Origin of the sequence: Paenibacillus cellulosilyticus (assembly GCF_003182255.1) — a bacterium.
In the GTDB taxonomy this organism is placed as follows: Bacteria; Bacillota; Bacilli; order Paenibacillales; family Paenibacillaceae; genus Paenibacillus_T; species Paenibacillus_T cellulosilyticus.
The window spans coordinates 1-55,599 of the sequence record NZ_QGTQ01000039.1 but is presented as its reverse complement, the minus strand read 5'-3'; the positions used below and the strand labels follow the sequence as shown (position 1 = coordinate 55,599).

50 protein-coding genes, 3 tRNA genes and 1 rRNA gene are annotated in these 55,599 nt (G+C 48.5%); 12 read left to right on the top strand and 42 right to left on the bottom strand.

Going from position 1 to position 55,599, the window contains the following annotated elements:
• Positions 1-1,478: 1,478 nt before the first annotated feature.
• Both DFQ01_RS28375 and DFQ01_RS28370 read right to left on the bottom strand, forming a co-directional pair.
• Complete coding sequence (locus DFQ01_RS28375) at positions 1,479-1,922, bottom strand: hypothetical protein (RefSeq protein ID WP_146216938.1); 444 nt, start codon at positions 1,920-1,922, stop codon at positions 1,479-1,481.
• Positions 1,919-2,479 carry an FRG domain-containing protein gene (locus tag DFQ01_RS28370; protein WP_174812637.1) on the bottom strand — a complete coding sequence of 187 codons (561 nt, stop codon included), beginning with the start codon at positions 2,477-2,479 and terminating at the stop codon, positions 1,919-1,921. Before DFQ01_RS28370 ends, DFQ01_RS28375 begins: the two co-directional genes overlap by 4 nt.
• 1,067 nt (positions 2,480-3,546) lie before the next feature.
• Between DFQ01_RS28370 and DFQ01_RS28365 the strand changes: the two genes are divergently transcribed.
• On the top strand, positions 3,547-4,611 hold the full coding sequence (locus DFQ01_RS28365; protein WP_110047300.1) for a glucosaminidase domain-containing protein: 1,065 nt from the start codon (positions 3,547-3,549) through the stop codon (positions 4,609-4,611).
• 154 nt (positions 4,612-4,765) lie between these two features.
• On the opposite strand, the gene DFQ01_RS28360 is transcribed toward DFQ01_RS28365, so the two are convergent.
• From DFQ01_RS28360 to DFQ01_RS28320, 9 genes are all read right to left on the bottom strand, one after another.
• Positions 4,766-6,268 carry an ABC transporter substrate-binding protein gene (locus DFQ01_RS28360; RefSeq protein WP_110047299.1) on the bottom strand — a complete coding sequence of 501 codons (1,503 nt, stop codon included), beginning with the start codon at positions 6,266-6,268 and terminating at the stop codon, positions 4,766-4,768.
• A 103-nt stretch (positions 6,269-6,371) separates the two neighbouring features.
• The gene (locus DFQ01_RS28355) at positions 6,372-7,967 is read right to left on the bottom strand and encodes a response regulator (RefSeq protein WP_110047298.1); all 1,596 of its coding nucleotides are present in this window, start codon (positions 7,965-7,967) and stop codon (positions 6,372-6,374) included.
• Positions 7,964-9,721, bottom strand: a complete 1,758-nt coding sequence (locus DFQ01_RS28350; protein WP_245946915.1) for a sensor histidine kinase — start codon at positions 9,719-9,721, stop codon at positions 7,964-7,966. The genes DFQ01_RS28355 and DFQ01_RS28350 overlap by 4 nt, the downstream gene beginning before the upstream one ends.
• A 179-nt stretch (positions 9,722-9,900) precedes the next feature.
• The gene (locus DFQ01_RS28345) at positions 9,901-12,786 is read right to left on the bottom strand and encodes an alpha-L-rhamnosidase (RefSeq protein WP_110047297.1); all 2,886 of its coding nucleotides are present in this window, start codon (positions 12,784-12,786) and stop codon (positions 9,901-9,903) included.
• A gap of 52 nt (positions 12,787-12,838) precedes the next feature.
• Positions 12,839-14,107, bottom strand: coding sequence for a glycoside hydrolase family 1 protein (locus DFQ01_RS28340; protein WP_110047296.1), 1,269 nt, complete (start codon positions 14,105-14,107; stop codon positions 12,839-12,841).
• 45 nt (positions 14,108-14,152) lie between these two features.
• A complete protein-coding gene (locus tag DFQ01_RS28335; RefSeq protein ID WP_110047295.1) occupies positions 14,153-16,990 on the bottom strand; it encodes an alpha-L-rhamnosidase in 2,838 nt (945 codons plus the stop codon).
• A 34-nt stretch (positions 16,991-17,024) separates the two neighbouring features.
• Complete coding sequence (locus tag DFQ01_RS28330) at positions 17,025-17,915, bottom strand: carbohydrate ABC transporter permease (protein WP_110047294.1); 891 nt, start codon at positions 17,913-17,915, stop codon at positions 17,025-17,027.
• A gap of 16 nt (positions 17,916-17,931) precedes the next feature.
• A complete protein-coding gene (locus DFQ01_RS28325) occupies positions 17,932-18,840 on the bottom strand; it encodes an ABC transporter permease (RefSeq protein WP_245946916.1) in 909 nt (302 codons plus the stop codon).
• Between the two features lie 329 nt (positions 18,841-19,169).
• A complete protein-coding gene (locus tag DFQ01_RS28320) occupies positions 19,170-21,824 on the bottom strand; it encodes an adenosylcobalamin-dependent ribonucleoside-diphosphate reductase (protein WP_110047293.1) in 2,655 nt (884 codons plus the stop codon).
• Between the two features lie 314 nt (positions 21,825-22,138).
• On the opposite strand from DFQ01_RS28320, the gene DFQ01_RS28315 reads away from it, so the two are divergent.
• From DFQ01_RS28315 to DFQ01_RS28305, 3 genes are all read left to right on the top strand, one after another.
• A complete protein-coding gene (locus tag DFQ01_RS28315; protein WP_110047292.1) occupies positions 22,139-23,959 on the top strand; it encodes a DEAD/DEAH box helicase in 1,821 nt (606 codons plus the stop codon).
• On the top strand, positions 23,956-24,918 hold the full coding sequence (locus DFQ01_RS28310; protein WP_110047291.1) for a YqhG family protein: 963 nt from the start codon (positions 23,956-23,958) through the stop codon (positions 24,916-24,918). The genes DFQ01_RS28315 and DFQ01_RS28310 overlap by 4 nt, the downstream gene beginning before the upstream one ends.
• A gap of 164 nt (positions 24,919-25,082) precedes the next feature.
• The gene (locus DFQ01_RS28305; protein ID WP_110047290.1) at positions 25,083-26,057 is read left to right on the top strand and encodes a hypothetical protein; all 975 of its coding nucleotides are present in this window, start codon (positions 25,083-25,085) and stop codon (positions 26,055-26,057) included.
• A gap of 4 nt (positions 26,058-26,061) precedes the next feature.
• On the opposite strand, the gene DFQ01_RS28300 is transcribed toward DFQ01_RS28305, so the two are convergent.
• On the bottom strand, positions 26,062-26,322 hold the full coding sequence (locus tag DFQ01_RS28300; protein WP_110047289.1) for a YqzE family protein: 261 nt from the start codon (positions 26,320-26,322) through the stop codon (positions 26,062-26,064).
• 149 nt (positions 26,323-26,471) lie between these two features.
• Here DFQ01_RS28300 and DFQ01_RS28295 point away from each other — a divergent pair, with 149 nt between their 5' ends.
• A complete protein-coding gene (locus tag DFQ01_RS28295; protein ID WP_110047288.1) occupies positions 26,472-27,344 on the top strand; it encodes an N-acetylmuramoyl-L-alanine amidase family protein in 873 nt (290 codons plus the stop codon).
• Here DFQ01_RS28295 and DFQ01_RS28290 read toward each other — a convergent pair.
• Positions 27,267-28,010 carry a divergent polysaccharide deacetylase family protein gene (locus DFQ01_RS28290; protein ID WP_110047305.1) on the bottom strand — a complete coding sequence of 248 codons (744 nt, stop codon included), beginning with the start codon at positions 28,008-28,010 and terminating at the stop codon, positions 27,267-27,269. The two genes, DFQ01_RS28295 and DFQ01_RS28290, sit on opposite strands and share 78 nt — an antisense overlap.
• Before the next feature lie 366 nt (positions 28,011-28,376).
• On the opposite strand from DFQ01_RS28290, the gene DFQ01_RS28285 reads away from it, so the two are divergent.
• A tRNA-Leu gene (locus tag DFQ01_RS28285) sits at positions 28,377-28,463 on the top strand.
• Between the two features lie 63 nt (positions 28,464-28,526).
• The gene (locus tag DFQ01_RS28280) at positions 28,527-28,796 is read left to right on the top strand and encodes a YkgJ family cysteine cluster protein (RefSeq protein WP_110047304.1); all 270 of its coding nucleotides are present in this window, start codon (positions 28,527-28,529) and stop codon (positions 28,794-28,796) included.
• A 503-nt stretch (positions 28,797-29,299) separates the two neighbouring features.
• Here DFQ01_RS28280 and DFQ01_RS28275 read toward each other — a convergent pair.
• The gene (locus DFQ01_RS28275; protein ID WP_110047287.1) at positions 29,300-29,833 is read right to left on the bottom strand and encodes a 5' nucleotidase, NT5C type; all 534 of its coding nucleotides are present in this window, start codon (positions 29,831-29,833) and stop codon (positions 29,300-29,302) included.
• Between the two features lie 230 nt (positions 29,834-30,063).
• On the opposite strand from DFQ01_RS28275, the gene DFQ01_RS28270 reads away from it, so the two are divergent.
• Positions 30,064-30,150: transfer RNA gene (locus DFQ01_RS28270), tRNA-Leu, on the top strand.
• 151 nt (positions 30,151-30,301) lie between these two features.
• Here DFQ01_RS28270 and DFQ01_RS28265 read toward each other — a convergent pair.
• The 3 genes from DFQ01_RS28265 to DFQ01_RS28255 are packed head-to-tail and all read right to left on the bottom strand — an operon-like array spanning position 30,302 to position 33,901.
• A complete protein-coding gene (locus DFQ01_RS28265) occupies positions 30,302-32,341 on the bottom strand; it encodes a CotH kinase family protein (protein ID WP_245946914.1) in 2,040 nt (679 codons plus the stop codon).
• A 13-nt stretch (positions 32,342-32,354) separates the two neighbouring features.
• Positions 32,355-33,083, bottom strand: coding sequence for a DUF4956 domain-containing protein (locus DFQ01_RS28260; RefSeq protein ID WP_110047285.1), 729 nt, complete (start codon positions 33,081-33,083; stop codon positions 32,355-32,357).
• A 2-nt stretch (positions 33,084-33,085) separates the two neighbouring features.
• Positions 33,086-33,901: a polyphosphate polymerase domain-containing protein gene (locus DFQ01_RS28255; RefSeq protein ID WP_110047284.1), complete on the bottom strand. Its 816-nt coding sequence runs from the start codon at positions 33,899-33,901 to the stop codon at positions 33,086-33,088.
• A 196-nt stretch (positions 33,902-34,097) separates the two neighbouring features.
• Here DFQ01_RS28255 and DFQ01_RS28250 point away from each other — a divergent pair, with 196 nt between their 5' ends.
• Complete coding sequence (locus DFQ01_RS28250; protein ID WP_110047283.1) at positions 34,098-35,351, top strand: purple acid phosphatase family protein; 1,254 nt, start codon at positions 34,098-34,100, stop codon at positions 35,349-35,351.
• Positions 35,352-35,795: 444 nt separating this feature from the next.
• On the opposite strand, the gene DFQ01_RS28245 is transcribed toward DFQ01_RS28250, so the two are convergent.
• The 3 genes from DFQ01_RS28245 to DFQ01_RS28235 all read right to left on the bottom strand — a co-directional run bounded on the left by DFQ01_RS28245 (position 35,796) and on the right by DFQ01_RS28235 (position 37,077).
• Positions 35,796-36,035, bottom strand: a complete 240-nt coding sequence (locus DFQ01_RS28245) for a hypothetical protein (RefSeq protein WP_110047282.1) — start codon at positions 36,033-36,035, stop codon at positions 35,796-35,798.
• A 36-nt stretch (positions 36,036-36,071) separates the two neighbouring features.
• On the bottom strand, positions 36,072-36,401 hold the full coding sequence (locus tag DFQ01_RS28240) for a hypothetical protein (protein ID WP_110047281.1): 330 nt from the start codon (positions 36,399-36,401) through the stop codon (positions 36,072-36,074).
• Between the two features lie 106 nt (positions 36,402-36,507).
• Complete coding sequence (locus tag DFQ01_RS28235; RefSeq protein ID WP_110047280.1) at positions 36,508-37,077, bottom strand: xanthine phosphoribosyltransferase; 570 nt, start codon at positions 37,075-37,077, stop codon at positions 36,508-36,510.
• A gap of 188 nt (positions 37,078-37,265) precedes the next feature.
• Between DFQ01_RS28235 and DFQ01_RS28230 the strand changes: the two genes are divergently transcribed.
• Together DFQ01_RS28230 and DFQ01_RS28225 are read left to right on the top strand one after the other, a co-directional pair.
• On the top strand, positions 37,266-37,919 hold the full coding sequence (locus DFQ01_RS28230) for a hypothetical protein (RefSeq protein ID WP_110047279.1): 654 nt from the start codon (positions 37,266-37,268) through the stop codon (positions 37,917-37,919).
• A gap of 102 nt (positions 37,920-38,021) precedes the next feature.
• Positions 38,022-39,086, top strand: coding sequence for a YkvI family membrane protein (locus DFQ01_RS28225; RefSeq protein ID WP_110047278.1), 1,065 nt, complete (start codon positions 38,022-38,024; stop codon positions 39,084-39,086).
• A 123-nt stretch (positions 39,087-39,209) separates the two neighbouring features.
• Here the strand turns inward: DFQ01_RS28225 and DFQ01_RS28220 are convergent, their stop codons facing one another.
• The gene (locus DFQ01_RS28220; RefSeq protein WP_110047277.1) at positions 39,210-40,358 is read right to left on the bottom strand and encodes a glycosyltransferase family 4 protein; all 1,149 of its coding nucleotides are present in this window, start codon (positions 40,356-40,358) and stop codon (positions 39,210-39,212) included.
• 281 nt (positions 40,359-40,639) lie between these two features.
• Between DFQ01_RS28220 and DFQ01_RS28215 the strand changes: the two genes are divergently transcribed.
• Positions 40,640-41,833 carry a GGDEF domain-containing protein gene (locus tag DFQ01_RS28215; protein WP_110047276.1) on the top strand — a complete coding sequence of 398 codons (1,194 nt, stop codon included), beginning with the start codon at positions 40,640-40,642 and terminating at the stop codon, positions 41,831-41,833.
• 99 nt (positions 41,834-41,932) lie between these two features.
• On the opposite strand, the gene queC is transcribed toward DFQ01_RS28215, so the two are convergent.
• The 21 genes from queC to DFQ01_RS28110 form a co-directional block, all read right to left on the bottom strand.
• Complete coding sequence (gene queC, locus DFQ01_RS28210) at positions 41,933-42,643, bottom strand: 7-cyano-7-deazaguanine synthase QueC (RefSeq protein ID WP_110047275.1); 711 nt, start codon at positions 42,641-42,643, stop codon at positions 41,933-41,935.
• A 19-nt stretch (positions 42,644-42,662) separates the two neighbouring features.
• Entirely contained in the window at positions 42,663-43,379 is a 717-nt protein-coding gene (locus DFQ01_RS28205) for a 7-carboxy-7-deazaguanine synthase QueE (protein ID WP_110047274.1), read from the bottom strand.
• On the bottom strand, positions 43,372-43,851 hold the full coding sequence (queD, locus tag DFQ01_RS28200; RefSeq protein WP_110047273.1) for a 6-carboxytetrahydropterin synthase QueD: 480 nt from the start codon (positions 43,849-43,851) through the stop codon (positions 43,372-43,374). The genes DFQ01_RS28205 and queD overlap by 8 nt, the downstream gene beginning before the upstream one ends.
• A 108-nt stretch (positions 43,852-43,959) precedes the next feature.
• Positions 43,960-44,802 carry a PhzF family phenazine biosynthesis protein gene (locus tag DFQ01_RS28195; RefSeq protein ID WP_110047272.1) on the bottom strand — a complete coding sequence of 281 codons (843 nt, stop codon included), beginning with the start codon at positions 44,800-44,802 and terminating at the stop codon, positions 43,960-43,962.
• Between the two features lie 45 nt (positions 44,803-44,847).
• On the bottom strand, positions 44,848-45,813 hold the full coding sequence (locus DFQ01_RS28190; RefSeq protein WP_110047271.1) for a DMT family transporter: 966 nt from the start codon (positions 45,811-45,813) through the stop codon (positions 44,848-44,850).
• A gap of 18 nt (positions 45,814-45,831) precedes the next feature.
• Positions 45,832-46,296, bottom strand: a complete 465-nt coding sequence (locus tag DFQ01_RS28185; protein ID WP_110047270.1) for a GyrI-like domain-containing protein — start codon at positions 46,294-46,296, stop codon at positions 45,832-45,834.
• 251 nt (positions 46,297-46,547) lie between these two features.
• A complete protein-coding gene (locus tag DFQ01_RS28180) occupies positions 46,548-47,249 on the bottom strand; it encodes an HAD family hydrolase (protein ID WP_110047269.1) in 702 nt (233 codons plus the stop codon).
• 23 nt (positions 47,250-47,272) lie between these two features.
• Complete coding sequence (gene lepB, locus DFQ01_RS28175; RefSeq protein WP_110047268.1) at positions 47,273-47,815, bottom strand: signal peptidase I; 543 nt, start codon at positions 47,813-47,815, stop codon at positions 47,273-47,275.
• A 12-nt stretch (positions 47,816-47,827) separates the two neighbouring features.
• The gene (locus DFQ01_RS28170; protein WP_146216936.1) at positions 47,828-48,799 is read right to left on the bottom strand and encodes a hypothetical protein; all 972 of its coding nucleotides are present in this window, start codon (positions 48,797-48,799) and stop codon (positions 47,828-47,830) included.
• Positions 48,800-48,960: 161 nt separating this feature from the next.
• A complete protein-coding gene (locus tag DFQ01_RS28165) occupies positions 48,961-49,707 on the bottom strand; it encodes a metallophosphoesterase family protein (protein ID WP_110047266.1) in 747 nt (248 codons plus the stop codon).
• Between the two features lie 30 nt (positions 49,708-49,737).
• Positions 49,738-50,427 (bottom strand): HAD family hydrolase, encoded by a 690-nt coding sequence (locus tag DFQ01_RS28160; RefSeq protein ID WP_110047265.1) that lies wholly within the window; start codon positions 50,425-50,427, stop codon positions 49,738-49,740.
• A 47-nt stretch (positions 50,428-50,474) separates the two neighbouring features.
• A complete protein-coding gene (locus DFQ01_RS28155) occupies positions 50,475-50,828 on the bottom strand; it encodes a VOC family protein (RefSeq protein WP_110047264.1) in 354 nt (117 codons plus the stop codon).
• Between the two features lie 56 nt (positions 50,829-50,884).
• On the bottom strand, positions 50,885-51,337 hold the full coding sequence (locus DFQ01_RS28150) for a GNAT family N-acetyltransferase (protein WP_110047263.1): 453 nt from the start codon (positions 51,335-51,337) through the stop codon (positions 50,885-50,887).
• 22 nt (positions 51,338-51,359) lie between these two features.
• The gene (locus tag DFQ01_RS28145) at positions 51,360-51,929 is read right to left on the bottom strand and encodes a nucleotidyltransferase family protein (RefSeq protein ID WP_110047262.1); all 570 of its coding nucleotides are present in this window, start codon (positions 51,927-51,929) and stop codon (positions 51,360-51,362) included.
• A gap of 3 nt (positions 51,930-51,932) precedes the next feature.
• Entirely contained in the window at positions 51,933-52,601 is a 669-nt protein-coding gene (locus DFQ01_RS28140; protein ID WP_110047261.1) for a hypothetical protein, read from the bottom strand.
• A gap of 109 nt (positions 52,602-52,710) precedes the next feature.
• Positions 52,711-53,520: a helix-turn-helix domain-containing protein gene (locus DFQ01_RS28135; protein WP_245946913.1), complete on the bottom strand. Its 810-nt coding sequence runs from the start codon at positions 53,518-53,520 to the stop codon at positions 52,711-52,713.
• Positions 53,520-54,143: a polysaccharide deacetylase family protein gene (locus DFQ01_RS28130; RefSeq protein WP_110047260.1), complete on the bottom strand. Its 624-nt coding sequence runs from the start codon at positions 54,141-54,143 to the stop codon at positions 53,520-53,522. The genes DFQ01_RS28135 and DFQ01_RS28130 overlap by 1 nt, the downstream gene beginning before the upstream one ends.
• Positions 54,144-54,259: 116 nt before the next feature.
• Positions 54,260-54,514: a hypothetical protein gene (locus DFQ01_RS28125; RefSeq protein WP_110047259.1), complete on the bottom strand. Its 255-nt coding sequence runs from the start codon at positions 54,512-54,514 to the stop codon at positions 54,260-54,262.
• A gap of 121 nt (positions 54,515-54,635) precedes the next feature.
• Positions 54,636-55,055 (bottom strand): HIT family protein, encoded by a 420-nt coding sequence (locus DFQ01_RS28120; protein ID WP_110047258.1) that lies wholly within the window; start codon positions 55,053-55,055, stop codon positions 54,636-54,638.
• 147 nt (positions 55,056-55,202) lie between these two features.
• Positions 55,203-55,278 (bottom strand) — tRNA-Thr (locus tag DFQ01_RS28115).
• Between the two features lie 227 nt (positions 55,279-55,505).
• Positions 55,506-55,599, bottom strand: a 23S ribosomal RNA gene (locus tag DFQ01_RS28110); the annotation flags it as partial.

The window sequence follows — 55,599 nt, the reverse complement described above, 5'->3', positions numbered from 1 at the left end:
CTGACGAAATTAATGTGGCAGCCTTATGCCGAGTGGCTTCAACGGATGAAGCAGAAACCAAGTCGGGTATCTCTAGGAAGACGACGAAAAACGACAGTCGACTGATCCACAAGTGCAGCCGTCATTTTACTCATGTGAACATATTTACATAATTAAACCAAATGAATAGAGCTACCTCTAAGAGGCGCTCGACCTTTTGGGTTTCGGATCAAAAAGACATTATCATAATTTTCAGACAGAAAGTAGATCAGTGTTTATGCAACGCTAGTGATTTTCTTCGTTAATAAATGTTTCTAAAATATCCTTGTAATATCCATTAAATCCACCTTTTTTATATTTTTTAATATCAATTCTTTCTCTTAAATATTAATTCCGGCATTGCGTATAACGTCTTTGTATTCACGAACCCTCACTGGCTTAAGCTCGCTAGCGCGGGTCCGACGGACTTAGCCAGTGCAGGGTTGTCCGGCTGCTTCCACTTCCCTGAAACCCCTCTGCCGGACCGAGGGCCGGACGGCCCGATGCGTGAATATGGTGATGTTCGAGCCCTCTTTGAATCAGCTCTAATCTATCCCTTAATAATTGCACTTGAAATGTTCTTCAAATAATCTCCCATTAAAATTTATAAGTTCCTATATCCAATGATCTATCATTTTCATATCTAAAATCAGTCCATGTAATTATTTCTTCTTCTCGTTTAATTGAAACGGTAATTGCTCCACAACCGAGATCTGCACACATTGGACATATCTATTTATCTCTTTCCTTAGCTTTCTGAACCCTTCCTCACCAGATACAACAATTGATTCAATAATATTATGTATATTCCCTGCAGCTAATCTCTTTCAATGAGTTTCTCCAACTCCATTCGACAATGCCTATTTTGTATTTTGTCTTCGCTAAATGGAGGACATCTTCGGCTCCTTCTTCAAATAATAATCCCTGTATGTATTCGATAGCATTTCATTCATGGTACAACTCATTTATGTTTATGGAATCTCGAAACGAACTAATCAAAACGTCTTCTATTGATTTATGGGAACCTCTTTTGTTCACAAAATCCATTCAGTACCTACTACAATGTTCGTAATAATATTCACTAAAATTATCCATACATGAATACCATCATCCTCGACTTAATTATATTTTCGTATATTGTCTTTGGGTGCACGGAGCCTTTCTAGGTACATAGCTAGAGCAGTGTTATCACTCTAATAACAAAGTAGTTGAGTTAGATAACCCCGCATGGTTAAGTCCGCCGTGCCAGTGCTGCCGATTTCAAGTCTGTGAGGATACGTGAATATATAGACGTTATTAGAAATTTGGTTGAATATTTTTAGAGACATATAAGGTAGAATTAAGTTGCTCCAGCTTCTTCGAAATCCCCTGCCATCGGGGACGTATTTACCCGGTACGTGTATATATTGTTATTGGGTAAGGATGTCTTCCTCAAGTTAGTTCTACTCGCTCGATTTAAATTATCGAGAGTATTCTCTCATTCTTAAATTATATGCAACGTTATCTTCCAATAATTTTTTAACACCTTCAAAACCTGAAAAAATTCTATCAGCACCACATCCGATTTTTACCAAATATTCATAAATACTTGTACACTTTTTTATTGGGATATAGAACTTATAAATAAGAGGATCTTGTTCCTCCTCATGTGCTCTGCCCCATGATATATCTTTTAAATTCACGTATTCCTGAATCAACACATCTAATGATTCCTTTCTTACTATTGGAAAAGAAACGTTCTGCCTGGACATTAAGTCATGAATGTATACAGTTTCGTACTCCCATGCACTTAATACTCCCCTTTGATTATTTAAGTTTGGATTCTTTTGATGTTCCGGAATAACTAAACGTAAAGGAATTCTATCTACAGTATTTTTTAAAAACTCAATAGTAAAATAATTCAAGGCGTACAATACCATATATTTGGAGTCATCTTTATATAAGCGCCAGAACTTGCAAAATACATTGAAGTGTAGATGTCTCTACTCCAATCTATCATTCTGGTTGGTAAACCATAGTGCTGAGCAAGCGCCGCAATCTCTAGTACTGTATTAGGAAGCCATATATCACCTATTTCATTCCTTAAGATATCAATCGACATAATTGGATCCAGACTATACCTCCTGAACAGTGGAACATCTGGAAGCAATAGACCATTGAAATTTGAATTCACATAAAAGTTTTTTAAAACATTTAGCTCTGCGGTTTGATAAAATGACTCAAATTGATGCTGAGGATGTGAATCATTCATATCAATACCTGCATATCCATATAAGTTGTTTATACTCTTAGAGTTTTCTCTCAATGAGGTAGGTAGCAATTTTTTGAATAGTTCACTATGTTCTCCTCTAAACAAATACCCTGAAAATAAGAAGGAATATTTACCTGTAGGAGAGAATTCTCTGAAAAAATCAATATCATCATCAAGCCATATTTCTTTTAATACTTTTTTTGTAGCCATTTTTTTCCTCACTTTATAAATAGATTCTGTGAATATTTGAATCCTTCTCCAATAACATATCATCTTTGGTTTCAATAAACCTCATTGGTTTAAGCAGCATCAACGGGGGGTTAAACGGACTTAGTCCATTGCAAAGTTGACGGTTTGTCATACAGCACGTAATCCCAGCATGCCCCTTGCAAATCCTAGGGCCGAATAGCCCAATTCGTGATTATGATGATAAGTAAAGTTCCTGCCTCCTTAAAATAATAACTATTTGTTATAAATATTTAAAGATTTGAATTCTCCAATCAAGCATTTTAGTAATTACCACTCCTCCATCATCCGCAACCTATATTGTTACTTCTTTTTCTAACGTATTGTTACTAATTGATTTTAATGTCAGATCCCTACCATCCGAATGAGGCATAATAGATTTACTTAATCTTTAACACAAATAGACTCTATATGATCATACGAAGAGCTTATCTTCTAGCGTTGCCACGTAATTTCTAGGATAAATGAGTCGATCATTCATAAGAGCTAAATTAACATCTAAAACCTAGCACTCTAACGAATCCAAAGAGCTTTATTACACAAATGCCACCGGATTCCCATCCACTTACGAATCCCAGACAACTTATTAGTTTACAACCACATCCGAGCATTTGGCAGCCAATAGCGATAATCAGATTCGTTGGAGCAGCACAACACTCCATCCAGACCAAATAGCATCTGCCTGGTTCGTTAGCTTCATTAGCCACAATCGATGAGGCCAGGATCGCCTCGTTAGCTATCTCCTCTACGTCTCGAACAAGTTAAGATTTTCTCATAGTCAATAAAAATCGTTCAAAACCGTGCCAAGTACGGTTTTTTTGTTTGAATCCGACAAATTTACAAGCTGGGGGTTTCCGATCGTTTGACAGGGTTTTCGCCGGTCATTCGTTACAATCTGTTTAACTTGTCTAGCTCAAGTTTCACAAATACAGTCGTGATGATGTCATCCTTTCCCTGTCTAATTGAACGTTGGGATCATTTGAATTATTACGATCCGCATCATACCCATTACGAAATAGGAGTGGATATTCATGCGAAAAGAAAATCGTCAATCACTAATTACGTATTCCATAACCGTTATCGTTGCGTTTACCGTCGGTTTATATTTTGGAGCCTTCTCGAATCCTTTCGCCATAGCCGCCCCGCAGGCCGCTACTCCGCTTGTAGAAACGAAGCAATTGACGCAATCCGAACCGTTGTTCTCGCTGCCGCTGTCCGCTGCCGTTCAATTACCGCTGAGTCCTCCGCAAGTTCCTCCTGTTCTAGAGAAGGCGACTCCCGCCGCAGCCAATCCAATAGATAAGCCAGAGATTAAAGTACCGGAGCAAGCTCCTGCAGCCAAAACGAATCAAGAAATCACACCTCCGCCGGTAGTTCTTACATACGAAACGACGGCTGATTATCTTAACGTCCGGGTATCCGCGCACAACAAATCCGATATCATTAACGTCGTGGAAAAAGGGACGGTTCTAGAAGTGTCATCTGTGACCGAGAACGGTTGGCTTCAATTAAAGGACGGGGGATTCGTGCATGGCGGGTACGCCAAGCCAATCAAGACGGAAGAGATTACAGCAGCTCCGCTGCAGAAGGCCGATAAGGAAGTCAAGACGTTATCCGCTAAGGAAGTCAAGGTCAAGACGCTATCGGTCGAGACAAAGGTAAACGAACCGACGTCCAAAGTCGAATCAATCTCCGGCCTGACCGCTGAGCATATCGCGACTATTTTGAAAGGGACAGATTTGGAAGACCAAGGCTTGGAGGAAGCGATTCTACAAATCGAAGACGAGTATGGCATCAATGCGTTTTTTACGATCGCGGTCATGAAGCTGGAAAGCGGGAACGGCAGCAGCAAGCTGGCAAGAAAAAAGAACAATTTGTTCGGTCTCAACGCTACAAGCGGCGACGCGTACAACAAAGGTCTCAGCTTCAAAACGAAAGCCGATTGCGTACTCAAATTCGGAGAACTGATCGCGAGCAAATACATAGAGAAAGGCTATACGACCATCGAGAAAGTCGCGAAAAAATATTGTCCGGCCAACTCGAAATGGCCTAGCCACGTGAAAGATATCATGGAACGAGATCAAGATCTTCTATGATTGACGATTACTTTCCTGAAGCCTTAAGAACCTGTTGAAGTTAAGTAAAAGTAAATGCCAACAAGCCCGCACCTTATTCGGCGCGGGCTTGTTGGCATTGCATGATTGTGCTTGCTGTATCTTGAAATGTCACCGACCGTACTATTCCAATCGACTATTTTTTAGATGCAAGCCAAGCATCGAGCTGCTTTTGCTTCTCTGCGACGATTTTATCCATACCAGCTGCTTTCAGCTTGTCGATGAACACCGGAAGAACTTTATCCGGATCCACGCTGCCAGTCTCCAACGCTGCAACGTATTGGGCTGTCACATTTTTCACAGCAGCAACCTCAGACTTCACCGCATCCAGATTAGGCGTGAATCCTAGCGCAGGTGAAGCTATCGTTTGGAATGCTGCCGCATCGCGAGTGCCGACATCTTCTCCTGCTTCCAGATACGTAAGAGATACATCGCCGAACATGAATGACTGATGCAGCTCATAACCGCTGTTCGCAACACGCGTGATAGTATTATCGCTGTTCTTGGTATAATGTTTGCCTTCGATCCCGAAGTTAATTAAGTTCAAGATATCTTTATCTGTATACATCAAATTCAGGAATTCCAACGCTTTATCCGGATTTTTGGAGTTCTTAGCAGGAATCGCCCAGTCCAATCCCAACACATCTTGCGTTCTTAACAGAGGCTGCTGCAGCGACACCTTTACCATTTCCATACCTACGTTTGCGGAACTGATTTTTTCTCTGCTTGGGCCATCGGAATCATATAACGAGAATGCCTTTCCGGATTTGAGCAAATCCGTGTTGTTTACTTTGGTATTGACGGCATCCTTTGGAATGAACCCTGCTTCGTACCAGCTTCTCATTTTTTTAAGTGCATTAGCATAGGCTTCTGTCTCATACAGATCCACGACCTGCATGCTGCTGTTCGAGGTATCGAGTACGCCAAGCCCATCAGTCAGCGTATCAATCGTACCAAGACTCTGAATGAGTGAGGTCATTGGCATTGTGCCTGTAGGCGTCGGCGCAATAACAGTCAAATCCGGATTTTTCTCATGAATGGTTTGGAACAGCTTGTCCAGATCGTCCGTCGACGTAATGGAGCTTGCTTCAATACCTGCTTTATCCAGTACATCTTTGCGCATATAAATGGCAGAGCCGCCTAACGGCAGTTGGTTGACAGGGGTTGCATAAATATTCCCATCAATACGGGCCGACTCCAGCTTTTCTCCTAATGATTCCTGGATACCTTGACCGTATTTCTCAATCAAGTCGTCTAGCGGCAAAAGCTGCTTTCTCGCCACCATGCCTCCGTAAGTAGCGAAATCTGTCAGCATTAGATCCAGCTTTTCTCCGCCGGTCAGCATGAGATTCGATTGCTGTGTCCATTGTCCAATCGGCACAGCTGCAAATTTAACTGTAGCGTTAATTTTCGCTTTCGTAATTTTGCTTATCTCCGCCTCTACGGCTGCCAGATCGTTAGGTACGTTGCTCAATATCGGGAATCCCAATACAACCTCATACGTTTCAGCGGAGCTTGTGTCACCGTTGGAAGAATTTCCGGACGTATTCGTATTATCTGTCTGATTCGAACTACATGCGGTCAATAAGGCTATCGCTGCTAGTAATGAATAACATGATGCTTTCTTTAAGCGTTTCATACGTTACCCCCAAGACTTGTAGTGGTTAAGCTTGTTTTTAGTCTACAGCGTTTTCATAACCACCACTGCTCGAATCTCGACTTGCTGACAACCTAATTTCGACCTAAGTCTGGCTTTCCCTAACGGACTTCTGGCGATATTCATTTGGGTTATAGCCCGTATGCTTCCGGAAATTCCTTGCAAAATGGGATAAGTTCGCGTATCCGATATTCGAAGCAATGACCGTGATCGGCTGTTCGGTCTCCGTCAAGAGCTCCATCGCAGCGTTCATACGTTCTTGATGAAGAAATTCCGTCATCGATAGACTCATCTCTTTCTTAAATATACGATTCAGATAATCAGGATGGAGGAAGAAGGATGCAGCGATGCTCTCCCGATTCAAATCCTCCTTCATGTTCTTCGATATGAAAGCTTTGACCTTGTCGACAATCGTTCCAGACGCTTCTAGATCAGCAGCGTATCCGAGCGCTTTGTCAATAAGATGCTCCATCCACAGCCTCAGATCCGTCAATGATATTGTTGCCCGCTCCAGCAGCTCGAGTGAGCTGCGATCTTGAAACAGCTGATGAGCTTGAATCCCTTTATCGTAAAGGACAGAATAGGCGATCTGCAGCGTATCCTGCACGAATTGATGAAGCGCCTCGGAAGACACGCCTGGTGTGGAACGAAGCGCGTTAAGATGTTCGTTAACCTCTTGAAGCAGTTTGAGACGATTACCTTCTTCAAAATGAATCCGCCACCGCTTCATATTGGGTCTAGCGATTGACGAGGATACGGCCGCAGTTTTTCTCTGAAGCAGGAGCACCTCATTATCGCTTGTCACGTGATCTCGCTGCAGCTCCTCCAAGCGCCGCTTCTGTTCAGGCAGCTCGTGTAAAGATACGATCTCCTCGCTCATGTAGCATGAAATATCGCAATAAAAGAACTTCTGGCAGCTATCTATATAAGTTTTCATTAGATTTAGCGTTGCAGGTGCATCCATCGTAAGCTCAGTAAGAATCGCGAGCAGCCTCCCACGCTCAACCGGAACGACCCCGGCGCTTCGGCCAACGCCTTGAACCATCTCCTGCAACGTATTCATAAGGGCATACTCCAATATTTTCTCATCCCGAAGACTTAATGACTTATGCCAGCGTCTTACATGAATCAGAATCGGCATCACCTTCATATCTATGGGAAGCTCAATGTTCCGTTCCCTAGCAGCCGCTTGGATAGATATTGGATTAGACGGGATGGCGCGATTCACAATATCCAACCAAAATCGCTCGATGAACAGCGGATGATGCTTCACCCAAGACTCGCTATGCAGCTTGATCGCATGCTCGGCCGTTATATGGTTAACCGCCTTCCGTATTACAGCTTCCAGCTCCTGCGGGGGGATTGGTTTTAATAGATAATCCAAGCTGCCCAGCTGGATCGCCTTCTGCGCAAACGAGAAATCGGCATGGCAAGTGAGAAAAATCGACGCCGTCTCAGGGGAATGCTCCCTCACCCATGCCAGCAGGTCAATGCCGCTCTCCTGCGGCATCTCAATGTCGCAAAGCATGATGTCAATGTCGTGATCGCCGAATAGCTGCTTCGCTTGTCCAGCGTTTACTGCGGTTAACACATTCGTAATGCCAATCGACTCCCAGTTCACGGCATTGACGATGCCTCTAATAGCTAGCGGCTCATCATCCACGATCAATAGCTGCTTCATACCGATAACTCTCCTTTCGTTTCTTCATATAACGGAAGGCTGATCTGCACGATTGCCCCGTTGGGCTCGCCATTTCGAAACGTCACAGCTGCTTTGCCCTCATATAGGAGACGAAGACGGTGCCATATATTCCAGACCCCGATATGCTCGCCCTGTTCATCAACAATGCGTCCCCCGGCATTCAGGAGCTGAAGCACATCACTTCTGAATCCTCGCCCTTCGTCTTTAACCGTAATGGCTAAACATGCATGATGCTCTTCCTCGAGAAGCTCGATGCTGACCTCTATCACAGGTACTGTATCCCCGTCAGGATAGCCATGCTTCAGCGTATTCTCCACAAACGACTGAATAATCAACGGTGGAACAGGAATTTTCATGAGTTGATCGTCGGCATGAATCCGGCTAATGAGTTTCTGTTGATAGCGAAGCTCATGAATCCCTATATAATTGCGTACATGCTCGATCTCTTCTCTTAATGGAACAAAGGTCAGATTGCTGCGGAACATGTAACGGAAATAATGAACGAGCCGCATCGTCATTTCTTTGATGAGCTCATAGTCCTTATCCAGAGCCAGACTGTAGATCAAATTTAACGTATTCATGAAAAAATGCGGGTTAATCTGGAGTTGTAAGTGTTGAAGCTCCGCTTTCTGCTTGTCCAATTGCTCTTCATAAACATTGATTTTCAACTCTTCGATTTGCTCCATCATTCGATTAAACACTTGATGGACGATTATGAATTCATCCGAGGTTCGAATAGGGTCAATACGTGTATGAACATTACCGTCACCAATACGCTTCATCGCTGTTACGATTCGATTAAGTGGCACTAGAACGACCTTGCGTATAAACAGGAAGAACAATGGAAGAAGCACAACACCTACTATGGAGATCAGAATGACGATCCGATTCAAGTAAGGCAGGTTCTGAAGGACGGTAGCAGTCGGAATAACAGCGGCGAGGCTGAAATCACCTTTGACCGAATGCTTGCTTACAACAAGATAGTTGTCGCTTTGCCCATCAGCAATTTCATTCTGGTCACCGCCTGATATTGAAATCTGATGGGAATTCCAATATGGGATGTCAGTTAGCGGGCGTTGCTGATCATCCAGGAACAACGATGCACCATCATCCCCCAGATCAACATAAGCCAATGGACTTTGCAGCGTGCTTAAGTTAACCCATGCACCTACCCAAACATCGCCTGATTGCAGGACTCGAAACAAATAATGGTCGCTTTCAATAGTCTTAGTAAACCAACTGCTGCTTAGTTTTTCCTTATTCGTGAAAAGCACGCCCTTGATATATTCGGCTACCCGATCGTATTCGCCCGTATCGACCCCAACAATGGCATCCACGATTTCTTGCCTTTCCGGCGAATAGACGAACATGGAATTGGCCATCGTCTTGTACATCAGAAGGTCCGTCGATAGCTGGTTGCTGAGCCAGAGCTTCGCCAGTACGTAATCGTCCTCCGAGCGGGGCTTATCCAGGATTTGCACATTATAATTCGAAGCAGCCAATCCGATCAGGTATTGATCAACCGTATCCAATCCTGTATCGATCTCCTGCATATAAAGCGAGATCATATTCCGATTAGAGATGGACACCTGGTTATGCACGACACTGGCCGCATAGAAGTTGTAGTAGTACAGAAGCGAAATAAGCGGTCCTATGATTAGCAACCCGCCTAGCGCAAGCTTCATTCCGATCGAGTTTCTCCCCATCCAAGGATATCGAAACCAGTTCATCATCGATTCGTCCCCCTAATCAAAAAAAAGACCGCCATGAGGAGTGGCGGCCCATATCCTTGCATCATCATATCAGATGCAATCAATAAGCTCCTGTTAAAGTTTCTCAACAAAACAGAATGGTTATACCGTCGTAGAAGCTTATACAATCAATTGAAGAGAACATGAGAGCGTTATTCGCTCTAGTTGATAAACCGATTCAGCTCTTGAAGCAGCCTATTCGCACGTTCCTGCGTAATCCCTTCCTGCTCTTTCATAAGCCCTTTTAAGCTTAAATTCCGGACATAAAATTTCAGCGGCGGCCGTTCAATCTCGGGCAGATGCTTCAGCAGCAGCAGCTTGTCTTCTTCATAAGCCAGCAGCTCACGAATGAGGCTGTTCTCTGAGAAATTAACCTTGAACAGCTGTTCGTTCGTATAAGTGAACCTATATTCGCCCGACCCGATCGATACGAATACACCATTCTCCGTATCCTCAAGAAGGGTAACATCTGCGAATCCGTGCAATTCATGACCATTCACCCGAATATCAGCAGACGATGCAGAAGGCAGCAGCACTTCAGCTCGCGTATTGACTGGTATACGTACGACAATTTCAATCTGCCCGTTAGACATCCGCCAGCCCGAATGTATTTCACCGTACATCGATTCGAAGGATGCACTTGCGAAGCGAAGTCCTCTCATGCCCAGTGCTGGACGAATACGAATGCGCTTATAGGCCGGTGCCGTTTCATCCATATCAAGGCCAGCTACTTTACGGTAGAGCCAATCGCCGATCGATCCGTAAGCATAGTGATTAAAGGAATTCATATTGTCATCCCAGAACGAGCCATCTGGCTTGATGCTGTCCCAGTGCTCCCAAATCGTCGTCGCGCCTTTGGTAATCGCGTACAGCCATCCCGGGTAACTCTCCTGCTGCAGCAGCCGAATAGCCGTCTCGTGATAGCCATTGTTGGATAACGCGAAGCACAGGTAAGGCGTACCGACGAATCCCGTCGTGAGATGGTAATCATTCTCGACGATCAGCTCATTCAAGTCTCGGGCAATACGCTTGCGGATTGGACCTTCGACGAGATCAAAAATAAGCGCCAGCACATGGGCCGTCTGCGTAGGTGAAGCCATACGGCCAAACGGCGTGACAAACTCGCCTTGAAAATATGCGGTTATATCCACTAACAGTCTGCCATACGCTTCAGCATCTTCTTGTTTGCCAAGAATCGCAGCTGCATTGCGCAGCAACCGCGTAGAGTAGGCATAATATGCTGTCGCTACGAGATCTCGTGGCGTTGCCCCGACATAACTATTCTCTTTGGCGTCGAGCGCCAGCCAATCCCCGAATTGGAAGCCCGTATTCCAAGCATACTCGTTATCGCCTTGTGCTCGGATATACTCCACCCATGCCTTCATGCTTGCATATTGTTCTTCCAATAATCGCGTGTCCCCATAATACTGGTATAGCGTCCATGGAATAATGACAGCCGCATCTCCCCAGCCTGCCGCGGAGTGGCCATTCATTACGTTCGGGATAACAAACGGAACGCCTCCATCCGGCTGCTGCTCCGCCTTCAGATCACGCATATACTTCGTAAACATCACTCCGCCTTGATAATTGAACAAAGCGGTTGCCGCGAACACTTGAGCATCAGCCGTCCAGCCCAGCCGCTCGTTTCGCTGTGGACAATCAGTTGGAACGTCGATGAAGTTGCCGCGCTGCCCCCATACGATATTTTGCTGCAGCTTGTTGACCCTTGCATCCGAGCAAGTAAAGAAGCCCGTACGTTTCATGTCGGTATGCAATACTTCGCCGACGAAGTTATTAATCGGAAGGCCATCTTCCGACATCGGATATCCCTCTACTCTTACATACCGGAAGCCCTGGAATGTAAACTTCGGGGCGTATACCTCAACCCCATCCCCTTTGGCGAAGTATTCGATCTCTTGTTTGGCTTCCTTCAAATTGCCGAAGTAAATATTGCCATCTCGATCGAGTACTTCGGCATGCTTCAACACGATGCGAGTGCCCGCAGGCGCTGTTACCGTCATCCGGATGCGGCCGACCATATTTTGACCCATATCCAGTACGGTATCGCCATTTGGCGTATGGATAACGGCGCTAGGCTGAATTTCCTCCGTCATTCGAACGGGCTCATTCTCCTGCGCGATCAGTTTATCCGTTGGCCCTTTCACAATTTCGATTGATTTCCACGCCTGATCATCATACGTCCCTGTGCTCCAGCCTTCGCGCTCTACGCGTGCGTCGTACTTTTCTCCATGATAGATATTGCTGTACACGATCGGCCCGGTCTCTGCCCGCCAGCTGGAATCGGTAACGATCCAATCCTCCGTGCCATCCTCATAAGCGATCCACAGCTGCAGCCATGCAGCACGGCGATCACCATACCGAAACTTGTTGTCTCCCATGCCGCCTTTGTACCAACCGTCAGCCAGCATAAAGCCTATTCCGTTCGTCCCTTCTTGCAGGTGCCCGGTTACATCATAGGTCTGATATTGAATGCGATGCGAATAACTCGTCCAACCAGGCGTAAGCAGTTCATCGCCAACTCGATTGCCATTAAGAGATAACTCATACAGCCCAAGGGCAGAAGCATACGCTCGTGCGGATACGATTTTCTTATGGACAGAGAAGCTTCTACGCAGGAGGAAGATCGATTCCAGGCTCGGATCAAGCTCATGTGCCGCAGGTGTTATCCATTGGCCCTTCCAATCGTTCTGACCAAGCAGCCCGGTCTCCCACCAGGACGTCTCGCTCCATTCGGATTTTATTCCATAGGAATCGTGAATCCTCACCCGGTAATAATAACGAGTCTGCTGCGCCAGGCTGCAGCCCTCATATTCGACATGGAGCGATTGCTCGGATTGGACCTCACCCGTATCCCATTGCAGATGCTGGAACGTGCTATCTAGTGCGACCTGTACGCGGTAAGCTTGCTGCATCGTGTTATTGCGGTCTGACCGAAGCTTCCAGCTCAATCTTGGTTTGAGAACATCTAAACCTAGCGGGTTCGTTCTATATTCGCAGGTTAAATCATACACGCTTAACTGATACATTCCGTTCATTCCCTTCTTAACGCCACGCGTATAACGCTGCCGGATAGGAAGACTATTCAACCTTCAATATTTTGGTAGATGCGAACTGGCCCAAATAACGTGCACTTTCTTTGGCATTTCGCTCTTGCGTCTGTCGATCTACTGCGATCAGCCCGAATGTCATGGAATATCCGGCATTCCATTCGAAATTATCAAAGGTCGTCCAATGCAAGTAGCCTCTCACATCTATGCCCTGCTGAATGCAGGCATGTACACCTTGCAAACCCCGACGAATAAAAGCAACGCGCCGCTCATCATTATGAGTCGCAACGCCGTGCTCCGTTACAATGATCGGAAGCTTGATCGACTTATTAACTTTTTGGATAACCTGTCCCAATGCTTCTGGCACATACTCATATTTCATTTGGGTCAGCTCGGCATCCGCCGCAGGCATTAACCGTCCTACGGGTCCATACACTTCGCGTGTATAATTCTGAAGCCCGAAGAAGTCATCTCCTTCTAACGCTGGCAAATATTGCTCGAAATACTGCTGCCACTTGGCAGCGGCCGCCTCTTCACCGCCAGGGACGGATTGAATGTCCGATAAAGCCATCGACAGCCCGACCTGCGTATCAGGGCTTAGCTGTTTGATCTTTTGTCTAGCAAGACGATGCGCCTCAATGAGAAGCTGAATTTTCTTCTCATCCGAGATCATGTGGAATGTAATATATTGATCCACCTTCGTTCCGCATAATGCTGCAGCGGATTCCCTCCATTTGGGGGCTGCCCATGCTTCTCCTGCGATGCCAACAGGTGGAATCAAGCCAATGTTACTGAACACCTCGCGAAGCATAACAGGAAGATTCACTTCATTAAACGTCAGCGCATAAGGGATCAAGCCGCCCAGTCTTTGGAACACAAACTTACAATAATTAGCGAACCGATCCGGCGTGTCCTCGCTGCCCCAGCCGCCCTTCCTCATCAGCCATTGCGGCGACGAGAAATGATGCATAGCTACGACAGGCGTTAAGCCATATTCATAACAAGCAAGGAGAACATCTTTGTAGTGGGCAATTGCGGACTCCGAGTATTGTCCTGGGGCAGGCTCTACTCTGGCCCATTCAATTGAGAATCGATAAGCTTGGAGACCCAAGCTGGCCATTAGGGCAATATCTTGGCGATACAGGCGATAATGATCGATCGCGTCACCCGATTTGTCCGTGTAGGGAGAGCCTTCTGCCTGTTCTTCCGCCCAAAAATCACTATTCGTATTGTTGCCTTCGACCTGATAGGCTGCCGTTGCTGATCCCACGATAAAGTCCTTCGGAAACACCATTTCCATTGCACTCACTCCTGTTCTATATGTCCTATCCTAACTTTTGAATCGTTATCCTTGCTCGACATGAATTCTGATTTTGTTCAGCTTAGCATCTATTTCATCCAGCGCTTCGACCGTCAGCTTCAGGAACGGCTTGTGAAGATGCGCCTTGAGCGATTCCTGTGTCAGCATGCTTGGTAATTGAAGCAGTTGAGGAAGATATTCCGATAGAGCCGAATGCGTCTCCTCCTGTTTCATCAGGTCCTTAATCGGCATATCCACGTTGTAATACTTGATATAAGAAACGGCAGGCATATATTCGAACACATAAGTACCGCTGTTAACATCAACATGCACCGTCTCACCTTGCTGCGTCGCGCGGAAGCCTGCTTCAGATAGCTCCATCCCATTCATCGTTATAGAATTCAACAAAGCATCCGGCAGTTCGATGGTCGCCGTTGCATGGAACGGGATTAAGAAGCGAAACGTAAGCTTTCCGTCCTCCTGTAACTCCCACTCGCTCTCATAGCGTCCGACTGCCGACTCCAGATACGCTTTTACGTATTTGAGCCTGTAGTCTGGCTTTGGTGCAAGCCTTGCTTCTTGGAAGCCAGGCTTGCTTTCAACAGGGTTAATGCCGGCCATCGTTCTATACATCCATTCCGCGATCGAACCATATGCATAATGATTTAACGAATTCATATCCGTGCCGCTAATCCGTCCATCTGGAAGAACAGAGTTCCATCGCTCCCAGATCGTCGTCGCTCCCATCGTCACTGCGTACAGCCAGCTTGGATAGTCCTTGTTCAACAGCAGCGTATAAGCCAAATCATTGCAGCCATTATCCGATAACACGCGGCATAAGTACGGCGTCCCGACAAAGCCTGTTTTCAAATGATTATTATCTCTTTTCAGCCGTTCCCTCAGATCGGAAGCGATTCTGTCCCTATACGTATCGGGCACTAGATCCATAAACAGCGCCAGCACGTAAGCGGTTTGAGTCTGAAGGGCAAGACGTCCTGTGTTGGTAAAATATTCATTCCGGATCGCTGTCTTGATCTCGTTCGAGAGGCGATCATATTGCTCAGCCATCGCATCCTGCCCCAGTGCTCTGGCAGCCTTCGCCACCAGTGCCGAGGAGTAGCAGTAATAGGAGGAAGCAATAAAGGCCCGATCCGTGCCGCCCATTGGTGCATTGGGATCATCTCCATCGAGAGCCAGCCAGTCTCCGAAGTGGAAGCCGACCGTCCACAAGCGCTTGCCGCCTGATTCATCATCGGCGCGTTTGATGTAATCAACCCATGCTTTCATGCTATCCAGCTGCTGCTTGAGAATCGCTTTATCTCCATACTGCACATAGACGGTCCATGGAATGACTGTCGCAGCATCGCCCCATGCACTGGAACCGCCTTCATGCAAGTTAAAGCTCGGCACCACCATCGGAACACAGCCATTCGCAGCGGCTTGTTCCTGCCACAAGTCATAGCTGTATTTGGCGAAGAACGCATAGGTATCCATGTTATAGCTGGCTGTACTTGCGAATACTTGCGCATCGCCGGTCCATCCCATACGTTCATCTCGCTGCGGACAATCTGTTGGTACGTCGAGGAAATTACCTTTCTGCCCCCACATCGCATTCGTGAATAAACGGTTCACCAATGAATGGCTCGTCTCAATATGTCCGGTCGTTTCCATATCCGAGTAAAGAACGCAGCCTGTGAAATCGTCAACCTTCGCATCTCCGTGCCATCCTGATACTTTCACATATCGGAAACCGAAAAAAGTAAATCGCGGCCTGACTACCGCATGGCTGCCGTCAGAAATGTAACGAAACTCGGCCAGAGCAGTGCGCAAATTATCGCGATAGAAATTGCCATCCTGCAGCAGCTCTCCATACTGGAGAACGATCTCGGCCCCTCTTGGCGCATGACTCTGGAATTCAATCCATCCCACCATGTTCTGACCTAAATCCAACACCGTCTCTCCAGCTGGTGTACGGATCACCTCAACTGGCTTGCGTCTTTCTTTCATAACGACCGGCAAGCTGAGTCGAGCTTTAAGCCTGCTATAACCGACTTCCGCCAGCATAGTCTCGTACAGACTCGCGTCTGCGAAAGTGCCGTCCAGCACTTCTCCGTCATACAAACCACTTGCAAGAATGGCGCTCTTCCTCGATTGCCAGGACCGGTCTGTCCCAATAAACACGGTTGATCCGTCCGTATAATGGATGACGATTTCGCATAACAAGGAGAAACGGTCCCCATAATAATTGTCTTCCCCGCCATTGAACCCAAACCGGCCTTTATATAAGCCGTTGCCCAATGCGACCTCGACCTTATTGTCTCCGACGGTAAGAAGATCTGTAATGTCATAGGTTTGATATTGAAGCCACTTGTCATAGGCGTTGAAGTTCGGAGCCAAATATTCGTCGCCAGCCTTTCGGCCGTTCAGCTCCATCTCATATAAACCCAAGCCGCAAACGTAAGCCCTGGCGCTCTTAATATCCTGTTCAACATGAAATTCCTTGATCAAGACAGGGTGAATGTCTGGATCCAACGCTGGCGTGATCCATTGGGCATTCCACTGCTCGTCCAGCTTAGCAGTTTCGAACCATGCTGCTTCACTGGTTGCCGTATCTCCGTTATCCGCCCATACCGTCACTCGCCAGTAATATCGAGTTCGAGGCGACAGCTTCAGCGACAGCTCAAACGCGAAATTAGCAATGCAATCGCTCTTGCCGCTGTCATACACGATCTCCTCAAACGTCTCATCCTTTGAGACTACGATTTGCGCGGCAGCCTGTTTCGCAGCAGTCGTATCCGTAACAACATAGGACAGGCGTGGCTGTCCTACGTCAAATCCAAGCGGATTTACGATTCGGTTTGTTTTCAACTTCGATATTCGCATGAAACTAGTCTCCTTTGCTTCGCTTCGTTTCGAGTTAACCTTTAACTGCGCCGCCGGCGATACCTTTTACAAAATAACGCTGGAAGAACGGGTATACGATCAGAATCGGCAGCGTGCCAATGACCGCAATAGCCATGCGAGCGGTCTCGCCTGGAAGCTCGACAGCAGCAGCGCCTGCACCATACGCCGAGTTCGCATTTTTGAGCGCATCAATGTTCTGCATAATTTGGTTGAGCAGCGACTGGATGCTGTACAAATCAGGATCCGTAATGTAAATCAACGCGTTATTCCAGTCATTCCAATACATGATGCCAGTAAACAATCCAATCGTCGCCATAATAGGCAGCGACAGCGGCAGCACCATTTGGAAGAAAATACGGTACTCTCCCGCTCCATCGATTCTCGAGGACTCAAGCACCGGTGCTGGTATCGCGTTCATGAAGAAGGAACGTGCGAGCAATACATTGAAGCCGTTCATCAACAGGCCAGGGACGAGCAGCGCCCAAATCGTGTTCTTAATATCAAATACCTGCGTGTAGATCAAGTATGTCGGAACCAACCCGCCGTTAAAGAGAAGCGTGAAGAAAACAAGAAACGAGAAAATTCGATGACCAGGCATGTCTTTTTTGGAAAGTGCATAGCCAAGCATCGCTGTCATCATGAGGCTGACAGTCGTGCCGATTAACGTTACAAAGACCGTAATGCCGTAAGCCTTGCCGATCATCGCCATATTGCCAATCAAGTAATCGTAAGCTTCAAAGCTGAAGTGCTTCGGTATGAATCTATATCCGTCTGACAAAATATCATTCTCTGAGCTTAAAGATGCCGAGACCAGGAGAATGAAAGGAATAACGCACAGGATACATAATACCGCCAGCAAAATGTGGGAGATCCACTGCCACAAATTCGTTTCTTTGTTGTTCACGGTTCTCACCTCATCATTAGAATAAAGCGTTGTCTTTACTGAATTTACGAACTGCAAAGTTAGATAGAATGACGAGCACGAAGCCAACAACCGACTGATATAAACCAGCAGCTGCCGACATTCCGATATCGTTGTTGAGCAGCAATCCTCTGAATACATACGTATCGATAACGTTCGTCGTATCGTAGATCATGCCGGAATTCATAGGTACTTGATAGAACAGCCCGAAGTCGGAATAGAAAATTCGTCCGACCGCCAGCAGCGTCATCGTAATGACAGTAGGAGCAATGAGCGGAATCGTAACGGTGCGGAATTGCTGCCACTTGCTTGCGCCGTCCAACGTCGCTGCTTCGTAATATTCCTGATCGATGCCGATGATTGCGGCAAGATACACGATGCAGTTGAAGCCGACCGACTTCCACAGGTTGACGATCGTCAGAATATAAGGCCAATATTTCGATTCCATATACCACGAGATCGGTTCAAGACCGAGCATTGGCAAAATTTTATTATTCAGATATCCCTGCTCATTCCCAAGAAATCCGAATGCGAGATAACTCACGATGACCATCGATATGAGAAAAGGAAGCAAAATGACCGTTTGATAAGTCCGAGACATGAAACGGTTCTTGACCTCGTTGAGCAGAATCGCAACACCAACCGACATGAACAAGCCGAGAATGATAAAGGCTCCGTTGTATAACAAGGTATTGCGCGTGATGATGTAGGCGTCCGTCGTTTGGAACAGAAATTTAAAGTTTGTGAAGCCATTCCAATCGCTGCCGAGAATGCCCTTGGAATAATCAATATTTTTGAATGCAATGATTAGCCCGAACATTGGTAAGTAGTTGTTAATTAATAGATAAATCATGCCTGGCAGCATCATAACGAAAATCGGCAGGAAGGGCTTAAATTTTCGGTACATCCCCTGCTGAGCAACACTGTGCTGTCTGTTTTTGGACACTGCTGTTTTTATCATTGAGGTACTCCTTCCGAGATTAGCGTGTTTGTTATCCTAATCATAAAAAAAGACGATTCTCTCCACTACTCCGTATTCGACTTCATAACAACATAATCTCGACCTCTCCATTCGACGCGTTCATGTCAATACTTTCATCCATGCAAGCAACAATAGGCCAGCCAGAAATCTCTGGCTGACCTGAATATGTTCATGGTTCCTGCTGCTTATAAGCGATAAATAAGAGGCCGTGGAATCTTTCTTCCACGGCCTCTTATTCTACAACTCATATCTACTCAGTTACACCGACTATACCCGCAATTGCTGCAAGTCTTGCATCCCTCGACATTGATCAATGATGCCGAGCCGCAAGCTGTACACAGATCACGCGAGGACGGCTGGCCGACATAACCGCCGGCTTGACCTGCCTCTGGAGCTGCTGCCGAAACAGAAGGAGCACTAAACTTCGCCGCTGCGTGAGCCGCTTGGTAAGCAGCGAATGCTGCTGCTTCCTCAGCCGACTCCGCGTGCGTCTCGAGCGCCTTCGCCACAGCGTCAGCAATGGATTCGACGCGATTAGCGCCGAAGCCGATTGCGCCGGAGCCGCCGATGCCCTTCAAGTGCTTCACGAGCAGCTTCACCTTGTTGCCATGATCGCCGTAACGGAGGAACAGCGAGCAGACGCGGCCAAGTGCCTCAGCCATTGCGAAGACGTCCGAACCAGCTTTGCCAACGTTCAAGAAGATTTCGCTTGGTGTGCCGTTCATGTCGTTGATCGTAATGTACGCCATGCCGAATGGCGTGTTCACTTTGTACGTTGCACCACGCAGCACTTGCGGACGGCGTTTGTATTCCTTATCGAATACTTGCTCCTGCTGCGGCGTTACGCTTGCGTTCAGCGTTGTGTTCAGTTGACCAACCGCGGTGCTTTCTTCAACCGCCGACGCTGCAGCCGTAGCTGCAACCGCCTCAGCCGCTTGCGGCGCTGGTGCTGATACTGCTGCTTCCTCTTTCTTCTCGTCCTTCGACGAAGTGGACAATACTTGCACGTCGCGACTGCCGTCGCGGTAGATCGTTACGCCTTTGCAGCCGAGATCGAATGCGAGTTCGTACAGCTCCTTCGTCTCTTCAACGGTGAAGTCGTTTGGCGCATTCGCCGTCTTCGAGATGGAGCTGTCGACCCAGCGCTGAATCGCCGCTTGCACGCGGATATGATCCTGTGCGGACAAGCTCATCGACGTGACGAAGTAGTCCGGCAGCTCTTGACCTGGATTGGCGTCGATCCATTCCTGTGCGATCGGTACAAGCTGCTTGTCGTAGCCAAGACGGCTCTGACGATAATATTCGAAGGCGAAGTAAGGTTCGATACCCGTCGATGTGCCAACCATCGTACCCGTGCTGCCCGTTGGCGCTTGGGTAATAATCGTGACGTTGCGAACACCGTTCTTCTCGACGGCATCGCCAACCTCTGGGTACTGCTCCACCATATTTTGCATAAATCCGCTCTGCAGATACAGCTCCGCATCAAATGCTTGGAACGAGCCTTTCTCTGCAGCAATGTCAGACGAGGCTAAGTATGATTCACGTGCGATGAAGCCATACAGCTTATCGAGGAACGACAGCGACTCAGGGGAACCGTAACGAATGCCAAGCTTGATCATCAGCTCAGCCAGACCCATCGTACCAAGGCCAACACGGCGTTCCTTCTTCTGGTTAGCTTCATTCTCAGCGAAATGGTACGGCGTCTTGTCGATCACGTTATCCAAGAAGCGTACGGACCAACGCGTAACCCGGCTCAGCTCTCTCCAATCCACGTCGTCCTTCGCCTCATCGTAGAACCTCGACAGGTTGATCGCCGACAGGTTGCAGACGCCCCAAGCCGGCAGTCCTTGCTCGCCGCATGGGTTCGTACAGATGATCGGATTGAAATACCAGCTGTTCGACATTTGGTTGTAGTATTCCATGAATACGATGCCCGGCTCAGCCGATTTCCAAGCGGACTCGATAATCGTGTGCCATACTTCGCGGGCACGTACCGTTTTGTAATGAATAACAGGCCGCCCTGCCGACTTCCATTTATCTAGATCGCCATCCCACAACTCATCGTAGCCTGGCGCTTTCGTATCTGGGAACACCAGATCCCACTCGAGATCTTCCTTCACTGCTTTCATGAAGCCGTTGCTTACGCATACCGACAAATTCGCGTTCGTCACTTGTCCTGGCGTTTGTTTAACGGTAATGAAATCCAGCAGATCCGGATGCCAGTCGTTGATCATGAGCATGAGCGCGCCACGACGGCTGCCGCCTTGCTCAATCAAGCCAGTCGTGTAGCTGAATAAGCCACCCCAAGAAACTGCGCCGCTAGAGGAGCCATTCACGCCAGCAACGATTGCACGACGAGGTCGGAGTGAAGATAGGTTAATGCCGACACCGCCGCCACGAGCCATAATTTCGGTCATCTCGCTCAATGTCGTCATGATGCCGCCTCGGCTGTCCTTCGGCGAAGGGATGACGTAGCAGTTGAACAACGTCAGCTCTTCACTAGCGCCTGCACCTGCTGCGATACGGCCGCCCGGTACAAGCTTCCAGTCATCCAGAATGTAACGGAACTTCTCCGCCCACTCCTTCTGCTTGTCTTCCTTCTCTACCGATGCCATCGCGTTCGCAAGACGATCCCACATTTCCTCCGGCGTCTTCTCAACCGTAAGCGTCAGCTTCTCGACAGACGATTCAACCGTATCGCCGCTGCGCAGCTTAACCGTTACTCGGCTACCTTCACGCGCAACGACTTCGCCAACTTCCTTCGTCGGAAATTTAGGATCGTCCTTCGTCAGGACGAGGACAACGTCCCCTACCTTTGTATCATTCGTATCCGCATTTTTCCATGCGTACCGATCCAAGAAAATTTTCTCGCTTAATCCTTCAAGCTTCTTGCTTTCCGCCTTAACCATCCGCCGACATCCTCCCCGATTTCGTCGTTCCTCTGTCTGCATGATCAGCTACATTGTATGAGTTCGATACCATATATTGTGTGCGAATACCATTATACTATACTAAATATAGATATACCCGACACGTACAAGCCAATTATAACGGTTATTTCCAACAATTCGCCATCACTCTTCAATTTGCTTCATCATGCTCGTCCAATATCGATATTGCGCATCATCTCTACCCTTGACTTCTTACCCTCTTATGAATTCCTTCAAGCAAGGCCATACTAGAGCAATCACACATCCACAACGTGGCAGGAAGGAGCTCATCTATGCTGCAACCGAACCAACCGACGAATCTGACGCGCTCCGAACCAGCCGCGAGAAGCAAGCTGCATCCTCTCGTAGACTGGCAATTTGACCGGTCCTGGTTCGACGAGCTGCAAGCCAGATTGAACCGTAACGGCCCATGGGATGACTGGCAGCTCTATCAATTGGCAGTAGAGGCGCACCAAGCGAAGCAGGTCACCAGCTTTGACGAGCTGCGATGTCTGCGCTGCCTCCCTTCATTAGAACCGATGCCTCACCAAATCTCGACCGCAAGCAAAGTGCTGCATGAGATGGGCGGACGCGCCATTCTAGCCGATGAGGTCGGCTTGGGCAAGACGATCGAAGCTGGGCTCGTGCTCAAAGAATATATGGTCCGCGGTCTAGTGAAGCGCGCGCTCATCCTCGTTCCCGCTTCCCTCGTGCTGCAATGGGTTCGAGAGCTGAACCAGAAGTTCGGCATTTCCGCTGTCGCGCAGAAGAAGGAGCATACCTGGCAGTATGACGTCGTTGTTGCCTCTATGGACACAGCCAAGCGCGAGCCGCATCGCGAGAAGCTGCTGAGCCAAGATTATGACATGCTCATCATCGACGAGGCCCATAAGCTCAAGAACAAGAAGACGACCAACTACCAATTCGTCAATCAGATGAGTAAAAAATATTGTCTGCTCCTCACCGCAACACCCGTTCAGAACGACTTAGACGAGCTGTACAACCTCATTACATTGCTTAAGCCTGGCCAACTCGGCGGTCAGAGCGAGTTCGCAGCGAATTTCGTCGTCGACAAACGTCTGCCGAAGAATGAGGATCAACTGCAAGAAGCACTGTCCGCGGTCATGATCCGCAATCGCCGCGGCGACGGCGGCATCCATTTTACGAAACGAATCGTTCGCAACATTCCGCTCTCCCTGTCTCCGGAAGAGAAGGCATTGTACGACGGCGTCACCGCTTTCGTGAAGGAACGCGTCGTCGAGACAATCGCCGATATGGCCAGCATGCTCTCGCTCGTTACGCTGCAGCGGGAAGTCTGCTCCAGCCGAGACGCGGTTTTCGTGACGCTCGTTAATTTGTTCAAGAAGACGGCCGAAGATTCTCCGCTGCGGGCCAAAATATGGGGGCTCGTCGAGAACATTCGTGCGATCACCTCGAATACGAAAGCCGAGAAAGCGATGGAGCTTATTCGAGAGATCGATGACAAAGTCATCATCTTCACGGAATACCGGGCAACGCAGGAATACCTGCTCAATTACTTCCGTGCGAATGGCTTACACGCCGTCCCTTACCGTGGCGGTATGAATCGCGGCAAGAAGGATTGGATGATGGATCTGTTCCGCGGCCGTGCGCAGGTGCTTATCGCAACCGAAGCTGGAGGCGAGGGCATCAACCTGCAGTTCTGCCACAATATGATCAACTTCGATCTGCCTTGGAACCCTATGCGTGTCGAACAGCGGATCGGTCGTGTTCACCGACTCGGTCAGCAGCATGATGTGCGCATTTATAACCTGTGCACGCTCGGTACGATTGAGGAGCATATTGTTTCCCTGCTTCATGAGAAAATCAACCTATTCGAGCTTGTGATCGGCGAGCTGGACCATATTCTTGAACGGTTCGAGAAGCAGGAGCTGTCGATCGAACAGCAAATTGCTCGTCTGGTTGCCGAGGCTGGCGACGGTACCGATCTGCAGCGCAGGATAAGCGGTCTCGGCGATTCGATCAGCCGCATTCGCAGCGAGGTGCAGTCCGAGCCTGAGCTTGAAGAGGAAGATGCAATAGGTAATCTCCTCGATGCTGTCGGCCAGTCGATTTCGATGGAGGCCAGCCCATGAACGAGCGCCAAGTACATCGCTATGTCCAGCGGTTTCTCGATGCAATGGATTGTACCGTCCTTGAGAAATCGCCTGCCCATTTCAAAGTAAAGCTGTCGCCAGCGGCAGACCGCGCATTGACGAATCGCCCCTACTATTGGAGCTTCGTCGATCGTACCGGTGCCGACCCAGAAACGATGTCCATGCTGCTTGTGACCGATCGCACCAAATTCGAAGCTGCTGAAGCCGCAGCGCTTGCGCAGCAGCAAGCCGAGCAGCCACCAAAGCCGAATCCAGAATCCCCCCTGGCTTCTGCAACTGATGCCGCTCTTGCCCGCTCGTTCGGCTTCGTCCACGGCGAGGTCAATACGATTCGGATGCCGCGGGAGGAGATGCATTTCGGTTCGCGCCGGCTCGATCAGCTGTTCGATGCAAGTCAGGCTGCTGGCAGCTACGTCTACCTGTTTCAAGAACCAGAACGCAAGCATTTGCTGCCCTATGATTCGACCCCCTACACAGCATGGCTAGGCGTCAATCTGAAGGTGGAGTTCGCCTGCGACCGCAAGCGCGAAGAGCTGTATTCATTTGGCGTCTCTCTTGCTTCTGGACAGTGTGTCGAACGTTTCCATGATCGGCTGCTCGAGCTTAAGATGACACCGAAGCTGCCACCCAATATCCATATTACGAAGAATGGGTTATCGCTGGGCAAGGCACTTTCGACGATTGAGCAGACCATCGAACGGAAGCTGAAAAATCAGGATTACAGCTGGGCAGCACAAGCCCGCGAACGGCTGGACGATGAGCTTGATCGCATCCGCAATTACTACGAACCACTCATCGCCTCTGCGTTAGAGGAGAATAAGCCGGCAATTACCGAGCAATATGACAAACGGCAAGCCGAAATTCGTTGGCAGTACGAGCCGCGCGTGACAGCGTCCGCCATCAACTGTGGCATTTTTCATCTCGCTGGCATTGATTAAGCTTCATTCGCTAAAGGCATGACGGGTTTCGCAGCTTTCCGGCAAAAATAGAACCAGTGCCGCTTACGTTCGCACGACAGCTTCCAACAGCGTTTACGGGAGCTTGTCCACTACAATGAAGAGGAACGTAAGCGGCTTCATATGAAGCGAAAGGCGGAGATATTATGCGGTTTCGTCATACGAAGAAGCTGTTCCTGATCGTGGCGTGTGCTGCCCTGCTGCAATCTGCTGCAGGCATTGCGAACGCTTCGGCTGACCAACAGGCTTCTCCCGTGCAGACATTGCAGCCGGTCAAGCCTCAAACTCCAGAGGAAAAGAAACGACTATCCGATCAGGTTCAGACGTGGATGGACGAGCTGTCGAAGCAGCAGCCGTTCGCCGCGTGGTCCGGCGCTGATTTCACAGTTGAGCCACTTGGTCCAGGAACACACTCCTGGTACGTGTCGATAACAGCTGGAGGCAATAAGGTTGGTTATATGATCGTGCATGCAACGGAGAGCGGCGGCTTCATGCTCGGCGAATACGGCGCCGGCAAACGACCGCTGTTTGATATGGAGACGCTGAAGCTGTCGCTTGTCCGGCAAGGTGTAATTACGCAGGAAAGTGCGAATAGTAATGAGCCTTCCTTCAACACAGAAAAGCTTTATCAGAACGGCGTATTAGCCGTATGGCGGGTTGTGACGGCGGACCATGAAGTATGGTTTGCAGACGCTGCGACTGGTGATATTTTGCCTACGACAGACAAGACCTGGCAAGCAGCAACTGCTAGCGTTTCAGCAACTGCTGCATCCCTGTTCCCTTCGTCAGCCGGCATCCGCTCCAAAGTTTATCGCGATCATTATGGATCATCGTTCGACATCTATGCCGAGCTGCCTTGGCTGACGAATGCGGCAATGAAGGTGAAGTATGCCGAACAGCTAACGAAGCCGCTGGAATCCGATACTCCGATCCGGTACGTTGCCGAATTGTATGATCACACGGCTACGTTCGTATGGGGTGTCGTCGGCTATCAACAATGGTCGAACAACGCACTTTATTTGGCGCTCGAAGAGCCCGATCCTGAAGGAACCGGGCTGAATAGCGAGCATCGCTATATTGGTTTGTCTGATTTGTCCCCGGTTGGAAGCTTTTATCGTTAATCCATTACCGTTGAGGATGCGCTTCGGATTGACCAGGTCCGCCATGACGTCGTTTCTGCTCCGATTGCCGGTTTTTCCAGCCGTTCACCCAGAACATAATCGTTAACGGAGCAATCCCGAACCAGCGGGTTACCCACGATTCACGAACAGCCTTCGCTTCTTTGCGGTGCTGACGGCGCTGCTGTCTTACCTCTGCCGGCTGATCAACTAGAGTGACGAGCTGCTTTCCAACAAATTTGAAAAAATCATCGCGTTTATCTGCCATGTCCGTTCCCTCTCCCTTATATTGATTCAACCTAATCGTTTGCTGACATTATCATTGTGCCCCGCTCCTCACGTCTATAATCATGAATGACTTTCCTGTCGATGAGCCACGATAACAGTATGATGGTTCATGCAGGAAGGAGCACCTTAATGAGACACTTTAGACATCGTATCCCACAGCCGACTATTCGGCGGATTGCCGCCGCCTACTTATCGTGCGCGGTGCTCGGTTGGCTGCTCGTCAGCAGTACACCCACAGTAGAAGCGGATGCGAATCGAATCCTCTACAACGATGACACGTCAGAACGTCATATCCGTAATACGCAGGCGGAAGCAGAATCCCATGACAAGGCGGATACCGCCGCTCCTCCCCGCTACAAACGTGCGCTTCCGTCCGCTGTCGTGCTTATTGATGCTGGACATGGCGGGATTGATGGCGGTACGAACACAGGTGACATTTTGGAGAAGCATATCAACCTGGCCGTTGCACAGAAGCTGTATTTACTGCTTCGCAGCCAAGGGATTACTGCCGTATTGAACCGAACCGGAGATTATGCGCTCAGCGAAGATAATCGGTGGCATGTTACGCGCTCGCGCCATCGCCGCGATCTGTCACAACGCAAAGGGCTGACGGAAGAGATCGATACGACCTTATTCGTCAGCCTCCACGTGAACGCGGCCAAGTCAAGCTCCAAACGTGGCCCACTTGTTCTTCATCAAAGAAACGGCGAGAGCGCCTTGCTTGCTTTCTGCATTCAAGACGCGCTCAATCGACTTCAGAAGACGAATGCAATACCGCGAGAAGGCCAGCCGTATTACTTGCTCCGATCCGTTCGTCAGCCTGCTGTCATCGTCGAGATGGGCTTCCTGTCGAATCCAGCAGACCGTGCAATGCTGACAAATCGGAATGCGCAGACGAAGCTTGCAGTGACCATTGCTGCTGGATTAAGGCAGTATTTGCTGATCGCTGGTGCGCCGAACAAGCTCGGACAGCTTGACGATGACGGCATTCTCTCGGAGTGATGGCGTAGAGGACAGCAGCACAGCTGCTGTCTTCTTGCCTGACGGCCCTACATGGCCGATCGCAATACACTTCTCATGCTCCTGCAGATGTTTGCGCAGAATGCCGATTTGCTTCGAGATATGCGCGACCGAGTAGACATCGTCAAGAAAGACGTCATTGGATACAAGCGGCACTTCAAGCTCAGCAGCAACCTTCGGTATAACGGTCTTGAATGTCGTACGGCTATCGAGGAAAAATAACCCTCGCTCCTTGCACACTTGCAGAACAATTCGCATCACACGCTCGTCGGCGGTTACTTTGGAACCCATATGATTATTCATGCCGACAGCGAATGGCACATTGTCGATTGCGGCCTCTACCCGCTTCCGGATCTCAGCGTCGGTCAGATCCGTCGTAATCGCACCAGGACCCAGCCACTCCTTCTTGCCGCGATTCGGCTCCATTGGCATGTGTACGATAACGTCATGTCCGAGCTTATGCGCAGTCTCCGCATCTGCTTTTGTCGTCGGCATGAAAGGCATAACCGCGACGGTGAATGGAAAAGGAAGCTTCATCATTTCGGCTGTACCCGTCATGCCATTGCCGAAATCATCGATGACGATTGCAATCCGTTTGGAAGCAGCTGTCGCTTCCGTCTGCTTTTCTGTGCTGATATTCGACTGCATCTGTGCCGCTGTTGTCGTGCTGGTCGTAAGGTTTGGCGCTGGCGCGAACGCGAGCAGAACGAACGTACCGATCGTTGCGAATGCAATTCGGAGCGTTCGGCGCGTACGTGTACGACGAAGAAGCATAGTGAATACGCCATTTTGCAAATCCAACCTTCGATTGCGATATTTCATCAATCAGGCACCGCCTTCTGTATTAAAGTACGTTCATTGTTTGTGCCTTGAACGAGAAATATGTACAACCGCTGCCCTGTAAATACAGCCTGCTGCCAAGATCGCCATTCTGTCTGAAAATTTAAACTTTCACGAATCGCGTTGACTTCGAATTAAAGGACATGCTATATTAAGATTCGTTAGTTCATTTGTGCGGTCATGGCGGAATTGGCAGACGCGCTAGATTCAGGTTCTAGTGGTGTAACAACCGTGGAGGTTCAAGTCCTCTTGACCGCACCATCTATAAGAGGTTCCAGCGCATGAGCTGGAACTTTTTTTATTGCTGTGGGAGGGTAATCGATGATGGAATGCCGTGTCGGATGTGCTGCTTGCTGCATTGCCATTACGATCAGCTCACCTATCCCGGGAATGCCCGAAGGAAAGCCGGCTGGCGTACCTTGTGTACAATTGACGGCTGATAACAAGTGCAAACTATTCGGCAAACCCGAGCGCCCTGCTGTATGCGGCGGTTTCACTGCTGAGGAATACACTTGCGGAGAAACGAATGAGGATGCCTTTCGTATTCTGCGAATGCTTGAGGATTGGACCAAGCCTGCTGCGGGGACTCATTAAAAATTAAATCATGTAAAGTGTAAAAAGAGCTAAATTGGCACTGCTACAACCGTCAGCCTCGCGGCGTCGGCTCGGAGCTGAGTGCGGCCGCGAAGCTATTTTCACAAACCTTGAGCATGGTGGCCTAACGGTTGTCATGAAGGCTATTTCGTTAATACAAGCGACTTTGAACGTGTAACGGTTGCTACAGCGGCTATTGTAGCTCAAGGCACCCTTTTCGAAGCAACATTAAGCTATTAATCTCCATTGTAACCGTTAGAGCTGCAATCCGAGCATAGCGAGTCAATTAAGCTCTCCCGCAACCATTAGCGCTTCACATTAATGAACGATTCTCGTTTCAGAGAGTCTTCTCTTTCTCAACCCATCCATAAATTATAATAAGCCCACCTTCACTCACATCAATGAAGTGCACCCCCTATAGTATTACATCGGCATAAACACGAGGGTGTTTTTCCAATGTCCACTATAAGGGGTGCACGTCTTAGTGAACGAGGGTCTTATCATTAATGGCTCTGACTCCGGAAATATTCCAATACTTCCGCCCAGCTGTTAACCCTTACGTAGCCTGTCTCGTCTCGGTTATGAGGCGCGGTGAACAGGAGTCCTTGACCTCGAAATCCTTTGAAGTTTCTAACGTTGTCATCAATCAAATAATCCGCGTTAATGATGCTCTTATCTCCGCAGAACACATAATTCATCGGCGAGATGAAGGAGAAGTGCTCGCACAGCCATTCATATTTCCCTTGTAAAGAGGACGGATGCTCCATTGCGGCTGTTGCAATATAGATCTCATAATTGCTGCTCAGCTCGCGGATCACTTCTTGGCAGCCTTCTACAACGTTCAAATCGCGGAAGAAATTAACCTCATCGATAATTGCAGTAATCTCATCAGCCAGATGCGGCCGCAAATGCCGAAGGCGCGTACCTTGAAGGTCTTCCAGCGTTAATGAATCCTGAAACTTAGCATTGAATTGGCTCAAATGTTTTGATGAGAAGTCAGCCATTACTTCATCCATATCGATCGCTATTCTTTTCATGCGAAGTCACCTCATTCATCTATGTACGGTTACGGTTATGGTTTGCTGCCCTCCACAACCCTCTCCTATTCTACTTAAAAATGATAAAAAACATATCGTTTTAAATCACATTTGGAATGTAAAGCAACGAATAAACTCGTGCTATTCTGTGCTCAAGCCTTTCGGAAATGTATATGTTGACTTGTTATCCGAACTAATGATAATATCTTTCTTGTCGACATCAACGACATGCGGTCATGGCGGAATTGGCAGACGCGCTAGATTCAGGTTCTAGTGGTGTAACAACCGTGGAGGTTCAAGTCCTCTTGACCGCACCAACTCATCATAAATGATAGCTCATGGATTGCTGGTTCAGCGATGCATGAGCTTTTTTATTGTATAAATCTGCTTTACTCGATACCGACTGATATACATGAATAAAAGCCGCTCAGCTGCCGATTATCCGGCGCCCGAACGGCTTTTATATGGTTAATGCTTCTTACGGAAGTTCACGATGAAGAACATAGCGAGTACGAGTACGATGAGGAGTGAGCCTGTCGTAATGGCATCTTTCATAGTGCCTTGGTTGGCATTCGTAACCGTGTTGCCACCAAAGCCGCCAGGTCCTCCTCCCATGCCTCCCATGCCGCCTCCGCCAAAGCCGTCTGGAGGCGCACCCATACCGTCGCCACCGCCGAAGCCGCCGCCGCCTTGACCGCCATCAAAACCACCTTGCATGCCTTGGCCTTGGCCGCCGCCACCATTCTGTCCACCCTGACCTCCATTGCCGCCGTCAGCTTGGGCTTGGCCATTCTGGCCCGCGTTGCCTCCATCCGTTGCAGCTTGGCCATTCTGGGAGCTATTGCTTGCGTCAGGCACAGCGTTCTGGTTGCCGGTATTTGCATCCGCAGCTGCTGTCTGGATATTTAGGCCGCTGCTGTTGGCATCCAATGAAGCGGTTTGAATGGTTGGCGTACTGCTGCCATCCGCAGCGGAAGCCTTGAAGTTCTGAGCACCGTCGTTGCCTTGTGCGGCAGGTGCATTTCCGCCATTCTGCGCATCGTTTGCACCTTGTGCGGCGTTATTGCCTTGCACATTGTTACCGTCCTGCGCTGCTGCATTATTTTGCCCATTCGCAGCCATGTTATTGCCTCCCCCTCTGCCGCCTCCGAAGCCGCCGCCTCCGCCGCCCATACCGCCGCCATTGCCTGAGCCATCACCGGACGCCTTTACAGTACCGTCCAGCTGGCCTTGCACACTAGCAACTCGGTCTGACGTGAACGTCAGGAGCGACTGTACACCTTGCTCGAACTCCTCATAAGTGTAGAACGCAGTAGGGTCCGCCTTCACATCATCAGCGATCAGCTCCTGCAGCTGCTTCACACGCGCTTGGAACGTTTCGTCATTCAAGTAGTTGTCAATCATGCTTTGAATCATTTCGTGGTACTGCGCTTTGTACGTCTCGTTGCTGAGAAGCTTCGCAACAAGCGGACGTTCATCAACGCTGCCATCGGTAGGCTCGTCGATCATGTACGAAGTATTGCTGCTGGCGCCTCCGCCGCCTCCGCCCATGCCGCCCATGCCGCCCATACCGCCAAACGCCATGTTGTAGTCCCACGGTAGAATCGAGAATATTCCGTTGTTCTCATACAGATAGTAGTTCTGCTTATTGCTGCCGATATAACTGTCGGTATTCACTGTCACAGCATTGAGTGCAATATAGCCGAGTGCATCTTCAACGTCGATGACACTCTCGATATCTGAGCCATCATTGAGTTCCTTGATCATATCGACGAGCACATTACCATTTGATTTCTTAGACTTGCGTTCAAGGCCCGGATAATCCGTCTCCTCGTCGCCGCGGTAGAGCAGATCGCTGCCGTTGCCCATAATACCTTTATACAGCGCTCCGTACGAATTGCCGAAGTTGCGCTCCAGGTAGGACTCGCCTACTTGCTCTACAGCCAGATACAGCCCTTTGAGCTCACCATTCACGTACACATTCACATACGAGACCTCAGGCGTAGGCAATCCCATCGACTTCGCCAGCTCATAAGTGAGAAACTCACGCATATAAGTAGGATCGCTGTAGTCGTTGTTTAGGTTAATCTTCGAGATACCTTGCAGTGTCTGGTTCGTTACATATTCATCGAACGACAGCTTGAAGCTGTAGCGATCCGAGTCCGTCATCTGAACGACTGCACGAAGCGACAGATTGCCCTTCGTACGAATGCCTACATTCTCAAGCTTAATACCGTTGTATTCGACCGTTGCGGTCTTGAATTCCTCGGCAGAAGCATTGTCGAGCATATCCTGGAAGTCATCGGGATCAAGCGTAATCTTCACATCGACGACTTTATCCTTAACGAATACATTGCTCTCCAACTGTTCGGTAGTTGCCGCAGCCGAGGCTCCGCCCGTCACCGCGGAGCTCTCGGAGTCACGATTCCAGCTATCAAATAGCAGCGCTGCGATTAACGCAGCAACCACGCAAATGACTAGAATCGGAACAGCGGTTTTGGATTTCAATTTGCACCGCCGATTAAGATACGTAATCGCCGCTGTAGCTGATGAGCACCGCATTTTTCACGCCGCGAAGGCTTGAAATCGCATTAACGAAGCCGCTTTCCTTCTCTTTCACGCGTACTTCCAGTGTCAGCTCAATGTTGCCCGGCGTTACTGTTTTTTGTTTAACATTGTAACGTTTTACTTTGCCATGTACTTGTTCCATCAGTGTTTTCTCACTGTCATCGCCATCGCAGTTCACAACGAGCAAATAAGGGGTTTCGAAAGTCGATTTCTTGATAAAGATAAACATAATGATACCGATGATAACTGAACCTGCGATTGCGAGCGAGAAGAAGCCAGCACCTGTTACGATACCTGCTGCTGCTGCCCAGAACAGGAAGATCAGATCAGTTGGATCTTTAATTGGCGTACGGAAACGAACGATACTGAGCGCACCGACCATGCCGAGCGACAGGACAAGGTTCGAGTTAATGGCGATAATGACCATCGATGTAACGAGTGTCATACCAATAAGCGATACGTTAAAGCTCTTCGAGTACAGCACGCCGCTGAATACCCGTTTGTACAGCAGGTAGATAAAGAAGCCAATCAAGAATGAAATCGCCATCGTGATCACGACTTTGGTTAGGTCGATATCATTGACGAAGTTGTCCGAAATCGAGTTTTTAATAATATCGGCAAACGTGTTCGTTCCACCGTTGTCAGTAGCTGCTGCCACTGTTGTTGTATTCTCTGCTGCCATTTTTATTGATCCTCCCATGAGTTAAGTTTCAAGAATTTGCGGCACATGACATATTTCGAAGCCGACTGCCGAATCAATCCTTCGAGCTGCAGCGCATCTCGGATATGATAAGGCAAATACTCGTCGAATTTCACTTCGAGTATAATCTGATTGTCATCGAGCGTGTTGATCGTGCTCAGATTCGGATTGAACAGATCCGTCGAATACAACCCCGTTCTCAGCTGTTTATCGAACGTGATTCGCACATTGCCATGCACATTTATGAACGGTTCGCGTACATAGTCAACAATAACCTTCGGCCTGAGCAGCCGCTGGCTCATTTCCTTATGAAGCTCCGCCCGCAGCGGATTAGATGGAACGTTCAAGCAGTCGAAGTCACCTGCAATGATGGCATCCGCCTCTGCTCGAGTCAGTGAGGTTTTAACCTTCGCAATATACTCGTCTTTCTTAATTTTCTTCTCAAAATGAATGATGGAATCCGAGACGTTATAGATTCGAATCCGGTATTTGCTACGGTCACGCAGGCCGCCCTGCTTGTCTGCAAGCGCCTTGTTCTCCGCATCATCAAAGTAAAGGCTGCGAATATGGTATTCGCCAGTTGGTCCTGCATGCTTATCTCGTGCCATGAAACTACTTAGGCGCTGACGAATGATAAAGTATTGGTGGAAGTTGATATAATATTTTAATTCGTGACGAAATTTTAATGGCTGTGCCTGCACAGGCGCTGTCTCAACAGCCAACGCTTTGCTGTCATCTATTCGCTTTTGCAGCTCCAATTGTTCCGTTCCGTCGTAGCGCAATTGTTCGATCGTTGTCATCCTGTCACCTCATTTCATTCGCTTGTTGTGTCTTTGATGTGTTTCATTATAGGTGCGTATCTTGAAAATAATCTTATCTCTAGCTGAATAAACGCTGAAAAATTTACATTCCCTTAACAATTCATTTGATTATGACCCATCAAACATGCGATAGTAAGCTTCAACACTTATTCGATAGGAGGCTTAAGCGTTGAGAATGCTGCTTCAAACCATTACAATAGCCGTCGTTATCGTCCTGCTCCTTGTCATCCTGTTCGTTTCTCAGCACAATCGTTCAACGCACGCATCACTTCCCTACTCTATAGTTACGACATTCAATGGAGATGCATCAGAAGCTCGCAGCTTCGCTTGGACTACCGATGATCCTGAAGCCGCATCGGTCCTGCAGCTTGTTCCCGGTACAGATGCTGCCAAATTAGATACGAATGACGTCATATCCTTTCAAGGCCGCACAGAGCTACTTAATATCGGAGACGATAAGCTCGGTACCCATAAGGCCGAAGCAGTGGGCTTAACGCCCGATACAACCTATACGTATCGCGTTGGCAGTGGTGATGCGAAAGGCTGGAGTGCTCCAATGACGTTCACGACAGCAGCCGCAGATGAAACAGAAAACAGCAGCGAGAACCAATCGAGTTCCTTCACTTTCTTGAATCTAGCCGACTCGCAAGGCGTGACAGAGCAAGATTTCAAGCTATGGGGCGATACATTGAACAAAGCGTTCGAGCTGTATCCCGATTCACGATTCGTCATTCATAATGGCGATTTCACAGAGAATGCGGATGATGCGGATGGTTGGCGTTATCTATTCGAGCAAGCGATGCCTTGGGCAGCGAGCATACCGCTCATGCCTGTGGTCGGCAATAATGATGTGTTAAAGAAAGAAGGCTCCACGCCACTTACGGCTCGTTTCGATCTGCCTGACAATGGGGCAAATGGCGTGTCGGGCAACTATTCCTTTGATTACGGAACCGTACATGTTGCGGTATTAAATACAGAGGAAGAGATCAGTGCGCAAACGAAGTGGCTGGATGCAGATTTAGCTGCGACGAAACAGCCATGGCTGATCGTTGCGATTCATCGACCGCTATATGGGGGAAGTACTTACAAGAAGATCAAGGACTGGGCTGAGGTCATTGACCGTTACAAGGTCGATCTTGTACTGCAGGGGCATAATCATGAATATTCCCGCTCCTTCCCGCTTCGTGATGGCAAAGTGACTGGCTCAGCGGATCAAGCGGTCACCAACCATTCTGGAACAGTCTACGTCGTAACAAACACGGCTGGGCCGAAGTTTAATGAGAAAAAAGAAGATCAGTTCTACCATGCGGTACATTTTCAGAATAATAAGCAGATGTTTGCGGCGATTACGGTTGAAGGCGACAGCCTGACCTATACTGCGTATACGTCTGATGGAGAACAGGTTGATAGCTTTACGGTGGAACACTGAGGTTAGGGGCTACGCCCCTTTGACCCCAGGTTTTAAAGATTTCTACCCACCCAAACCCTCCCTGCAAGGGAGGGCCCCCTGGGACTAAGCGTATGCTTCCGATGTGGCTTCCTTACGGAAACCTTTACCCCTGAACCCCGGAAGGGGTCGATGGCGAGACGTAGTTGCGGATAAGCTACTGCGAATTGAGAGTCGCGTGCCCCTATGGGGCATAGCTTTCGTTCGAGAGTAATGCTAAACCTCACTTAATTTCCACTGGGGGCTGTTTTTCGTTCCGAATGGTACATTAGGTGTGCTTTTGCCATACTTATTCGTCGATGAGGACGTGATTTGAAGAAATAAGTATGCATCCACTGCTCTTAATCTTCATACTGAGTCTGTTACCAGCCGATTTATATACAAAAAAGGTTGAGCAGCACAGGCTGCTCAACCTTCATTCGATCATTATTTCGATTCTTCTTCGCCCTGCAGGATGTCTGGTACGCTGCGATCGTCTGCTGCACGCTCGAGCGTGTAGTCTCGGCTCAGCTTGACGACGCGCTTGTTGATCTTACGCAGCACTAGGCTTGAATCGTCCCATGCAACAATAATGCCGTATACATCATTCGCGGCCAAGCCGTCACGAACGATTCGGACCGGCTCGCCGGATTGACGGAACGCATCCAGCTGCTCTTCCGTTATCATGACGTTCTTCGCTCCTTGCGAGATCGATGATCTCCATTATCCGATATTATCGACATGCTCCTTGGAATCATTCGTCTCATACCATTCGTCCAGTACACGAGAGGACATGACTCGCTTCGCAATATAATCCTTCTGGTGATCGAGGAATTGATCCCGCCACTCCATGCCAAGCTCTTCAGCGAGTTTAACAATCGTCAGCAGCTCCGACCACGCCACATAGCGTTTATACCAGAAAAATTGCGGGTGCTCAATCATATATGGATACAGATCATCGAATTCCGTGTGCTTGCAATCGAGCGCCCGCTCGAAATGCGTCTTAGCAGCTACAAGCTTCTGGCTCATAAAGTCGTTCGTCATAATCTCCATCGTCTAGTGCCCCCTCTCGTACTCTTACAAATTAATTATAAGCGATATCCATCAGGCAGAAAAGAGTACAGCACAAGTTCCCAGAAGTATTGGGCCGAACAATCGACTATTCGAACGAGATCGATCCGTTCGACAGCGAGGAAATGCGTACGAGCGACTCCACGCGGTAGCCTTGCTCCCGCAGCGCTTTTGCGCCTGCTTGGAACGACTTTTCTACCACGATACCGATGCCAGCAAGCTTCGCGCCGGAACGTTCAATAATTTTGACCAGTCCACGTGCTGCATCACCGTTGGCAATAATATCATCAATGAACAATACATTATCCGTTTCGCTCAGCATGGTGCGCGCGACGAGCAGGTCGGTTACGATCCCCTTCGTAAACGACGGTACACGCTCAACATAAGCGTCTGGATCATTGATCAGTGTCTTCTTCCGTCTTGCGAATACGAGCGGTACGCCAAGCACATGAGCCGTTGCGAAAGCGACCGGAATACCCGACGACTCCACGGTGATGACCTTCGTGATGTTCGATTCTGCATATAGCCGTGCAAATTCCCGTCCCATGTCCATCGTCAGAACAGGATCGACTTGATGGTTCAATATCGTATCAAGGTTCAGTACGTCCGTTGATCTAACCGAAGCGTCCTCCAATATGCGTTGTTTTAATTTTTCCATAGTCAAGCTCCTTTCCGAAAAACCCTTTCCGATAACTTACCATATAACGATTATCCGGCGCAACCGTTCTAGTCATCATTCCATGAACTGCCCGTAACCTTTCCTCACAATTTCACGTTATATCTATATACACCTATTTCCAATCTCTGATAGGATAGAGATACATGGGACGAACGGAGGCGTTAACAATGAAACACGTATGGAAGAAATCAGCACTGACGATGACTTTAACGATAACACTGGCTGGTTGTTCGCTTACATCCGGCAGCAGCCCAGAGGACGAACAGGTAGTTGGCAACGACCCTTTGGCAGCCGGACAGATCAATACGAACAATGGCGGTCCGAATATGACCGTAAACGAGAATGCCAATTGGAACGGCGGCACGGCTGACAACGGGACACTGGAAGCTACAGGTGCTGCGAAGCCTAAGCCTAAGCTGCCGGAGTCCACATTAGATAAGGCGAAGCCAACCCTTGCCGGCATTGCGCTTGGCCTTCTGACATCCGACGTGAAGAAGAAGCTTGGCGAGCCTGACGACAGCTACGCGCAAGATGGCGATGCTGGATCGATTGATATTTTCGAATATGAAGGACTAAGTATCGGGTTCGGCAGCGGGAATCAAGGTGTCTTATTCATAGAAGTTTATGGTGCTGATGTTGTTACAGGTCTTAGCGGAGTAAGAGTTGGCGATTCAGAGGATGCAGCTGTGAAAGCAATCGGAAAACCTGACTCGCAATCCTCCTATCTACTCACCTACAAAACGACGAATTCACTGCTCAAGTTGGACCTCGATCCTGACAGTCATGAGATTTTGTCCATAAAATTATTCACAGAGGCCTGATTCAGCAAGCGGACTCAATAGCCGATTACAACAACCTGTCATGCCTGTCCGTCCGTCGTCATACCTTGTCATAGAGGGGATCGGAAACGGAGGACGGATCAAATGTGGAAACGGATCAACATCGTGCTGCAAGTGGCGTTCACTTATATGGGAACCGTTGTTGGCGCAGGCTTTGCAACTGGACAAGAAATCCTACAGTTTTTTACCCGATTCGGCTATTGGGGCTCCATCACGATAACACTTGCGACCTTTCTATTCATCTGGCTCGGCGCCAAAATGATGCTGATTAGCTCCGATATACAAGCTGCATCCTATGAGGACTTGAACAAAACATTATTTGGCGAGCGACTTGGCAGCTGGATCAGCATGTTTATGATGATTATTTTGCTCGGTGTAACGGCTGTCATGCTCGCTGGCGCTGGATCGATTTTCGAGGAAAATTGGAATTTCTCCTATCAGTCTGGACTCCTCATTACGATCGTCGGATGCTTCTTCCTGCTCCGCAAAGGGATGAACGCGATATTAGCCGTCAACAGCGTGGTCGTGCCCATGATGCTGCTGTTCACAGGCATCGTCATGTACAATACATTCACGACGCCAGAGTCAGACCGTTGGCTCACGTTACAAACCGATCATCCGCTCTTCGCTGCATGGAGTGCCCCACTGTTATACGCCGCGTTCAATCTGTCGATGTCCCAAGCCGTTCTTGTTCCTCTAGGTGCATCCATTCAAGACCGCCGCGCGCTAAAAGCCGGCGCTTTGGTTGGCGGCATCGGCATTGGCTTCATGCTGCTCGCGGGTCACATCGCGCTTTCGCTTCATATGCCAGGAATACAGCAGTTCGCCATCCCAATGGGCGGCATCGCAAGACAGCTTGGTCATACGGCGCAATGGATTTATATATTCCTCATTTTCGCCGAAATTTTCACTACGCTTATCGCCGACATATACGGTCTAACCTTGCAAATTCGCCAGCGGGTAAAATGGCCCGTCTCCATCATTACGATCGTCATACTCATCTTCTGCTATCTAGCCGGTCAGATCGGTTTCGGTCCGCTGCTCTCCACCCTGTATCCGATATTCGGTATGATCAGCCTCGGCTGGCTCGTCCTTATTATTCGGCATCGCAGCGTACAAATACAGCCGCGGGATCGCAAACATAAATAAACAAACAACGGGTGAGCAGATAGCCAATCTGCTCACCCGTTGTTTGTATCTTTCTGTCTTCCCTAACAGGGAGGATTTAGGTAGGTAGATACCCCGAGGATTAAAGGTGGGTAGAGCTCCCCCCTATTGGTCCTCATCCTCCAGCGGATGCGGAGACAGGCTCACATAAACCTCTTTCAGCTGCGACACCACGCGAGTCAGTGAGTAAACACGCTTCGCCTTATCCCATGCGGCACGCGCAAGATTGTAACGATAGCTTGGATCGACAATCGTCTTCTCCATCGCCTCAGCAAGAGCATCTACATCTTCCGGCGGTACGAGCAGACCGTTCACCTCATTCTCGATCTGCTCGCCAATTCCGCCAACGTTCGTACCAACTAACGCAAGCAGGCAAAGCGCAGCTTCTGCGAATACGGAACCGAACGACTCCGCTCGGGACGGCAGGACGAACACATCAAAGAATGGCATGAATTCTTCTGGATGAAGCATATAGCCATAAAAAATAATTTCATCGTATAAGTCCAGCTCGACTGCAAGCTGCTCCAGCTCCGCTCGAATCGGCCCATCCCCGATAATATGAAGCACGAACGGATGCCCTTGCTGCTTCAGCTTCGCACATGCACGAAGCAGAATGTCTAACCCTTTTGCAGGTACGAGGCGGCACACCGTGATAAACTGCGTCACTTGATTATCATGGGCGATTGGGCGGAATCTCTTCTCATCAAATCCATTCGGAATGACGATAACATTGTCAGGGTGATCCAGATACGGTGTCATATATTGACGGAATGATTCCGAAACCGTTAGCAACTGATCCACCTTTAGCTCCAGCTCGCGATAGAGCGAAGTCAAGAATCGGTGTTCGACACTGCCCTCTTGAATACGGCCGTTCAGTATAAGCTCTCGTTCAAAGCTGGAGTGGATCGTCATGACGATGGGCGTATCCGGGAAGAGCTGTTTCATGACCAGTGCTGCAATAGGATGATGCGCGTGAATCATATCGTAAGAACGTTTGATACGCATCCGCGTCCACCAGACGTAATCCCGATACGTTTGCAAATATTTGTCGACAATCGGATTACCAACAAACTCTGCAGCATCAAAGGTTTCGAAATAAACTTCTTCCTGACCTTTGTTACGAACTCGCTTCGGCAGCGAGAACAATTCCATCGACCATCCAGCGCGATTGAACCGCTCTTGGATGTAAGGAACCATCGAGGAAACACCGCCGGGCTGCTCCGGTGGAAAGAATAAGGCTTGTAAAATATTCAAGGCAACTGCCCCCTAACCTCATAAAACTAGAAACATAAGCTGCCTACGGACCTTCGACATCATCTGACTTTCGTCTCTAGGCGGTATGCCTTAAACATGATATACTAGAACATATGTTTCTGTAAATAAACCTTAAGTCCAGTCATTCGAGAATGAACGGCCGCGCTTGAAGGTAGAATTTATAGCCAATAAGAATTTATTTTCCCCGGTCGGCTCGGGAATGTATGAATTCTTATGTGGTAAACAATATGTAACTCTATGAAACTGGTGGTATCGTACACATGGCGATTGTCAATTGGCTAACCGGTTCAACCGGTATGATTCTCTCTTCAGCTTGCGTCATCGTAATCGTTATACTCATGCTGTTCATGTCGGCAAAGCTTCATCAGAGCTATCGCAAATACAAGGTGTATGGCTGGCTCATCGCAGGTCTGCTGCTCGTATGCATCCAATATATCATCCGGATGTACGTGGCTTCACCAGAATCCAATGCATCACCTTGGCCTTACTTAACTGCTTCCATTCTGCAGATTGTTTCATTCATCATTATAAACTTTGTTTTCATTAAATTATATACCCGCCCTTCGGGAAGATTGGTCGGATGGGCATTCATCTCGATGCTGGTTGCGCCATTCATACTGGCTGGCATTCAATTATATTTCGACTGCAGCTTGCTGGAGCATCCCGTTAGAGGAACGAGCATGCAAGTGCTCACACTCGATTTTTACTCGCTCATTATTAACTTTCTAATTCTTGTCGACACGCGCGGCATCGCATTGAATCGTAAGTTCGTGCTCAGTCTTGGTACATACTTCTTTTATCAATTAGCAAGTGTAGCTGATGGCTATGTGTTCCATGGCGAGAAGCCTTTTATCGTCGTGCTGATCAATTTCGTACCATTAATCTATTTTACGCTGCTGTTCCTTATGTTGTTCGAATGGGTCATTGAACGCATGCTCGACATTCATCAATCATCGATTACCGATGGCTTGACCTCCCTGTACAATCGTAAACATTTCATTACGCGTTGTGACAAATGGCTGCGTGAACAAGGTGTTATTTCGATCATTTTCTGCGATATCGATAATTTCAAGAAATTGAACGATACACAGGGTCACCATGCGGCTGATGTCATCTTGAAGAAGGTCGCAGATATTATTAAGGAAGAGTCGAACGGAATCGGTACAGCTGGCCGTTATGGCGGTGAAGAGCTGCTGGCTGCAGTTCGCGGTAATGTGAAGGTTAAAGCTGCGGACGTAGCAGAAACCATTCGTCGACGGGTAGAGACGGAGACGGGCGTTACGATCAGTATCGGAGTCAGTACTTCGAGCCCAGGTCAATCCGTACTAGACATCGTTAAGGAAGCCGACGAAGCGATGTACATCTCCAAGACGACAGGCAAGAACAAAGTGTCCGTCGTAGCCAAGTCTAATCGCTCGAAATCAAGACGCAGTAAAGCTTCTGGAGAAGAGTGATTCAGTAATGAACTTCTCATTTCTTTTTAATCAAAAATGGCTGCCCACGAAACGCATCCAATGCGTCGTGAGCAGCCATTTTTTGTTACATCGATTCCATTAAATCGCATAAGGGATCGGGTCCTTATGACCCGCTTCCTTGAAACCCTTCAGGCGAAGCATGCAGCTATCGCATTCGCCACACGCTTCCTCTTTTCCGTTGTAGCAGCTCGTCGTCAGCTCATACGGTACACCCATCCGCATGCCTTCACGTACGATATCCGCCTTGCTCAGCGAGATAAGCGGCGTTTCAATTGTAATCGGCTTGCCTTCAACGCCGACCTTCGTCGCGAGTGCCATTGCTTCTTGTACCTTTGCAATGAAGTCAGGACGACAGTCTGGGTAACCGCTGTAATCAAGTGCATTTACACCAATGTAGATTGCTTCCGCGCCAACGGCTTCGGCGAACGACGTCGCAATCGCCAAGAACATGAAGTTCCGGCCTGGCACATAAGTGACAGGGATATCATTGCCCGCTTCTTCCGCATCCTTCTGTTCAATGCCAGTAGCTGTCGGAACCGCGATCGAGTCATCTGTCAGTGCATTGCCGCCAATCCCCCGCAAGAAATCAAGCTTTATGACTTTGTACCGATCACTAACGCTGTAGAAGTCAGCAACCTGCTGCGACTTCTCCAATTCGATCCGATGGCGTTGACCATAATCGAATGTAATAGGATACAGCTCATATCCTGCTTCCTTAGCAAAACCCATACAGGTCGTGCTGTCCAAGCCGCCGCTTAGTATAATGACTGCTTTCTTCGTTTCACTCATGACGACTCTCGTCCTCTCTTTAAACCCCGCGCTTCGCTGGGTCCCAAATGATTTTGTGCAGCTGCATATTCAGCTTAACGTTCGACAGACCGGCTTCAAGCATGCGTTCCACCAGCTTTGCCGGCGGCATGCTCTCCCATACCGGGCTGAACATCGGCAATGCCTTCGTCGGATATCGCTTCAGCGTCTCCACGGCGAAATCGAAATCTCGATCCGTTGCAATAACGAACTTCACTTCATCCTGCGAACGAAGCAGCGCAAAATTGTCCGAATCCATACGTTCATTCTCGCCCGAATCCGGCAGCTTATAATCCATCACATATCGTACATTGCTTGCTTGTACCTTCTCAAGGAACGGAGCAAGTCCAATGGCGCCGTTCGTCTCTACGTGCACATCGACAATGCCTTCAATATCGGCAAGCGCCTGAAGAAGTCGAGCTGACTTATCTCCGTACAGAAGTGGCTCCCCGCCCGTGAAGCAGATATGCTTCGACTTATAAGAACGTACCTGCTCAACGATTTCACGAATCGAGAGTGTAAACTCCGATTTGGCTGGCGGATAGCTGTAGGTCGTATCGCACCAGGTGCAGCGCAGGTTGCAGCCGAACAAACGCACAAAAACGGTCGGAAACCCGGCACGCGTGCCTTCGCCTTCGACCGTTTCGAATATTTCTACCATTGGAAGTCTTGTATCGAGCGGATCGCGCTCGCTCTGATGCATATCGGAACTACTCATTGTCCGCTGCCTCCATCCATTCACGCGTAATGGCAGCGAAGCTTGTAGGCGTCTCCCACAGCCGCACTTCCTCTACACGCACATTCGGATACAGCCCTTCTTCAACGAGCGCCTCATGCACCTGCTCATACATCCATACGACCATGTTCTCAGCAGTCGTGTTCATGGGTGGCAGTACTTCGTTCAAATATCGATGGTCGAGCGGCTCGATAATTCGAGCCTGCGCAATTCGCTTCATATCCGAGAAGTCGATGCTGATGCCTCGTTCGTCAGGTACACCGGACATCATCAACTGGACTTTATACGTATGCCCGTGCAGATTCATGCACTTACCCTCGTAGTTATGAAGATGATGTGCGCTATCAAACGTAAATTCTTTGGATAGAAGCACTCTTCGCTTATGGTAACGCAGTTGGTGAGATTGAATATCTTCACCAAGCACCTGTACTTTTCTTGGAATCTCGTAATTCATTACAGCACCTCATTGTTCGCAATACGCCTATTATAGCATGGGGGCATGCCCCCTACAATGCGACATGCCCCTAGCTTTAACAAGTAGATTCTAGAACCCGGCTTCGAATTAGGCAAATAAACGGCCAGAGAGTACGGTTATCGCCTGCCCAATGAGCATAACACGATCCCCTTGTACCTTTACAGTCATGCTTCCGCCGCGTGCCGAAGCCTGGTAAGCTCGCAGCTCATCCTTGCGCAATCGCTTCGCCCAATACGGCGCAAGCGCACAATGTGCAGAACCGGTAACGGGATCTTCATCGATTCCTATCGCAGGAAAAAACGCCCGGGATACAAAATCATAGCTGCCCGTCGCATTCGATCGGCTCGTCACAATAACGCCTCGCGTATTCAAGGCTCGAAGCAGCGCCAAATCGGGCTGAAGCCCTCTAACGGTTGCCTCATTATCCGCTTCTACCATAATATCAAGGCGATTGCTGCCCACATATCGAGGGATGAAGCCAAGCGCTTCAATTAGCTCTTCAGGCGGTGACATCGGGCTAACCGGCTCAGATGGAAAGTCCAGTCGAATGCCTCCGCCTTCCCGATATGCTGTAAGACAGCCGCTCTTCGTCTCGAATCGCGCGGCTGTTAGTTCACCAAGACGACCTGTCTCGTATAAAATATGTGCCGCAGCGAGCGTAGCATGACCACAGAGGTCGACCTCAGCCTGCGGTGTAAACCATCTTAATTCATACATTCCGTCTTCCAATGGACGAAGAAACGCTGTCTCTGATAAATTCATCTCAGCCGCTACGCGCTGCATCCAATCTCTTGACGGCTGGACGTCTAGCAAGCACACGGCCGCGGGGTTACCGCTGAAGGGCGTTGCCGTGAATGCATCAACTGTCCAAATCGGCACCGTACTTCCTGGCTGTTGGATTGAAGCGTGTGATTCGCGATTCGAATTCATATTACAATCCCCCTCGAAACAAGCATCTTCTACCCTAATTCAATGCTATCGTACTGGTGCAGATTCTGCAGCAAGCCGCTCCTTATTCATCTTCCCCTTCCGATTGACGAGCACAATGCCGCAGCAAACTGCCATTAGTGAAGCGATAACGGCAAAGCCCACCTCTTCCCGTAGGAAGATAGCGGACATAATGACGCCGAATACCGGTGTAAGGAACAGGAACGATGCGGTAGAGCCAACTGAGTTATATTTCATCACATAATTCCACAGAACGAAACCCGCTGACGAAATGACAGCGGAGTAGAACAGCAGGATAATGGCAGTAGTCGTCCAATGGAACGGTGCGAATCCTTCCACCACACCGCCCACAACAATGAGCGCAAGACCGCCAAGTACCATTTGGTACCCATTCACATACGTAACCGAGAAACGGGAAACTGCCCGCTTCGATAACAGATTGCCATAACCGGCGAACAATGCAGCACCTAGAAGCAAAAGCTCTCCAATTCCAAAAGCTTTATGCCAACCAAGCTCAATGCCCTTAGGAATCGCTAGAAACAGCAGCCCAGCTAATCCAAGCAGCAGTCCACCTGCCTTGCGGCTGTTAATCCGATCGTTTGGATCTGCGAAATGGACGAAGATAATAGAGAAGAACGTAATCGTTCCCGAAATAACAGCGCCAAATACGCCTGAGCTGTGCGATAAGCCCGTGTAGAAGAACATATATTGCAGCACCGTCTGTACAAGTGCGAGTGACAAGATGGCTTTCGATGAGCCTTGTCTGAACTTAAGAGATTCTCTCGTCAAGAGCATAAACAAAAAAATGAGCAATCCGGCAAGCGTGAAACGATAACCGGCGAACAACAGCTGTTCAAACCAATCCGTTCCATCGATACCGAGTTCCTCATAGCTGCTTTTAAGCGTTGGGTAGGCACTCCCCCACAGCAGCGTTGCGCCGACTGAGCCGGCGACAATGCCGAGCGGGTGAGTGAAAAACGATTTTGCATTCATAAAACGATATCAAGACCTTTATTCTTTATTCGAACCTTCGGCTAACGGGATGAGTAAATCTACCGTTACTTCTTCCAAATGCTCGTCGAGGTAAAAAATTTCGAGTGACACAGCGGTGTCCTGCTTATTGAGCTTATGCTCCGTCATCCACGACGTAAGCTGATCGTAGCCCTCTCCGATCCGCTTGTTCGTGCAAGTGACCATCGCATACTTGCGTTCTGGAATCGTAAACTGCACCATGCCCGGTGGTACATGCTTCATATGATTCACTTCATAGCAAGCCCAATAGGTTGCGAACACTTCGTTGCCGAAATAAGGACTGTACAATGCGGAAGATAGTTCCGCCCCGTTCAGTTCATGTCTCCTAGCGAGAAATTCGCCCTGCAAGCGGATCGATTCATCCGGAAACGTCGAATAGGGTCCGCAATAGCTTATTCCAACCAAGTGTATGGCGGGCTTCGAAATGATCGAGCAGTTATCCAAGGCGCACTCCTCCTTGCATTCAGAAATGGTGAACACCGGCGGCTTCGCACTGTAGCCGTGACCTTAGTGTATCATGTTTTACTTGGGCAAGGGTATACGATTGTTTCGACAAAACGCGTATTTACAGCAATTTTGCATAAAGAGCCACGACGACAGGATGCCCTTCCACCTACTCATTATGCAGCAGAAGCATAAAAAAGAGCTATAAACTGGAAGTAAGTTCCGTTATAGCTCTTCATCTTCATTAACGCTTAAGCTAGATTATTTCGTATCTGTACGATTGGCACCTCAGCTTCGATTGCTTCTAGCAGCTGGGTCAGAGACATCTCTGTCATCGAGTTCAGCATGCCGTCATAGCCCACTGTCTCGAACGGGAAAGCACGCGTAACGTCATTCGGTACGACAACACAACGGATACCCGCCTGCTTGGCTGCTTTAAGGCCGTTTAAGGAATCTTCAAACGCGATAGCTTCATGAGTTTCCAGTTGCAGTTCTGCTAAAGCATTCAAATACAGCTCAGGGTCAGGTTTCACATGCTTAACCTTATCTGCCGTCATAACGAGATCGAAATAGCTTAGCAGCTCGAAACGCTGCAAATATGGTTCAATCCATGACCAATGCGAGCTGGATACAATCGCAATTCGCATTCCTGCTGCCTTAGCAGCATCTAAATATTCTCGTACCCCTGGCCGAAGCGTGATTTCATTCATTCTAGACTTGTAGATGTCATTCACCATCTGCTGAAGCTCGCTCCGAGACCGGTCAACGCCACGAGTGATTAACTCTTCATAAGGGTCAAAGGAAGCGAATGTCGTTCCGATACAACGGGCATACTGCTCAAGTGCCAGTTCATGTCCGTGCTCGCGGTAAAGCTTGGCGAAAGCCTCATACCAAGGCGTCTCCGTATCGATCGTCAATCCGTCGAAATCGAACAATACTGCGCGAACCGTCATTTCATTCCCTCCTTTTCGATCTATTATAGCGAACCAAATTTGTTCAGCGGCCATACCCGGAACAGAATGCGGCCATCAATATCCGAGTAGCTGACAGCGCCGAATACTCGGCTGTCCTCGCTATTCTCCCGATTGTCGCCAAGAACGAAAACAGAATGATCAGGGACAACATATGGCGTCTTGAAGTTGTTCGAGTAGGTCAGGCCTTTCGTATAGGACTCGTCCAGCTTCTCATCATTGATATAAACCGCGCCGTCACGGAAATCAATCGTCTCGCCAGGCAGTGCAATGACACGTTTCACAAGGTTGCGATTCTCCGCCTTGCTATCAATGATAACAACCTCTCCACGTTTTGGCGTTGTAAGATGATACGATATTTTATCCTCGAACAGGCGCTGGCCTTCAACCAATGTATTCTGCATCGAGATATTAAATACTTGCACCTGTGCAAAAGCGTAATTCTGTATGAGCAGTGAGAGGACGACCGCAATAGCTACGGCTGTAAACCATTCACGAAGTTCCCTCGTCCATTTTTTGGGTCGTTTGACCACAGTTTCATTATCCATTACTACACTCTCCTAACTTATCTCATGAACAACAGGCGCAGCAGCCCGCTTAGCCTGATCGATAAGCCACTCGACCTGACGGAGCAAATCCGACAGCTGATCGGACGAGTAAGCTCTAATACCAAGCCGATCCAGCGCATGCTGTGCGGTTAACGGCGCATTGTGATAATGCTCGTCAAAACGCCAGCAACCGCCTTCTGTTGCTATGTAGCACATTAGCGCTTGTTTGCGAAGCAACCAATGGATATGCACTTCACGGCCATGAACGACCATTCGCTCTACCTTACGAGCGATCTGCATGTCCACAATCGGCTCAAGCATATAAGACGAACCTTTCAGCTCACGCAAGTATTGCCGATACCGAGCTAGTGACATAAGTGAACCATCAATCGTCGAACCTTTCTCGTCCATACAAATAGCTCGGAAAGCATCATAGATCGCTGGTTCCTCTTCCTGAATGATCGGGAGCAATCGTCCATTCGAACAGCTGCCATGTCTCATCCAGGCAACACTATGAGCTGCGGTCAGCCAGGCTGTCTGAACAGCGATCGATGCGCCAACAAGATCATCTGTATGAAGGCAGCTGTCCAAGCACTGCAAATAATGCTCCACCTTTTCCTTCGCCTGCTTAAGCATTCGATTGCGGCCTTCGTTACTATTGAAATATTCGAGTACAGCAGGCTTGAGCGCTTTGAATACGCCATGCGGATCATACACGATGCGCGCTTCGCTGAGGAAACGGTTATCCCACGGTTTAGCCCGCATCATGCTGCTGCCTTCCCAAGATTGAATGTTCAATTGAATCGTATTGTCTTCGTAAAGCACATTCTTCCGAATGGAGACGGGTTCTACCGAAGCGACAACGATATACAGATTTAAATCACTGTAGACATCAGCATCTCCTCTGCCGACAGAACCGCCTGCATACGCGAAAACCCAATTCGGTTGTTTATTTGAAGCGATATACTGTTTTGCAGTATTCATTAACCGCTCCGTATAATTCATGACGATAATCCGCCCTTCCAATCCACAGTGTCAACAACAAAAATGAACAGGTATAAATACCCAGTTATTTAAGTCTAATCGATCAAGTGGGCGGAGACGGATAAATTTTTGCTAAAGTTTTCTGAGAGCGCTTTAATCTTCTAACTTTTATGCCGATTAGCTGGAACGTTCCATACCGCATAACCGCTGCTTGTAATCTCTATTCCATTCAATTGCTGACCGTATGCGCAGCCGCCGTCGATTCCGATTTTATCATGACTGAACCAAACAGATGACCTGCCATGCAATTCAACCGTTCTCGTATGACCAAACACGACCTTCTGTGGAAGTCCCGTCGAATTACGCCAGAAAGGCTCCTTCACATACATAAATTCATGCTCTGGCTGCTTCCGCCAATTGTGGCTATAATCGGGATGGATACCTGCATGAACGAATAGATGTCGCTCATCCTCTACGTATAGAGGCAGCTCCTTCAGAAATGCAACATGGTCAGCATAATTGCTATTTAACCGTTCGCGCAGCTTTTGCAGCTTGCGAAGGCTTGCGTCGCTGCCAACGATCCAATCCGATAATAAAATCGTTTCGCCCAAATAACTAGCCGCTGTCGTCATTCCGCCATGCGTCATGAACTTATGCATCGTATGCTCATCGCCGTCTACTGCAAGATCAATAAGCCGCTGATCATGGTTACCTCGAAGCGCAATCGCTCCCTCTCGAACGAGTTCCATCACTCGCTCGACTGTACCACAGGAATTCGGTCCCCGATCGACATAGTCACCAAGCAGAATGAGTCTATCTCGGCCTGGTGTGTACTTCATTCGAATCAATAGTTCGTTCAGCTCACTGACACATCCATGAATGTCACTGATCGCAATCGTACGCTGCACCTGGCATTCCTCCTCTGCGAGCCGGACCATTCACGCTCGATTAGAAATTCCTTTGCCTACAACTTCGCCACTAGAAGCTTCTAACAGCCAAGCCTCCAACGCCTGTACAGTATCGACGATGACGGTAGGATTGCAAGCAGACAACTCTTCAACAGAGCCATAGCCGTAAGTAACGCCGATCGATGCGATCTGATTATTCGTCGCACCGATAAGATCATGCTTACGATCACCGATCATGATTGCATCCGCTGTGCTTATCCCTTGCTCCCGAAGCACATGGGCAATAATTTCGGATTTATCTGAACGTGCACCATCCAAGAAGCTGCCAGTAACGGAATGGAAACATTCCATGATATCGAAATGAATCAGTATTCGCTCCGCGAACACTGTCGGTTTAGACGTTGCAACATGAAGCTTGCAGCCAGCGTGGATCAGCGTCTCCAGCGTCTCTTTCATCGCGGGGTACAGTTCATTTTCAAAAATACCATGCTCGCTAAAGTACTCCCGATAATAACGAATCGCCTGCTCAACCTGTTCCTCGGCGAAGCCATATCTCTCACGGAATGAGACTTGAAGCGGCGGCCCGATAAACCATTTCAATGCATCGCATTCCTCCTCGATACCGAACTTATGCAGTGCATATTGAACCGATTTCGTGATGCCGACACCTGGATCGGTTAGTGTGCCATCCAAGTCGAATAGAATATGATTGTAACGCATTCTAAGAACCTCTTCCTTAATGTGAGATAAAAGATTTCAATATCGTACTAGAATTGAGATACCATCAGCGCATTGCCTTCGCAATCACGGAAACCAAACGACTGCTGATCGCCGTAAGACTGGATAGGTTCAACCTTGACGCCTCTTCGTTTCAATACACCATGAATATACGCAATGTTGTCCGTACTGAACGTAAACGCGGCTCTGCCATAGGGAACGCAATGATCATCTCGGAACAGATGCATGACGTAGCTGCCATCAATCGTAAGCTCTGCGAAATCATTCTCTTCAAACGCGCCAAGCTCAAAACCGAGCTTGCTGCAATACCATTCGCTTGCTTCCTTCAACTGTTTCACATACACCATTACCCCGATAATATTGCTTTCCACCAATGCAGGCATCGTCTTCTTCGCTCCTTAGGAATTTGTGTACGTAGTCGATAATGTAAGCCGAGTTGCTAGTCCAGCTTGACGATAAAGCCAGTCTTCACACCCTTGGTGAACCCGGCGCCTTCATAAAATTGATGCACTTCGTCACTCTTCGAGCTAGTCATGAGCATGACCTTATAGCACCCCTGTTCGCGCGCTGATTCGATTACTTGCCGGAGTACGGCATGACCATAGCCGCGTCGGCGCTGGTCCGCACGTGTGACGACATTTTCGATTAGCGCATAGGGTCTTCCGCCTCGGGTCAAATTATCGACAATAACGAGCGTACATGAAGCCGCAAGCGATCCCTCTGATTCCATTACCCAGATCTCCATGCCTGGATTCGCAAGCATTCTGGCCCACTGCTGTTGTAGACGTTCGCCCCGCTCCAACGGATCGTCCTGCTTGTGCAAATCCTTATATAATAGAAGCAAATCTTCTAATTCATGTGCTTGTATGGTTCGTATGATAGGCTCCGTCACCGTATTGGACCTCCTTGGGTCATCAATCCTCAATCACTTGAAGCTTCGGCCAATGCTGGTGCCATTGCTTGGCACGCATACGCTGCAAATAATAGGTGCGATTCTCGAATCGTGGGCTTCGTCGCAGCACGACGTTGAACAAATCCGCAAGTCCATATGGAGCAGCAATATGCAGTTTGTCCGCCTCATCCAGTCTAACACCGACGGCAGTTGCCGTCTCCGGCCACAAGCTCATCGCATCCGCTGCAGATTCATACGGCGCATCGCCATTGCGGATATGCATGCGCGCTTGGTTTTTGACCGACCACTTCGGATTGCCTGTCTTCTGCTTCAATTGCTCTTCCAGCTCCTTCTCCTTCGCCTCGGAGCAATCGGAAGGTTCATAATAGATGACGTCGATATCATCGTGTCGATCACCAGGTTCATAGCCATGTAGCTCGTCCCATACGATGCTTCGGATATAACCAGCAGCAATATACCAATCAGGAAGTCCTAGTGTCTGTACTAGCCTCAGATCGCGCATGATACCCGGATGACATTCTATGCATTGACGAAGCCGAATCTCCAAAGATGACTCTAATGCAGGGTGCATCGATTACCTCCAAGAACGAATTTTGTACAAAAGCCATGTTCGACCGACTGACTCACTAGCGAGATGTGTACCCACCTTATCTAGAAATGGAAAGTCGTTCGGTCCAACCGGAAGCCTCGCAATCGGCTCGATCGGCTGTTCATTCGTCCATTCATCGAAGTATACACCTCCGACTCCGCCTGATGATTTGAATTGGTCATTTTGCAGGATATAGACCACGCCGTTCGTCCATGGATCATTCTGCATCGTCGCCTTCGTCAGCGAATAGAAATGAAACGCCTTCCCTCCGCTTCCGGCGGATACGGCTCCGTTACGGAAGTTGCCGATCAGCGCTGCTCGCCGGAACACTGCGTAGAATATAGACCAGATGGGATCCTTCGTACCGAATACGGCAGTTACGAGTTGATTGTTGAACAACGTCTGTCTGCGAGGCTCGAATTGCTCAATCTCCGTATTGTTGGATCCGTGTAAAATAACGCCACGTGTCTGCGCTAAATAAGCGAGGAACTTGTACTTTGGAGTGCTGAGCTCATATTGAATCGTTCGATCCGGTCTCGCGCAGCCTTCCTCATAAATGCGATCAAACAAGCTCCGCTCCTCTTCTGTCAGTTGGCTAGCAGGCGCAGGGTGGAACAATGTACGAAGCACAACCGAAACCAACCAATTGCCCATCTTTTCATTGACGCTCCTTCCTGTCCGAATGAACCGTGAAATGATATTAATCTATATTAATATAATCTTCCATTTTTTGAAACAAAAAACCGACCTGCAGCGGCCGGTTCTACAATTGAGATTCATATTTGCTAGGACTCACACCATAATGACGTCGGAACAGCTCCGCAAAATGATTATAGTTGTTAAACCCCACATCAAGTGCTGCCTCTGTCGCATTGCGTCCTGAGTGTTTAAGCAGTAGCGCCGCCTGTTCGATCCGCATGCGATTCAGATGCTCAATCATCGTTGTGCCTGTCTGCTCTTTGAACAAGTGCGATAGGCGGGAAGCTGACAAGCTGACTGCTGCCGCAACCTCCTCAATACGCAGCGGCTCCTTCATATGGCTGGACAAGTGCTGCAGCGTCTGTTCAATACGAGGGTCGAGCACACGATCTGTTCGTCTTGCAATGAGCAGAATGATCTCCTGAAGCGCGTTGCTGCACAGCTGCTCCCAGTAGCTGCTTCGCTCCCTGGAATCGTGCAGCATGCTGCGAAACGCTTGATACACACGCTCGCGAAGCTCCCCTTCTGGGAGAGCATGAACAAGCACTTCATCCTGCGGCAAATAGCTGAATTCCGGAATACGGTAGCAATGCACCCACATGAAATTCCAAGTTTCACCGGACATTGTTCCGTACGTATGCGGAACGCCTGCTCGAAGCAAGGCTATGGTACCCTCGCCAACTCTTTTCTCACCAGCAGGCGTTTGGAAGTAGCCTTCGCCACCAAGCGTATAGGCCAGCAGCCAATCATTCATCCCTGCAGGCCTTGCCGTTTGATAATGGTCTTTCTCGTTGAAGTGACCGCCAAAAATCGGACCTTTCGGTGTATGCGAGTAGCTTTCCGGGCGGTCAAACTGATTCATTGACGATCGCATTACGCTTCACATGCCGACATTTGCAGCAGTTCGCTAACCGTAACCAATTGATAGCCTCGTACCGTCGCCATATGAATGAGCTGCCTAACAGCCTCTACCGTCTGTGAGCGGTCGCTTCCTCCATCGTGGAAAATAATAATATTGCCTGCACAGAGATGGTCCTGTGATTCCGTAACGATATGCTCGACGCCAGGATCGCTCCAATCATTCGAATTCAAATTCATTGCGCCGATCGACGGGTATCCGAAGTGTTCAGCAATTGTCTTATCGACATCCTCGTTATGTGCTAGATACGGTGGCCGGAATGTGCGAACGACAGCACCTGTTTCCTGCTTAATGATCTGATCCGTATGCTTCAGCTCGCTAATAATCTCTTCCGTGCTTCGCTCTGTCAGATTCGGATGCGTGTATGTATGATTGCCCAGCTCATGCCCTTCAGCAAGCACCATTCGAGCGATATCCGGATTCGCTTCCACCTGACTGCCAATCATATAAAATGTCGCATGTCCACCAACTTCACGGAACAGCGACAAAATTTGCGGGGTATAGATGGGATCAGGTCCATCATCAAAAGTGAATGCGATTACATTTTGTTTCGTTGCAGCACGATCTACGAGCCTCATTAGTCGTTCACTCCTTTAAGCAGCTTGTATTCTGTATTAACTTTGACTCTAGTATACAGCATATAGGAGATGGGAAACAGAAAGAAACCAGTCACAGTCGGACTGGTTTCGGTTATTTATTTGGAGCTATTGAATTGAAGATCAAAGGTTTTCCGATGCTTCCGACGATAAGCAAGCTGACTTGTAGGAATTGCCGCATCAATCTTGCTCGCATCCGCGTTCGAGCACTTCTTGCACACCTTGATCTGTGTGCGATCGGATTTAGTTTTTGCATACAACAGCTTCACTCTCGTTGCATGGCATACCGGACAAATCCCTCTGGATCTGCTCTCCATCTTCCAAATGGACCGACCACGATTCGACTTCGCCATTCCCGCCTACCACCTTATATTAGAGAATTGTTAATGCATCTCTTCTATAAGTATGTACAGGCTGTTTGGATTATGATAGATGACCTGAACATGCAGCAACCGATGTGACTGCCGCATCTCATTAATTTACGAGATGAAGGGCCTTTACAATTTTCTCTTTCGTCTGATTCAAACGCAGCTCAGCACCATGCGGATGAAGTGGTTCACTCCAATGATATCCATCACCCTCATACCTTGGTATAAGATGCATGTGATAATGGGATAGATCATTAAATCGACCGCCATTTTGACAGATGGTAATGCCATCCGGTTTAAACAATCTTTTTAATACTATCGATAGTTTCTTCGATGCATCCATTACTGCATATGCAGTCTCGTCATCCATTTCTTCTACATCCAAATAATGTTTCTTAGGCAGTATAAGGGTGTGACCTTCATTAAATGGCGCAATATCGAGTACGCAGGTAATAAACTCATTGTCATATAAAATGTTCAAATCGGGTTCCATTCCGTTCGCAATTCTACATCCCAAACACTCCATTAACACCATCACTCCAGCATCTGTCATTCAATTCAATCTAACCGAACGATTTCAACCGACAAATCATCGACTTATCAAATAATCTATTAAACAAAAAATCCCGATTCAAGACATGAAGTCTCAAAACGGGATGTTCGTTGTTAGAAATGGTGCCGGCGATAGGAGTCGAACCCACGACCTACTGATTACAAGTCAGTTGCTCTACCAACTGAGCTACACCGGCATAGACGACCAATGATCACGAAGAATCTCAAGAGGCTTACTCGACTTCGAATCTTGAACCGGCTCTCGAAGTCCGCTACTCATGTAGGGTTTGCCTACATTCCGTCGCTCCTTCTTCGATCCAATTCAACCTTCTCGGTGCTGATTGGTCTCTTTTTTGGTCTAAATTGAAGGTTACACCTTCAAAACTGGATGCGAATGTTGAATCCTTAGCTTAGGTAATGCTTTTAGGATAAGCCCTCGACCTATTAGTACTCGTCAGCTGCACGCATTGCTGCGCTTCCACCCCGAGCCTATCAACCTGGTCGTCTTCCAGGGGTCT

Bases quoted from the DNA above. Each gene is read 5' to 3' on its own strand.
- DFQ01_RS28280 (WP_110047304.1), top strand. From the start codon at position 28,527: ATGGAATGCCGTGTCGGATGTGCTGCTTGCTGCATTGCCATTACGATC.
- DFQ01_RS28355 (WP_110047298.1), bottom strand. From the start codon at position 7,967: ATGAAGCAGCTATTGATCGTGGATGATGAGCCGCTAGCTATTAGAGGC.
- DFQ01_RS28315 (WP_110047292.1), top strand. From the start codon at position 22,139: ATGCTGCAACCGAACCAACCGACGAATCTGACGCGCTCCGAACCAGCC.
- DFQ01_RS28230 (WP_110047279.1), top strand. From the start codon at position 37,266: ATGAAACACGTATGGAAGAAATCAGCACTGACGATGACTTTAACGATA.
- DFQ01_RS28360 (WP_110047299.1), bottom strand. From the start codon at position 6,268: ATGAAACGCTTAAAGAAAGCATCATGTTATTCATTACTAGCAGCGATA.
- DFQ01_RS28240 (WP_110047281.1), bottom strand. From the start codon at position 36,401: ATGGAGATTATGACGAACGACTTTATGAGCCAGAAGCTTGTAGCTGCT.
- DFQ01_RS28155 (WP_110047264.1), bottom strand. From the start codon at position 50,828: ATGCCTGCATTGGTGGAAAGCAATATTATCGGGGTAATGGTGTATGTG.
- DFQ01_RS28335 (WP_110047295.1), bottom strand. From the start codon at position 16,990: ATGCGAATATCGAAGTTGAAAACAAACCGAATCGTAAATCCGCTTGGA.
- DFQ01_RS28120 (WP_110047258.1), bottom strand. From the start codon at position 55,055: ATGGAGTGTTTGGGATGTAGAATTGCGAACGGAATGGAACCCGATTTG.
- DFQ01_RS28190 (WP_110047271.1), bottom strand. From the start codon at position 45,813: ATGAATGCAAAATCGTTTTTCACTCACCCGCTCGGCATTGTCGCCGGC.
- DFQ01_RS28295 (WP_110047288.1), top strand. From the start codon at position 26,472: ATGAGACACTTTAGACATCGTATCCCACAGCCGACTATTCGGCGGATT.
- DFQ01_RS28340 (WP_110047296.1), bottom strand. From the start codon at position 14,107: ATGGAAATGGTGTTTCCGAAGGACTTTATCGTGGGATCAGCAACGGCA.
- DFQ01_RS28195 (WP_110047272.1), bottom strand. From the start codon at position 44,802: ATGAATTCGAATCGCGAATCACACGCTTCAATCCAACAGCCAGGAAGT.
- DFQ01_RS28260 (WP_110047285.1), bottom strand. From the start codon at position 33,083: ATGGCAGCAGAGAATACAACAACAGTGGCAGCAGCTACTGACAACGGT.
- DFQ01_RS28365 (WP_110047300.1), top strand. From the start codon at position 3,547: ATGCGAAAAGAAAATCGTCAATCACTAATTACGTATTCCATAACCGTT.
- DFQ01_RS28170 (WP_146216936.1), bottom strand. From the start codon at position 48,799: ATGAATACTGCAAAACAGTATATCGCTTCAAATAAACAACCGAATTGG.
- DFQ01_RS28290 (WP_110047305.1), bottom strand. From the start codon at position 28,010: ATGCAGTCGAATATCAGCACAGAAAAGCAGACGGAAGCGACAGCTGCT.
- DFQ01_RS28255 (WP_110047284.1), bottom strand. From the start codon at position 33,901: ATGACAACGATCGAACAATTGCGCTACGACGGAACGGAACAATTGGAG.
- DFQ01_RS28320 (WP_110047293.1), bottom strand. From the start codon at position 21,824: ATGGTTAAGGCGGAAAGCAAGAAGCTTGAAGGATTAAGCGAGAAAATT.
- lepB (WP_110047268.1), bottom strand. From the start codon at position 47,815: ATGGATAATGAAACTGTGGTCAAACGACCCAAAAAATGGACGAGGGAA.
- DFQ01_RS28205 (WP_110047274.1), bottom strand. From the start codon at position 43,379: ATGAGTAGTTCCGATATGCATCAGAGCGAGCGCGATCCGCTCGATACA.
- DFQ01_RS28140 (WP_110047261.1), bottom strand. From the start codon at position 52,601: ATGGGCAATTGGTTGGTTTCGGTTGTGCTTCGTACATTGTTCCACCCT.
- DFQ01_RS28130 (WP_110047260.1), bottom strand. From the start codon at position 54,143: ATGAGGCTCGTAGATCGTGCTGCAACGAAACAAAATGTAATCGCATTC.
- queD (WP_110047273.1), bottom strand. From the start codon at position 43,851: ATGAATTACGAGATTCCAAGAAAAGTACAGGTGCTTGGTGAAGATATT.
- DFQ01_RS28180 (WP_110047269.1), bottom strand. From the start codon at position 47,249: ATGACGGTTCGCGCAGTATTGTTCGATTTCGACGGATTGACGATCGAT.
- DFQ01_RS28225 (WP_110047278.1), top strand. From the start codon at position 38,022: ATGTGGAAACGGATCAACATCGTGCTGCAAGTGGCGTTCACTTATATG.
- DFQ01_RS28245 (WP_110047282.1), bottom strand. From the start codon at position 36,035: ATGATAACGGAAGAGCAGCTGGATGCGTTCCGTCAATCCGGCGAGCCG.
- DFQ01_RS28370 (WP_174812637.1), bottom strand. From the start codon at position 2,479: ATGGCTACAAAAAAAGTATTAAAAGAAATATGGCTTGATGATGATATT.
- DFQ01_RS28275 (WP_110047287.1), bottom strand. From the start codon at position 29,833: ATGAAAAGAATAGCGATCGATATGGATGAAGTAATGGCTGACTTCTCA.
- DFQ01_RS28300 (WP_110047289.1), bottom strand. From the start codon at position 26,322: ATGGCAGATAAACGCGATGATTTTTTCAAATTTGTTGGAAAGCAGCTC.
- DFQ01_RS28325 (WP_245946916.1), bottom strand. From the start codon at position 18,840: ATGTACCGAAAATTTAAGCCCTTCCTGCCGATTTTCGTTATGATGCTG.
- DFQ01_RS28125 (WP_110047259.1), bottom strand. From the start codon at position 54,514: ATGGCGAAGTCGAATCGTGGTCGGTCCATTTGGAAGATGGAGAGCAGA.
- DFQ01_RS28135 (WP_245946913.1), bottom strand. From the start codon at position 53,520: ATGCGATCGTCAATGAATCAGTTTGACCGCCCGGAAAGCTACTCGCAT.
- DFQ01_RS28215 (WP_110047276.1), top strand. From the start codon at position 40,640: ATGGCGATTGTCAATTGGCTAACCGGTTCAACCGGTATGATTCTCTCT.
- DFQ01_RS28145 (WP_110047262.1), bottom strand. From the start codon at position 51,929: ATGCACCCTGCATTAGAGTCATCTTTGGAGATTCGGCTTCGTCAATGC.
- DFQ01_RS28350 (WP_245946915.1), bottom strand. From the start codon at position 9,721: ATGATGAACTGGTTTCGATATCCTTGGATGGGGAGAAACTCGATCGGA.
- queC (WP_110047275.1), bottom strand. From the start codon at position 42,643: ATGAGTGAAACGAAGAAAGCAGTCATTATACTAAGCGGCGGCTTGGAC.
- DFQ01_RS28345 (WP_110047297.1), bottom strand. From the start codon at position 12,786: ATGTATCAGTTAAGCGTGTATGATTTAACCTGCGAATATAGAACGAAC.
- DFQ01_RS28160 (WP_110047265.1), bottom strand. From the start codon at position 50,427: ATGCGTTACAATCATATTCTATTCGACTTGGATGGCACACTAACCGAT.
- DFQ01_RS28235 (WP_110047280.1), bottom strand. From the start codon at position 37,077: ATGGAAAAATTAAAACAACGCATATTGGAGGACGCTTCGGTTAGATCA.
- DFQ01_RS28310 (WP_110047291.1), top strand. From the start codon at position 23,956: ATGAACGAGCGCCAAGTACATCGCTATGTCCAGCGGTTTCTCGATGCA.
- DFQ01_RS28305 (WP_110047290.1), top strand. From the start codon at position 25,083: ATGCGGTTTCGTCATACGAAGAAGCTGTTCCTGATCGTGGCGTGTGCT.
- DFQ01_RS28250 (WP_110047283.1), top strand. From the start codon at position 34,098: ATGCTGCTTCAAACCATTACAATAGCCGTCGTTATCGTCCTGCTCCTT.